This window comes from Nostoc sp. CALU 546 (assembly GCF_048836525.1).
In genome coordinates this window covers 718-55,975 of sequence record NZ_JAWJTF010000066.1, presented here as the reverse complement: position 1 = coordinate 55,975, position 55,258 = coordinate 718, and the positions used below count along the sequence as shown (strand labels likewise).

Genomic DNA, 55,258 nt, shown 5'->3' with positions numbered 1-55,258 from the left:
TGGTACGTAAGCCCCACCCGCCTTGAGAATACCAAGTAATCCCACCAGCATCTCTAAAGAACGCTCTACACATATCCCCACCAATACGTCGGCTCCCACTCCCAAAGACCGCAAGTAATGCGCCAATTGGTTAGCACGACTATTCAACTCGTGGTAAGTCAATTGTTGATTCTCAAACACCACTGCCACGGCATCGGGTGTACGCTCTACTTGCTCCTCAAATAACTGATGGATACATTTATCCTGGGGATAATCTACGCTTGTATCATTCCACTCCACTAATAACTTTTGCTGCTCAGATGCCGTGAGCATTGGCAATTGGGAAATCCGCTCGCTGGGATTTGCCACGATCGCTTCAAGTAGAGTCAGAAAATGACCAGTCATCCGTTCGATAGTGCTGCTATCAAACAAGTCTGTGTTGTACTCCCACCACCCAAACAGCCCATTGGGAGTATTTTCCATTGATAAAGTTAAATCAAACTTTGATGTGGTGATTTCTATTGGCAAGCCACTGACACTTAACTCAGTCAACTCTATTTCAGACATGGGAGCGTTCAGGAGAACGAACATCACCTGGAATAATGGTGTATGGCTCAAGTCCCGTTCTGGCTGCAATGCTTCCACCAACATTTCAAAGGGCAAATCTTGATGAGCGTAGGCTCCGAAAGCCGTTTCTCTCAGTCGCAGGAGTAATTCATTAAAACTGGGGTTCCCTACTAAATCAGTCCGCATCACTAAAGTGTTGACAAAAAAGCCAATTAACCCTTCTAGCTCGGTGCGATCGCGGTTGGCAATTGGTGTCCCCACCAAAATATCTTCTTGTCCCGTGTAACGATAAAGCAGGGTATTATATGCCGCCAACAAAGTCATGAACAGAGTACAACCTTGCTGTTGACTTAGCTCCAACAACCGTTGAGTTAACTCAACAGACAGAGTAAGCACATGATATGAGCCATTGAAAGTCTGCACAGCAGGTCTGGGTCTGTCTGTGGGTAGTGGCAAGAATGTGGGTGCATTTGCCAACTGTTTTTCCCAGTAACTCAAATGGTTTTGTAATACTTCCCCTTGTAACCATTGTCTTTGCCAAATTGCAAAATCCGCGTACTGAATTGGCAGTGGTAACAAGGGTGACGGCTGACCGATTGAATAAGCATTGTAGAGTGCTTGTAACTCCTGAACAAATACACCTATTGACCAGCCATCACTGACAACGTGGTGCATACATACTAATAACCAATGTTCTGTAGGAGACAGCACTATTAATGTCGCTCTGATTAAGGCATCATGAGCTAAGTCAAAAGGCTCAATTGCTTTTTGTTCCAGTAATTTCTGTGCAGCAGTTTGTTGTTCTGTTACTTCGGCTTCGCTCAGTACAAGTACGGGTAAATGCTGCAAGTCAACAACTGCAACTGTCCAATTTGTTTGAGTTTGAATTATTTGTGTTGGCTTTTCACCAACAGTAACAAAGTTGGTGCGTAGGACTTCATGGCGATCGATAAGTTCTTGTAAACTTTGTTCTAAGGCGGCAACATTAAGAGTTCCTACTAGACGCAAACCTATGGGTAGGCTGTATAAGACACTGTTCGACTCTAACTGGTCTAAAAACCATAAACGCTGTTGAGCATAAGACAGTGGTATTTCTGTATTCCCTACCCGCCTTAAGATGGGTGGTGCTGAGAGTTCTATAGCTTGCTGCTGTAACTGCTGAATCGATGGTGCTAACTCGGCAATTGTTGGCGTAGCAAATAACTCACGCAATGGTATTTCTACTTTCAATCTGGTACGCAGACGGGAGATGAATTGCGTTGCTAGTAGGGAGTGTCCCCCTAGTTCAAAGAAGTTGTCATGTCTGCCAACAAGCTCTACTCTCAGAACTTGTTGCCAAATTACTGCGAGGATTTCTTCAATAGGAGTGCGCGGGGCTACATATTTCTCTGATAATTCACTACTTGGCTCTGGTAGAGCGCGACGATCTATTTTGCCGTTGGGGGTTAGGGGTAAAGATTCTAAGATGGCGATCGCACTTGGTACCATGTATTCTGGTAGCTTTTCTTTGAGGAAGCTACGCAGAACGCTAATTATAGGTGTCACCTGTGGCTGCGGTACAATGTAGGCTACTAGGCGCTTGTCACCAGGAGTATCTTCACGGGCTATGACACATGATGCTTGCACATGAGGATGTTGGCTTAGTACTGCTTCGATTTCTCCCAACTCAATGCGGAATCCCCGGATTTTTACTTGGTTGTCGATACGACCCAGGTATTCTATGTTTCCATCTGGTAGATAACGAGCCAAGTCCCCAGTTTTATAAAGTCGGGGACTGGGGATTGGGGACTGGGAATTGGGAAGAACTTCTGCTCCCCTGCTCCCCTGCTCCTCTGCTCCCCTGCTCCCCTGCTCCCCTGCTCCCCTGCTTCTACAAAAGGGATTGGGGATGAATTTTTCTTGTGTTAATTCTCTTGCGTTGAGATAGCCTCGTGCTAACCCTGCACCACCAATGTGCAGTTCTCCTGCGACACCTATAGGTACTGGTTGCAAGTTTTGGTCAAGTATATATATCTGGGTATTGGCAATTGGACGACCGATGGAAATTTTTTGGTCTAGTGGAGTGCATTTGGCGATCGCAGTACAAACACTCGCTTCTGTCGGGCCGTAGGCGTTGAAGAAGTTTCTGCCTTTTGACCATTGTCGCATCAATTCCAGAGGACAGGCTTCTCCGGCGACAACGATCGCTTGCAATGTTGGCAGTTCTTCTGTTGGCAGAACTACCAAGGCTGATGGTGGTAGGGTGACATGGGTAATGCCATCATCCCTTAATCGGTCAATTAAAGGCATACCCGGCATTATCGAGTCTTTTGTTCCCAAATACAGTGTTGCACCCGATCCCAAAGCCATCAAGATTTCTGATATGCAAGCATCAAAACTGAAGGAGGCAAACTGGAGAACTCGACTATCAGAATGCACGCCGAAAGCCTGAATTTGAGCTTGAGCTAGATTGCACAATCCACTATGCTCAACCATTACCCCTTTAGGTTTGCCTGTGGAGCCGGATGTGTAAATCACATTCGCTAGATCGGTACTCGTTACTACCTGAATCGGGTTGTTCTGTTTGTTTTGCAGAATCTCTGACCAGACTTCATCTAAACAAATCAGTTTTGCCTGATACTCAGGTAGGCGATCGAGGAGTCGCTGTTGAGTTAGTAATACTGCAACTTGAGCGTCTTCAAGCATGAAGCTCAGACGGTCTTTGGGATATTCTGAGTCAAGCGGTACGTAAGCCCCACCCGCCTTGAGAATACCAAGTAATCCGACCACCATTTCTAAGGAACGCTCGACACAAATCCCCACTAGCACATCTGGTTTTACACCCAAAGATTGCAAATAATGCGCCAATTGGTTAGCACGACAATTCAATTCGTGGTAGGTCAATTGTTGATTTTCAAACACCACCGCCACTGCATTGGGTGTACGCTCTACCTGCTCCTCAAATAACTGATGGATACATTTATCGAAGGGGTAGTCTACTTGAGTATCATTCCACTCAACTAATAACTGCTGTTCCTCAAATTGTGTGAGTATTGGTAATTGGTCAATTCGTTGCTGGGGATTTGCCACAATTGCTTCGAGCAAAGTTACAAAATGCCCCATCATCCGAGCGATCGCACTATCATCAAATAAGTCAGTGTTGTAATTCCATGTACCTTTGAGTGAGCCAGGTTCCTCAAGAATAGTTAAGGTTAAATCAAAGGCGGCTCCTCTAGACTCTGGAATCATTGATTCCAAAATTAAACCATCATTAATATCTATATTCTGGTAAGAGCGATCGCAGACGAAGGCTACCTGATAGAGTGGCGAAAAACTGGGGTTCCGGACAGGTTGCAGTTGCTCCACCAGCAGGGGAAAGGGATAATCCTGATGTTTTTGGGCATTTAACACACAAGAGTGCGATCGCTCCAGCAACTCTTCAAAGGTGGGATTTCCTGAAAGGTCTCCTCGCAAGACCACAGGATTAGCAAAGTGACCGACAATATTTTCAAACTCTGAACGGCTCCGATTCTCCATTGGAGAGCCAATTAAAATATCTTCTTGATTGGTATAACGTCGTAATAGTATTTGTAATGCTGTTAATAAAACGATATAAAGAGACGCACCCTCTCTCTTCGCCAATTCTGTGAGTGATTGCCGTAGTTCTTTTTCAACAGTAAAAAAGCGGGAAGCACCATTATAGGTTTGGCTCTGAGGTCTTGGTCGATCTGTGGGCAAATCTAGCAATGGCAATTCACCTGATAGTTGTTGCTGCCAGTAAGTCCACAAACTTTCTCCCTGTGAACTAGCGAGCATTTGCTCTGACCACTTGATGTAATCTTGATATTGATAGTTTTGTGGTGATAGTTGGGCTGCTTCACCTGTGGCGTAGGCGTAGCCCGTCGTAGACATCGCTTTATATAAGGCGCAAAGTTCACCGATCATGATTTCTAAAGACCGGAAATCTCCCACTATTTGATGTAGCGTGATTAAGAGAATATGTTCTTTTGTTGCTAATGTATCAGTTTTAATATGGTTAATTAATAAATCAAAGCGCAATATTGGCCCCTGTTCTAAGTTGAAAAGGCGATCGCTTTTTTCTGAAAGCCACTTGTTTAGATCATCTTGGTCAAAATCGAAAGCTTCTTCGATGCTAAAGTCAACTTCCTGATTTTCGTGAACTGTTTGCACAGGTTCGCCGTTAATGGTTGCAAAGGTAGTCCTCAAAAGTGGATGCCTTGCAACTAGAGCTTGTGCTGCCTGCTTCAGGGCGGGAATATCTAAATTTGTGACTAATTTTCCTGCATACGTGGCGTTGTAGGCGGTACTGCTGGGTGCTAATTGATATAAGAACCAGAGTGCCTTTTGACCGTGAGATAGGGGATAATTTGCAGCCTGATTGCTACTCTGGGATAAAATTCGGATAATTTCTGGTTCATATTGCTTAATTTCCTGCAATAACTCAGGGGTTAGGGAGTTTTCAGGCGATCTATAGCGCAGGTTGTCTCCATCAACCCACAATTCAACATTCTTTGCTGAAAGATTTTCTAGAAGCCCTGTTAAATTCATAGTTTTACTCTAATCGATGCTAATTTTAATAAACTAATATTTTCCTCTCAAGCTACCTTAAATTCTTACAGTCTTAGCCAATAAAAAAATTAATATTAACTATAATTTCTGAGACTAGTTAGTATCAGAAATTTGCTTTTCTACCGATACATGTTAACTAGTTTTCAATAAAAATTTACTTTTAAATAAGCGGAGTTTGTTTAAAGCTGTACTTTTTAATTGAATTTATGAATCATCTCACCTTATTCAAAAAAATACAATACCAATTAAGACAGTTAAGCGGACAGTTAAGCGGACAGTTAAGACAGTTAAGACAGTTAAGACAGTTAAGAGATATCCACTCGGTAAATTGGGGTAAAAACAAAAAATAAAATGTAAATTGGTTTATACTGCGTTATAGAATATTAAACATGGTGCAAAAATTATTTGCTGAAAACTTATTAACTGCTGCCAACTCTTGACACCAATGAGCTTGCAGCAGATTTAATGAATGCGTCAGTTTGTAGAAATATTGGGCTAAATAATACCTTCACAAGCATATTTAGCGATTTGTGATAAAAAGCCTATAATTCTCCAAAAAGCCCAACAATTACACTAGGTCAACTTGATTTTTTATTTATGGCTATAATGCTTATTTAGTAAGGAATTGAGCCTTAACACTACTTTCATATAACTAGCTTAATTATTAGCTAAAGTCTTAGTTTAGTTTCAGAATATGCCAACCCAAGTTGTTCAAGCTCAACCTTCAACAAATGCTCTTTTCGGTTTTCTTCAATTTTGGAAAGACGTAAAAGCAGTCGCCCAACCTTACTGGTATCCAAACGAGCCAGGAGATAGAGCATTCTCAGAAGTGATTCGCTCATGGGGGATGCTTATTCTCCTAATATTATTAATAATTGTCCTTGTTGGTGCAAATGTTTTTAATAGTTTTATTAATCGCTATTTGGCGGATATCATCATTCAAGAGAAGGAAATCGCTAAATTTTATGATGCTTTACTGCTTTATGGTTCAGCCCTAGCATTGGGAACTCTCTTAGCCGGGTTCTCCAGACTAGTGAGAAAAAAAATTGCTCTAGATTGGTATCAATGGCTGAATAATCAGATTTTATCAAAATATTTAAACAGTCGAGCTTATTATAAAATTAACTTTACATCTAATATTGATAATCCAGATCAACGTTTATCTCAAGAAATCGAACCCATTGCAAGTAATGCTTTAAGTTTTTCAGCTACTTTCCTGGAAAAAATCCTGGAGATGACAGCTTTTTTATTAGTTCTTTGGTCAATCTCTCAGTCTGTTGCACTGATTTTAGTTAGTTATACGGTTATAGGCAATTTTATTGCTGTCTACTTGACCCAAGAATTAAATAAAATTAATCGACAAGAACTCGAAGCGAAAGCTGACTACACCTATTGCCTAACTCATTTTCGCACTCATGCTGAATCAGTAGCTTTCTTTCAAGGAGAGAACCAAGAATTAAATATTATTAACCGCCGATTTAGCAATTTGATAAAAAATGCTAAACGCAAAATTGATTGGGAGAAGAACAATGAGATTTTTAATAGAGGTTATCAATCTGTAATTCAAATATTTCCATATATAGTATTTGGGCCTTTACAGATTAGAGGTGAAATGGAGTTTGGAGAAATTATCCAAGCGTCTGTATGTTGCTATTTTTTCGCTAATGCTTTGGGTGAGTTAATCAATGAATTTGGGAATTCTGGAAGATTTTCTAGCTATGTTGAACGGTTATCTGAATTTTCAGATGCGTTAGAAGAAGTAATTAGAGAACCAGAGAATGTCAGTACTATTAAAACAATAGAAGAAAACCAGATCGCTTTTGAGAATGTCACTTTACAAACGCCCAACTATGAACAGGTAATTGTTGAAGATTTGTCACTGTCTGTCAAAGCAGGAGAAGGTTTATTGATTGTTGGGCCAAGTGGCCGAGGTAAAAGTTCTCTACTGAGAGCGATCGCTGGTTTGTGGAATGCGGGGACTGGTCGTTTGGTGCGACCTCCATTAGAAGAAGTTTTATTTTTACCTCAACGTCCTTACATAATTTTAGGAACCTTGCGCGAACAGTTGCTCTATCCTACTACAAATAGTCACATTACTGACGCAGAACTTAAAAAAGTTTTGCAACAAGTCAACTTACAAAACTTGCTAAGTCGAGTCGATAACTTCGATACGGAAGTTCCTTGGGAGAACATACTATCGCTAGGAGAACAACAACGTCTGGCTTTCGCACGATTATTAGTTACTCATCCAAGGTTCACGATATTAGATGAAGCAACAAGTGCCTTAGATTTAAAAAATGAAGGAGGTTTATACCAACAGTTACAATCCACGAAAACAACGTTTATTAGTGTTGGGCATCGAGAAAGTCTATTTGATTATCATCAATGGGTTCTGGAACTTGTAGAAGATTCCAGTTGGAAACTTATGAGAGTACAAGATTACCGGGAGCAGAAAGGTCAAAAAGTAAATATTACTAAACCCACCGCAAATGTCCAAATAAGAATAGATGATTCATCTCAAGATAAGTCCCTAAATGATTCAGAGAGCAGCACAACTAAAAAGCTCAGTCATAAGGAAATGAATGAATTAACCTACTATTCTGTTTCCACTATTAGAAGTAAGGCAAGCAAAGGGGAGTTTATCACTACTAGAGATGGCCTTACCTATGGATATGATAAAGACCCCAAAATATTGAAATGGGTGAGAGTTTAGCAGCTGGAGGTAATTTAGTTTTTTCCTATAAAAGGTAAAAGTAACAGTGTGATGTAGAAGATATTGTGAGATAGAAATATATCAATCAGAAAAAAATCATGTTGCTAATTACCAAAGTAGATGAATTATTCATCTGGTGGGATAAACCTAATTCCCCTGGCTGTGCTATTGCTGTTATTCAGAATGAGGAGATAATTTACCAACGGGGTTATGGGATGGCTAACTTGGAATACAACATTCCCATAACCTCTAATTCTGTCTTTGATATCGCTTCTAACTCCAAGCAATTTACAGCAATGTGTATTGTCTTACTAGCCAGACAAAAATTGCTTAACTTAGATGATGAATTACAAAAATATATTCCAGAAATTCCTCAATACAGTCACTCTATTACTATCCGCAATTTAATCGAACACACCAGTGGTTTGCGTGACTATTTACATTTAATGTTATTTGCTGGAATGAGGTTTGAAAATAAGTATTCAAACGAAGAAATTATTGCCTTAATTGCTCGACAACAAAGCTTAAATTTCGAGCCTGGAACTGAGCAATTATACTGTAATTCTAGCTATATTTTACTAGCAGAAATTGTGAGACGTGTCTCTGGCAAATCTTTACGTGTATTTGCCCAAGAACATATTTTTGCCCCGCTAGGAATGAAAAATACCCATTTTCACGATAACTTCAGAGAAATCGTGAAAAATAGAGCCGATGGATACGCTCCAAAAGATGGAGGGGGTTTCCAGATCGATATGTCTTTTCACGATTTCTGTGGAGACGGACAGCTTTATACAACTATTGAAGATTTACTACTTTGGGATCGAAATTTCTATCACAATATCTTAGGTGAATATGGACAAGATTTAATTGAAGAAGTAACTACTCCACGCAAACTCAATAATGGCGAAATCATATCAGGTGCATTTGGGTTGCGGATTGGCGATCGCGGCGGCTTAAAAACAATTAGTCATGGAGGTTCTTGGACGGGTTATCGGAGTGATTTTATTCGATTTCCCGAACGCCAGTTTTCTGTTATCTGTCTGGCTAATTTAAGTACGCTTAACCCGACTAAATTAGCTTTTCAAGTTGCTGATATATATTTAGAAAATGATTATATTGAAAATATCGCTAAACCTATTTCGCGTTCTATTAGCTCTATTAATTTACCTGTAGTGGAGCTACAGCTTAAAGCTGGATTTTATCATAACCCCACTACTGGAAGCATATTGGAGTTAGAGATAAAAAATGGAAAATTAATGGCTAAACTAACGTGGATGTATTTTCAACTTATTCCAATTGACACCAATTATTTTCAATCTGCCGATAATCAAATTGACTATGATATTGAGTTTTCTGAAGATATTATTCGCCTGATAGGAAAATTAGATATTGGTAATGTTATTAAAACCTATACCTTTGAAAAAATACTAGATTCTCCAAAAGATATATTAGCCGATTATCCTGGTACTTATTATTCTGCTGAATTAGAGTATGACTTTAAAATAAATCTAGTAGATAATAAATTATATTATAAGAGCAAAGGCTATCCACTATCTCATCTCATAGTTGCTGGACAAAATCTTTTTCTTAGATATCTTATATATGTAGATAAGTTTGAATTGGTGCGAGATCGAGAAGGTCGAGTTATCAGTTTATATCGTTGTTGTGACAGGGTACGAAGAGTGTATTTTAGTAAACAGTAAATAATCAGGAGCAGTAAGAAGCCATTCTCAAAGCCATTTATGGAGAACGTAGTAAAAATGGAAGACTTAGTTGTTTATGTAGTGATGTTAGGCTTATTCGCACCAGAACAATTTTTCAGTAGACCGAAAAGTTTTGCGATCACTAAAAAATAGTACTTTATCCCTGTTGTTGCTACTCGTAGTGGTACAGCCACTCCTTCTTTGCTTCCTGAAGCCACTACTTGTTCTGATGATTCTGACTTGTTGACTGCTGCCTAATTTTATTCCTTGATTTTGGGGTGGTTTTTCGTCTTCTTTATACCCCCTGAACGCTTACCATTTTTTAAAGATATATAGTATTGAAAATACTATATAGTTTAATCTTAATAAAGATTAACTAATTTTTGCTTAACTGTCTTAACTGTCCTTGCACATATATTTAATTGCTGATATATTTTTGATTGTCAAAATAATTTACCTCAAAAAAATACCATGTCTACAAACACAGCCAAAACAGTGGATGTTGGAGCATTACCATTCTTTGCGCGTTTTTTGGAAGAGCAAGCTACTGAAGGTGAAGGAACAGATGTTCCTTGGACTTACAAGTTTCCTTCAGACTTAGAAGATAAATAATTTAGTCCCTGCATCTGAAAGTACTTTTCTACTCAGAAAAATACCTTGTAGTTGGCTGAATCATAATTTCATAGAGTAGCAGTTATCAAATAACTGAAAGCTACTCTATAGAAACGCGATGGCGCAGAGCAACCGCCGTAGGTGATCGCTCTCATATTACCTTTTCCATAACATAGAGGTGATTGCTTTTTATAGATACCTAAGTTTTTTAAATATTTTGGCTTCTAAAAAGCAATTTGTTTGCTAATACTTAATAGCTACCTCATGAAATTATCATAAAAAATATTTATGCATCTATCTCGTGATGTTATTTTATTAATCACCCACAGTGGTGATTTCTTCACAATAGATAGAGTGGCAGAAGCCTTATCAAAAAAAGGGGTGCAACCATTTCGTCTAGATACTGATAAATTTCCTCTAGAAGTGCAATTAACAGCACATTTTGATAAGTTTAAAAGCTACCACACTATAGAATGTAACAACCACTCTATTAGCACAGAGCAGGTGCAAGCTGTATGGATGCGTCGGATTTGGGAACCACAACTAAGTCAAGAATTAGCGCCAAAGTTCAGAGAAGCTTGCTTTAGAGAATCACTTGCAACTTTAGATGGTTTTTGGGACAGCCTAAAGGAGGCTACGTGGGTAGATAATTTAGAGCGGATAGATTATGCAAGTAACAAGTTGCGCCAACTACGGATTGCGTCTGAAGTAGGTTTTGTTATTCCCCAGACTCTTGTCACCAACAAAGCCCAAGCAGCACGAGAATTTTTTGAGCAAGTCAACGGCAAAATGGTCAGTAAGCTTTTAACTGCTCTTTCTCGCAGTATGGAAGCTAACTCTTCGTTTTTTCTGTACACCAGCATCGTCAAAGAAGAAGACTTAAAAGATGCCGAGTCACTGCGCTATTGCCCAATGGTTTTTCAAGAGCAAATTCCAAAGCAACAGGAATTACGAGTGGTGTATGTGAATGGTAATGTATTTGTGGGGGCGCTAAATGCAGATGTGTATGCAGCAGACAAAGTTGATTGGCGCAAACCTGGTGTTGAGGTTGGCGCATGGCAACATCACCAGCTTCCTGATGAAGTAGTTAGTCGTCTCAAAGCCTTTATGAGGAAATTTGGGCTGTTATTTGGAGCGTTAGATTTCATTGTCACACCATCAGGCGAATACGTCTTTTTGGAAATCAACCCTGTGGGGGAGTGGGGAATGCTAGAAAAGGATTTAGAGTTGCCTATTGCGAGTGCGATCGCAGATGTTCTTGTACCAATTCGTAATTCGTAATTAAGAAAGTCAATTACTGTAGGGTATCTTAGGCGCAACTCAATTATGACTGTATTAATAGTCACGTTTAGCAAAGATAACGAAAGCATTCCTCTAGTCATCAAAGAAATTGAGGCTAGAGGAGAAAAAGCATTTCGGTTTGATACAGACAGATATCCTACCGAAGTCAAGCTAGATATTTACTGGGGCGATACTGAACGCGTACTTATTACTGATGGCGAACAGAAGCTAGATTTGAGTGAAGTCTCCTCAGTTTGGTATCGGCGGATGCGCTACGGACAAAAAATCCCCGACTCAATGGACAAGCAATACAGAGATGCATCTATTAACGAATGTCGCGCCACAGTCAGGGGTATGATCGCCAGCCTTCAGGGATTTCACTTTGATAAAATGTCCAATGTAGATCGGGCTAATAATAAGCAACTACAATTGCAAGTTGCACGCGAAGTTGGTCTTGTAACTCCACGCACTCTGACTTCAAACAATCCAGAAGCAGTCAAGCAATTTGCTCAAGAGTGTAGCCAAGGTATAGTTACCAAGATGCTTTCTTCCTTTGCTATTTACGATCAGCAGGGGCGAGAAAACGTTGTATTTACCACTCCAGTTACAAGTGATGATCTGGAGAATATGGAAGGACTGCGTTTTTGTCCGATGACCTTTCAAGAAAATGTGCCCAAGGCGCTAGAGTTGCGGACAACGATTGTCGGACACCGCGTATTTACTGCCGCAGTAGATTCCCAAAGCTTAGAAGGATCTACTTATGACTGGCGCAAAGAGGGGAGAGCCTTAGTTAAAAATTGGCAACCCTACGACTTGCCAGAAGATATTGAGAAAAAACTGCTTAAACTGATGGCTTATTTTGGCTTAAACTATGGAGCAATTGATATTATTGTCACACCCGATGGTCGCCATGTATTCCTCGAAGTTAACCCAGTCGGGGAATTTTTTTGGCTGGAGATATATTCACCACACTATCCCATTTCGCAGGCGATCGCAGAAGTATTACTGACTAATAAAGATTAAGGTATTGAGCCTTATAGATTTTTAATGGGGAAGACCACTTTTAAATATTATGTTTGACGGTAGTAGTGAAGTGGTAGCTGGAAAATTAGAACAGTTGTTTGAACCTACTGATAAAGAAGCTCAAAGTTTTTATTATCGCTTTCAAACATTGTTAGATAGTGAACTAGAAGAAATAGATAATACCAAACTCCAAAATACTCGTCAGCTACAAGCTATAGCCCATCGACTAATATCTAACAAAAGTCAACAAATCGATGAACTGTGTAGTTTTTTGTTGAGCTAAATCGGATTTCTTATATCTTGCACCAACTAACTGGTGCAAGATGTAAGATTTTTAATTTCTTCCCAAAAGAAATTAGTAATTACTCTCTTAGTCATGTTTTCACTTTATAAGGATTGTAGGTAAGTACAATGGATGAACTCGTCAAAAAAATTTCTGGTTTAGGCCTTCCTGGCATACTTTTCGTGATCGCAACGGGTGCATCAGGGGGTAATGTCGCTGCCGTTGTCGCTATGCTTTCAACGCTGGGCGGGCCTTTCGGTCTCTTAGGAGGTTTAGGCTTGCTTGGGCTGACAGCCATTCTAGGGGAATATATAGCGGGATTTGGAATTGAAAACATTCTCAAGCTCGTCTATACAGAACGTAGCAAAACTGAATCTGTCAGATTTCTTCTCAAAGAAATTCAAGAATTGCCCATTTCAGATGAGTTAAAACTCAAACTGAAACATCATATTAGCCCAGTAGTCGTTACTGAACCTGACCAAGGCCCTTTTCCGAGAACAGTTGAAATTGTTGATGAGGAACCATTGACCTAGTGCATTCGATTTGATCCCCTTGATCCCCCCTAGCTCATGTCGCTAACCTGCCTTAACGCTGACAGCGTTAAAGCAGGCTCCCCTTTAAAAAGGAGGAATTTAGGGGGATCTACAAATCTCGAATACAACACCATAAAACTTTTCAGATATTCTCTAAAAGAAAAAATGGTCTCTGAGTCTAACTTGATTTTCAAAGGCCATTTCAAAATTCCTAGTGTAATTAGTAAGGTCTACATTTTTAGAATATGCAAACTCCATCTGTGCGTGAGCAAAATACAACAAATCCTTTTTCAGCCTTAATTCAATTTTGGCAGGATGTGAAAGTAGTTGCCGGGCCTTATTGGTATCCAACAAAAGCAGAAGGAAGAGCATTTTCAGATGTGATTCGCTCATGGGTAATGCTCATTCTCTTAGTATTATTAATAGTCATAATTGTCGGTGCAAATGCTGCAAATAGTTACTGGAATCGTTATGTAATTGATATCGTTATTGAACAGAGAGACCTTGATAAATATAATAGTACTTTATGGCTGTCCAGTTTCATTATTGTTGGGATGGTTTTGTTAGTAACTCTTTTGAGGTATGTCAAAAAAAAAGTAATTCTTGATTGGTATAAATGGCTCAATCTTCATATTTTAGAAAAATATTTAAGCAATCAAGCTTATTATAAAATCAATTTTAAATCTGATATAGATAATCCAGACCAACGCTTATCCCAAGAAATAGAACCCATTACTAGTATTGGCTTGAGATTCTCTTCTTCTTTACTAGAAAAATCTTTAGAAATGGGAAGCGCTTTGATAATTATATGGATAGTTTCTTCACAAATCGCACTTTATTTAGTTATTTATACAATTGTAGGTAATTTAATAGCTGTTTACTTGAATCAAGGAATAAATAAAGTTAACCAAGAAGAACTTGTATTTAAAGCAGATTTTGCATATTGCTTAACTCATGTTCGTAATCACGCTGAATCAATCGCTTTTTTTCAGGGAGAAGATGAAGAATTCAATATAATTAAGCGCCGATTTAATAATGTTTTAATCACTGCTGAACGCAGGTTGAATTTAGAGAGGGGACAAGACGCTTTTGGTAGAGCATATCAGTCTGCCATTAGCGTATTCTCGATGTTTATTCTTACACCTTTATTTCTTCAGGATCAAATTGATTATGGACAAATAAACCAAGCTAGTTTTGCTTGCTTTATGTTTTCTAATGCTCTAGGAGAATTAATATCAGAGTTTGGGATTTCTGGACGATTTTCTAGCTATGTAAAGCGTTTAGCAGAGTTTTCAGATGCACTACAGGCTGCTAGTAAACAACCAGAGAACGTCAGTACTATTCAAATTCTAGAAGAAGAACGTTTAGCTTTTGAGAATGTCACTTTACAAACACCAAATTATGAACAGGTGATTGTTGAAAATTTGTCATTTACTGTTGGGCCAGGCGAAGGGTTATTGATTGTTGGGCCAAGTGGTAGGGGTAAAAGTTCTTTATTGAGAGCGATCGCTGGTTTGTGGAATGCGGGAACTGGTCGTCTAGTGCGTCCTCCCTTAAAAGAAGTATTATTCTTACCCCAGCGCCCTTATATCATTTTAGGGTCTTTGCGCGAACAGTTGCTCTATCCTCACACAGACAGGAAAATGAGCGATCGCGAACTTGAACACATTTTGCAACAAGTTAACCTGCAACACTTACTTACCCGCGTCGATGGCCTTGATACAGAAGTTCCTTGGGAAAATATATTGTCGTTAGGAGAACAACAACGCCTCGCTTTTGCACGGCTATTAATTACACATCCTAGTTTCACCATCTTAGATGAAGCAACGAGTGCTTTAGATTTAAATAACGAAGGTAATCTATATCAACAGTTACAATCAACGAAAACAACTTTTATCAGCGTTGGTCATAGAGAAAGCTTATTTAATTATCATCAATGGGTGTTAGAACTTTCACAAGAATCTAATTGGCAACTTGTTTCTATGCCAGATTATCAATTGCAAAAAGGAATTATTAAACCAGTTGAAAAGGAGCAAATTAAAATAAATATTTACCCGAAAAATGAACTTAAAATAAAGCTAGAATCAGCAGTAAGTTCTACAATTATAGGACTTTCTCATAAAGAGCTTCAGACATTAACAGACTATTCTGTTACTACGATCAGAAGCAAGGCTAGTCAAGAAAAGTCTGTGACTACTAAGGATGGTGTAACCTACCGCTATAACAAAAACCCAGAGGTATTAAAATGGGTAAGAGTTTATTGACACTCGCCGCTCTAAAGAGACGGGGATTCTTGAATCTAAGACATAACTTGCTCATGCAGGTTTTCACCAACATGAGTAGCGGTTTCATCTCCCCAAGCGTTGCTTGCGTCTAGCGCAAAAGTTCCCGTATGCCCTACAGTACTCAATCCTCGACTAAGGATAATTCTAGCTGCGTTTTCATCTCTATCCATTACACAGCCACATGAACATACGTGCGTTCTAGTGGATAGAGTCTTCTTGACAACTTCACCGCAGCTAGAGCATTCCTGGCTACTGTATTGCGGATTTACCGCAACTGTGACTCTTAAAAATACTTTACCAAAGTACTCAATCTATACACGAAACTGATACCAAGATGCGTCATTAATAGACTTGGCTAAACAATGATTTTTCACCATGTTTTTAATCCTCAAATCTTCATAGGCTATCAAGTCGTTTGACTGAATTACGCACCGTGCTAATTTCACAGCATGGTCTTTACGTTGCCTACTTATTTTGAGGTGGCGCTTGCCTAAAAAAGTCTTAGCCTTGCTTCTATTTTTTGAACCTTTAACTTTCCTCGAAACTCGACGACATGAAGTGCGAACTCCACCCATTAAGGCTTATCTCTCAAATGTCACTCATCCCTGAATATTTCTATTCATTTCGAGTGAACGAATCGCACTCCCCCGCATGAATGACGGGGGCTTTACGCTTCACAAGTCGTAAAGCATTCATAAGTCGGAAGTCGGAGGTGGTAATACGGTTCGGTTAACAAAGTATCTGTTGAGGCAAACAGTTCTTGTAGCAGGGGGAGAAGAGAAGCAGGGGAAGATAAATTTTAATAACTTTCCTCCCCCTGCTTATGCGAACCGTATTGGACACATAGGAACTTATCTTTAGTATAAATACGCAGCTAAAACTTTATTAAATGTGCTAATTTGAGCTTACTGTATGTAATCCACAGCATATAAACGTCAAATTTTCTATTAATGTTAAGTAAAACCTGTAACTAACAGCATTTAACTTACTGTAATACCGCAACAAAGGAGTTTCAAATCTTGAAAGACTATATCTGTGAGATTTTTGCCCAAAATGTTGGTTTATCTATTGCAGAAATTTTTGAAAATGACTTGACGCTATCGGCGATTATTGCTCGTTCCGATCGCCTACATAACAGCATCGATCTGATGGAGGTTTTCGCCAAAACTGCGAATATGCTGAAAAAGCAGTATGGAGTCCAAATACGTTTGCCAGCTTTCTCTCTTGATACACCTATTTCAGATGTATTAGAAGCATTTTTAAATGAAGCTGATACAGTTAATACTTTGAGCTAAAAATGATAAATTTTAAATCTAAAGACTTTTTGGATAATAGAGTCTAGAGAATAAAGTGTAGTGGTAAAAATTTTCATTTTTAGTTTTACAACCAGCTTTTTAACTCACGTTTGCCCTACAGCCCTTCGGGCATCCTACGGCGGGCATTACCGTACTCCTTCTTGTAACGAAGACGCTAACGCGAACGGAGAACAAGCTACGCGTCAGCGTCTCGAAGAGAAAGGTAGATAGGTTTTGTTTATGTAGCCGCGACTTCCAGTCACCAAGGCTTTTCAAACAACCTCTAAAACTTAAAAATTAAATTCAAATATCTTCACTATGGTAAATACAATTTCTCGTTCTGATCTTGTCAGTAACTTATATGCAATTGTTGCCGAGCAACGAAGCTCTTTAGTTGATTTAATATGGGAACAACACTATTTCCATGAAAAGCGCCGATGGAGTGCAGTGGAAATGATTGGTGCAATTAACCTGGAGGCTGTGAATAAATTTGACAAAGCTAATCTCTGGAATGCTGGACGTGCAGAATTGACTACCAAGCCAGGAGCCGATCGCTTGGCTAGATTGGCTGATGCTGAGTGTCGTCGTTGGCAAGATCGCAATCCAGTTTTAGCAAGCATTATGCAAGCTTGTAGTACTTGGAGTCGTTACTGGAATGAGGAAGAAAGCTTTCACGAAACCACACTTAATCGCTTATCGACTCTACTCAGTCTAGAACCTGTCAGTGACGAGACTCTCATGGAGTTTCGGAAGATTTTTCCCGACGATGACATGCTCAGAACACTAGTATTATTAGCGATTTCAGAGATTACAGCCACGGTTAACTACTCTTGGTGTGCTAATGTTGCTCAAGACCCTGGATTGAAAAAGCTATTTAAGCAAATTGCTGCTGATGAATCGCAGCATATGACATACTTCATAAGTTTTGCCAAAGCTTTAGTTGATAGTAAAGAGTACTCACCCAAAGGCGCATTTGCTGTTGCACACTTGTTTGTGCGAGAAGGGGGCGAACTTTATGGTAGTAACCGTCAACATCTTGAGCAGCGGGATTCTCACGTCAACTGGTGGGATTCCATCAAGTATGAGATGGTTCTGCCAGACAATATTGAGCGCAAACAAAGTCTGATATTTTCTGCTCTCAGACAAATTACAGGAATTCAGGTAAACTCTGCGGCTGAAGTTGAACAGAAGTGGCTGGATCTGGTGGGATGTTAATTGGACTGGGGCACGATATTCAACTGATTGCAGAACTAACAACAGTTGAAGCTTTGAAAGTTCCAGGCATTTTCTTTACAAACACTGAGTGCCTTTACTTCAGCCAAAGTAAAAACCCTCTCCAAAGTATGGCAGGTACTTTTTCAGCTAAAGAAGCCTTGTTTAAGGCTTTGGCAATGGCCCCTAATTTCTACTGGACAGATGTAGAAGTGCGACATAATTCCCGTTACGCGCCTTACTTTGAATTTTACGGCTCACTGGCAGAGCATTTTCAGCTTCAAGGTTGGACTGTTCACCTTTCCATATCTCACAGTGGGGATTATGTGTCTACTGTTGTGGCTATCTCTCCCCAGGCATGATTGCAGAGACTTGGTAGTAGAAAGGTGTAAATAAACAGCAGTGTGTAACAAAAAGTAAAGTTAACTAAAACCCTCTTCCCCCTTGCTCCCTGCCCCCTGCTCCCCTGCTCCCCTGCCTCTTTTGACCTTCTGCCACGCCACTTGCTCGGAGGAAACCTCTGCAACGTAGTGGCTCCTCTGCCTTCTACCTTGCCTTGATAATAAATATTCACGCCAACCCATTTATGAACTTTGAAGCTGTTAACCTAAAACTTCAGGTACGCCCAAATGACCTTGACAGTTTGGGTCACGTCAATAATGCCACTGTTCTCGAATACCTAGAAGCAGGGCGATGGTCATGGCTTGAGCATCACAACTTATTTCACAGACAGAGGATTATTCCTGTAGTTGCTCGTATTGAAGTCAACTATAGCCATGAAATATTACCTGGAGAGGTCAAGATTATTACGAAACTCAAAGACACGGAGGAAAATTACTATTATCAAGTAATTTTTCACCAATTTATTGAGATTTTCAAAAACGGAACTGCAAAGGTTGCTGCCGATGCTCTTGTGAAAGTAGCATTCATTGATTCAATTGAACGATCGCTTAGAACTCTCCAGGATTTTCTCGATGAAAATAAGCAACAAGATAGTTGAGGTCAAAACAATGCAAGACTTACAACCCAGAACTAAGCTGTCGATGACCGCGATCGCAATGATTCAGGCTCTCAAGAATACTGACTCACACTTGGGCTTGTTCTTAAGACAGGATCGCGCTGCTGAGTCTAAGTTTCTCGCCTATTGTGAGATGTACCAGAAGATTGCAGCCTATATGGAGTACTTTCGGGCTACGGGTGTGGCAGCTGGCTCAAGGATTCTGTTTCCTTTTGAAACAACCGAAGGTGTGATTATTGCATTCTTTGCTTTAGTTGGACTGGGAGCAATTCCACTGTCAGTCAAACCCTACAGCATGGGTGTTGTTAAAGAGAGCTACCTAGAATTTTTGACGAAGGTTACAACCCAATATCAAGCTGAATTTGTGTTGGAAGCACCTAGTATTAGAAGTTTAGAATTGAGCCTCCAGCGTCTACAGTTACCAGACACAGATATTCAGCCCCAAGAATCAGCAAATTTTGCAACAATTACAGATACTGATATTGCTTTTGTGCAGTTTTCTTCTGGCTCGACTTCTTTCCCCAAAGGAATTCCAGTCACTCATGGGAAAATTGTGACACAAATGCAGGCGATCGCTAACTATGCTCAAAATAGACCCAGTGATGCAACTGCAAGTTGGCTGCCACTTTATCACGATATGGGATTAATCGGTGGTTTGCTCACAACGCTATACGTGAGGCATAACTTGCACCTAAGTACCCCAATACATTTTTTGATGAATCCTGTGGAGTGGTTGAGCGAACTGTCAGAAAAAAAGATTGCGATCGCAGTTATTCCAGATTTTGCCATTAGCTACTGTCTCCGTCGCTTGGCAATTACCGATCCAGAAGAAATTGCCAACTTAAACTTGACCCAGCTACGAATGGTTTTCAATGGCAGTGAGCCAATTAATATAGATAAACTACATCAGTTCTTGGAAGTGCTTGCACCCTATGGATTGCAACCTACAGCAATTAAGCCTTGCTACGGCATGGCGGAGGCAGTCCTGATGATTTCTTGCTGTAAGTTAGAAGATGTTCCCCGGATTATGACTTTGGCAAATGGCTGCAAAGCTATTTCCGTAGGTCAAGCGTTGAGTACATTTGATATCCGTTTAAGAACTGAAGATGGTCTTTTATGCCATGAGGGTGAAATTGGTGAAGTTGAACTCAGAGGCGGGACTTTGGTCGATAATTATTTTGAAAGCGAACGCCCTTTTTACAATTGTGATGGTTTTTTCCCTACTGGTGATTTGGGTGTAATTAGCGAGGGTGAGTTGTTCGTCACAGGTCGGCTGAACGATCGCTTCAAAATTAATGGTCAAAGTTATTTTGCGAGTGATTTTGAACATGCCATAGAGTCGCTACCGTTTGTACAACCGAGCAAAGTTGCGACAATTCAGGCTGATGACCGCATTATCGTCTTGATAGAAACCAAACAGGCCAGTGTTCTTCAGCAATTAATTGACCATCAGCGCCAAGTCAGCGAGATTGTTCTCAACCAGCTGGGTATTAAAATCCCTGTGGACAATATACTCTTCATTCGCCCAGGACAACTAGAAAAAACTAGCAGTGGCAAGTTACGGCGAATAGCAATCACTCAAGCCTACATCACAGGGAAAATTATGCTTGCTAAAAACGCTAGAAATGGGTATTAATTTCAAACATTCTCTTAGAGAAGTCGGGAATGTAAGTCTTTCAATTTTCACCAATTAGATAGAACTACTATATGTAGGTAAATTGATTGTAAACATACTCCCTTCCCCTAACTTCGATTGCACACTTACACTACCACCCATACCTTCTACAAGTGTCTTGACAATCGATAAACCTAAACCAGAACCCCCAGTAGTCTGAGAGCGAGATTCATCTACACGGTAAAATCTCTCAAATATCCGTACTTGCTGTTGCAAGGGGATGCCATAACCTTTGTCACAAACTTGAATAATTGCTTTATCTTGAAGCTGATTTAACTTAAGAATTATAGGTGTATCAGCTTCAGAATACTTAACAGCATTATCAATTAAATTTAATAAAACTTGTTTCAGACGGCTATAGTCTGCCTTGATCTCAATTGGATAGATTTCTGACTCGATTGTAATTGTGCGATCGCTATATTTTTTTGCCATCATTACAACTTCTTCAACCAATTCATTCAGCACATAAGATTTCATTTGAAAATATAAGTAACCGCTATCTGCTCGCGCTAAATCAAGTAAATCTTGTAGTAGACGAATAGTGCGTTCAGCTTCCGATGCCGCAGTTTCTAAAGCTTCTTGTTGAGTTTGAGTTAAGTTATTTTGCCTTCGCAATACACTTTGCAAATAACCATGTACAATTGTTAAAGGTGTGCGTAATTCATGAGAAACATTACTCACAAATTCTCGCTCTTGCTCCCAAGATTGCGAAAGGCGTGATAACAGCATGGTTAAGGTTTGAGCTAATTCTTTAACTTCACTGGGTGCATTATCAAGATATAGCTGTGCTTTTCCTAAATCCTCAGCGGAAATCACAGAAGCCATTTGATTTAGCTGGCGCAGAGGTTGTAAAGAACTTTTAATATAAAATGCGATCGCAACAGTTAAAACAATAATTGCCAAACCACTAGTGATACCTAAACTCTGCACCATTACCACAAACATTTTCTGTTCGCGGGTAATATCCTTGACTACAAATAACTCACCCAATAACTTACCCTGCACTTGCACAGAACTACCACATAGAACAAAGTAGCTTTGGTTTACTTTGTAAACTTGCGGTTTAATCGGCATCTTAGTCAGAGAAATTAACTCAGCTACCGTAGTATCAGATAATAAATCCAAAGTAGCAGATTTTACTAAAATTTTATTATCAGGACTTTTTAGCCATAACAATGTGTTGGTATTTGCCAAATTATTAATAGCCTTTTGCAACCCAGTTTCAGGTTGCATCATTTCACTATAAATTTGTACATCTTGCGGCAAGCGCTTGGCGATTTGTTCTATATTGTATTTATGACCATCAACTAAAATTTGCTGCATTTTCCAACTAGTCCATGTAGCAAGACTACCTAATACCAAAGCTGAAAATGATGCAATACCAACCGTGAGGCGTGATTGTAAGGAAAATGGGTCTATATTTATCCAAACTGTTATGATTTGCTTCACTGTTTTGGTTGCGCTGAAGGTGTTTAATAAGGCTTGATCAATCAAATAATACTGCTGAATATAAAGTTACTGTTAACCGCTACATCTTTATTTATAGCTGATTTTAAATTACCTCTGTTGTAGACCTACACTTAAAACTGCAACCATTCCAAAAAGATTGCTCAATATTTTATCGCTCTTTCAACTATACTAATCTTTCTCTAGGAATCCGCTTTGATTTCTGAACTAATTTGCGTAGGCAGGCAATAGGGAATAGGCAATAGGCAATAGGCAATAGGCAATAGGCAATCTTGCTACAGTCAAGAAGGCTTCTTAGTTGTACTGAGTTTTTTCAGAAATCAAATATGAGTCCTATCTAATAATAATTTAAATGCATTTACTAGTAATTAAATTAATTTTCGCTGAGAATTAACTTAAAATTCTTAATCCTATTTATTTTATCTTTCTAGCTTGATTCAACGCAGGTACTAAAAGTTAATTGTACAAAAATGTGGGTTTTCGAGACGCGATAAATCGCCTTCAAGACAAGTGTTTTAGTCTTATCTGAACTGTATTGATACTAAAAGTAAATCTTGCTATTTAACCTTCTCTATTTCTGGTTCTTGATGCTGTGCTTCATATTCACCAAATTGCTGGATTAATTTGGCAACTAAACCTGTCCAGCCAGTTTGATGACTAGCACCAATTCCGGCTCCGTTATCACCATGAAAATATTCATAGAATAAAATCAAGTTTTGCCAGTGTGGATCGTTTTGAAACTTTTGCATTCCACCATAAACAGGACGTTTACCAGAGTCATTTTGCAAGAAAATTCTGATTAACCTTTGAGATAATTCTGATGCAACTTCCCAAAGTGTCATTATTTGACCAGAACCGGTCGGACATTCCACTTTGAAATCGTCTCCGAGATAATAATGAAACTTTTGCAAAGATTCAATTAGGATGAAATTCACCGGAAACCAAACGGGGCCGCGCCAGTTTGAATTACCACCAAATAAACCACTGCTAGATTCAGCCGGTTCATAATCCACCCGAAATTGCGAACCGTTAATATCAAAAATATAAGGATTTTCAGCATGAAATCGAGAAAGTGCCCGAATGCCGTAAGGGCCAAAAAACTCGCTTTCATCCAGCATTTTTTGCAGAATACTTCTGAGCTTATCTCTAGAAACGATCGCCAGCAACCTCCTCGCACCCAATCCTTTTGTTTCCATACAAGCCACATTTTGCCGCAAGTCAGGACGGTTTTGGATAAACCATTCTAATCGCTTTTTAAAACCAGGAAGCAGTTTTAAAGTTTCTGGTTCAATAGTTTCAATGGCAAATAGAGGAATTAATCCTACCATTGACCTGACTTTTAAGGTAATCTGCCGTTCAGGTAAATGCAGCACATCGTAGTAAAATTCATCAGAATCATGCCACAAACTGGCTTCCATTTCGCCGATTTTATTCATGGCATCGGCAATGTAAAGAAAATGCTCAAAAAACTTGGTAGCAATGTCTTCGTAAACAGGATTAGTCTTGGCTAATTCGAGAGCGATCGCTAACATATTTAAACAATACATTCCCATCCAACTCGTACCATCAGATTGGTCAATATGTCCACCTGTAGGTAAAGCTGCGCTCCGGTCAAATACACCAATGTTATCTAAACCGAGAAATCCTCCTTGAAAGACGTTGTTACCCTCGGTATCTTTACGATTTACCCACCAGGTAAAATTGAGCATCAGTTTTTGAAATACCCGTTCTAAAAACTGTCTATCTGCTCGTCCATAAATCTTTTTTTCAATCTTATAAATGCGCCAAGTTGCCCAAGCATGAACAGGTGGATTCACATCACCAAAAGCCCATTCATAAGCAGGAATTTGTCCATTAGGATGCATATACCATTCGCGTGTTAAAACATCCAACTGATACTTAGCAAAATCGGGGTCAATCATTGCCAAAGGAATAGTATGAAATGCCAAATCCCAAGCTGCAAACCAAGGATATTCCCACTTGTCTGGCATAGAAAGAATATCTTTATTATAGAGATGAAACCATTCCCGATTTCTCCCTTGTTGGCGTTCTGGTGGTGGCGCTGGTGTATTGCGATCGCCTTTTAACCAATCCTCTATGACATAGTGATAATATTGTTTACTCCACAGCATTCCAGCCAATGCTTGTCGCTGCACATTTCGCATATCTTCACTGAGTGGAAATGGCGTAACGCGCTGATAAAATTTATCTGCTTCTTGTTGTCGTCCCCAAAAGATTGTATCAAATTCTTTGCCAAATGGCTCAACTAAATTAGGTATATCACTCAATCGCAATTGAACGATTTTTGTTTCACCTACACCAACTGTTAATAAATAATCAGTAGATGCCTTCGTACCAACTTTATTTGGATTTACTGCCTCTTTTTTACCATGAACGATGTAGTCATTAATGCTATCTTTCACATAGGCAGATGAATTAGAATAGCCAAATAATCGTTGATAATTTGTTTCATTTTCTGTAAATAAAATTTCGTTTGCTTCCTGACAATACAGCCATCTTTTACCTAAAGTTGGATGAAATGCCTCAACCAAATTAAAGCCATTCCCAGATTCAACTTCTTTTAAAGTAGGTTTGTTGGTATCGTCATTCCAACACCAAGTATTACGAAACCAGAGAGTAGGTAACAGGTGTAGTGTTTTTGCTTCTGGCCCCTGGTTGATTACTTTTATTTGGATGAGAATATCTTCAGCAGAATTTTTGGCATATTCGATAAATACATCAAAGTAACGATTTTCATCAAAAATACCTGTATCTAGTAATTCAAATTCTGGCTCATGACGATTTCTGCGTTGATTTTCTGCAACTAATTGGGAGTAGGGAAAGGCTTTATGGGGATATTTGTAAAGCGCTTTCATGTAAGAATGGGTAGGAGTATTGTCTAGATAAAAGTAATATTCTTTAACATCTTCCCCATGATTTCCTTCGCTACCAGTTAGACCAAAAATTCTTTCTTTGAGAATAGCATCTTCGCCATTCCAAAGTGCGATCGCAAAACAAAGTCGTTGATGATTATCAGAAATGCCAGCAATCCCATCTTCACCCCAACGAAAGGCGCGAGAACGAGCTTGATCGTGGGTGAAATAGTCCCAAGCTGTACCATTCGGGCTATAGTCTTCGCGCACCGTTCCCCATTGGCGATCGCTTAAATATGGCCCCCATCTCCGCCAATGAGCTTTGTGACTCAAGGCTTCTGCTAATCTGATTTCTTCTTGGGTTAAATTTGTCATAATATCACCCTGCCTGCATATCTGCACTTTAGTAAATTAATCTTTAAGTCCTAATACCGTTTCTTGGTGAAGCTGCATATAATTCACCCCCTCTAACTCCCCCTTGCAAAGGTGGAGAACCGGATATTTCCCCCCTTTGCAAGGGGGGATTAAGGGGGGTAATTTGACTTGTGTGACACCGTAGCCCAATGCATCGGGGGGACTACAGAAGGGTATTATGATGTGCATCTTCATACAGAATTGGTATAATGTTATCCCCCGCATCAACTCTCTGTTGCAAACCAAGCACGTAAAACCTCTGCTACTGTCCACGCTTGGGCAATGCATCCCCGTGGAGTCATCGGCGGATCACCATCAAAAATTTCGCTGAGACTACCAACACCGTGTGCTTTGAGATGATTAGCCATTGGTTCCAAAAATTGACGAGCCTGTTCGGGATTTTTGTAGACGCGCAGGTGTGCTAAGACGAACGGCCCCAACAACCAACCCCAAACTGTCCCTTGGTGGTAGGCTCCATCACGTTGATACTGATTGCCACCGTATTTACCCTGGTATTGGGGATGATCGGGGGCTAGCGATCGCAACCCATGAGAAGTCAGCAGCGATCGCCCGCAAGCTTCCACCACGCCCCTTTGCTGGGAAGGTGTGAGCGGACTTTCTGGTAATGACACAGCAAATATTTGATTAGGACGCAGCAACCCATCATCACCATCAGGACTGTCTAGAACGTCATAGCAATAACCTGTCTCTTCATTCCAGAAGCGAGAAAATCTATACTTTGCCCGGTCTGCCATTGCCTCATACTCTTGGTGTGGTTTACCAAGCTGACGGGCAAACTTTGCCATTGTCCGTAAAGCATTATACCAGAGGGCATTAACTTCAATCGGTTTGCCAATTCGGGGCGTAACTACCCAATCGTCAACTTTGGCATCCATCCAGGTCAGTTGTACGCCTGCAACGCCTGCATAAAGTAAGCCATCGGCGGCATCGAGATGAATGTTGTAGCGTGTACCGCGACAGTGCCAATCAATGATGTCTGCAAGTATGGGAAAGAGTTCACCAAGCAAAGTATCATCGTCTGTAGCGCTGTAGTAGGCGCGGACTGCTTCAAAGTACCAGAGAGTGGCATCGACTGTATTATATTCTGGTTGCTCACCCGCATCGGGAAAGCGATTAGGTAACATTCCCTGGTCTACGTATCTGGCAAAGGTGCGAAGAATTGAGCGTGCTACCTCTGGACGACCAGTGGAAATTGTCAAACCAGGTAGACTAATCATCGTGTCGCGTCCCCAGTCGCTAAACCAGTGATAACCAGCGATGATGGTTTTGCCGTAGGGGTCTTCTGGCAATGAGCGATCGACAATAAACTGGTCAGCAGCTAGTACTAATTGGTTGATCCAGCTAGGTGATTCCTTAGTTTTTAGAGGTCGATTAGTTTTCCAAAATCCTATTAATTTCTGCTCTTGAGCGCGACGTAACTTGAGTGCAGCTTCACCATTGAGATTTGGTTCTTTTTCTGTGCTGGCTATAAAGGCGATCGCTTCTCCAGAATTCAGTGTAACTTCAAAGGTGGCGGCGTGGAGGTGGTCTTCTTTATCTCTCAATCCCCGATAGCGTTCAACTGCTAAGTCAAAGCCATGATACCAATTGTGGACAACAGATACACTAGGGCGTGAAGCGTTGCGATCTTTAGGCGAATCACTTAGTAGATATAGTGGTACAGCACCCGCATACGCAGTTACACAAATCCCCTGTTCCACCTGCTCAACAGACATCTGCCAATCATTGCTTTGAGTATCGCTGTGATAATCGCGGTAGTTGACCATTGCTTTGAGGGTTAACTTCAGCGGTTGGGTGGCACGACGGAGAGTATATTGGATATAGGTTGTGTTAGCGCCTTGTTGCATCCACACGCGTTTTTCTAACAAGGCATCGGCAACAGCAAAACGCCATACAGGAATTGTACCTTCCAGAGAAAAACGTTCAATATTTTGATAACCCTGGGGACTGACAATACCATCAGCCCAACGATTGGTGTCTAGAGAATAAGAGCGAGTATCGTACAGGACAGTTTCATCTAGTTTTGCCACCATTAAGGTACGACCCAGAGGTGGTTTCAATGCTGCTACCAGTAGTCCATGATAGCGGCGGGTCAATAAACCAGCTATAGTCCCAGAGGCGTAACCACCAATACCGTTAGTAACTAACCACTCCCGCGATTCTGCAATGTCAAGATTGCCGCAGATTTCCCGCCCAAATTCTATACACATAAGTCACGTCACTGTGCTCCGAATTCACAATTCAAAATTAACAATCTCGATTAAAAGTTGCTCCTAGAGCATCCTAACTCCTAACTTTTGTTAGAGGATGTTTGAAAAGTGGTTGGTTGTAATTTTAGGCACTTGTTGATCCCCCCAACCCCTTAAAAAGGCTACGGTGTATACACAAGTCCTAAAAACCTAGCTTGATGGGAATGCATTCATTGAGTCTCTGACTCAATGCCAGATTGGAGGCAGAGCCTCCACGAGGAGCATTCCCATGTAGAACATGGGAACGAGATAAAAACGAGGTAAACGAGATAAACGAGAGAAGAATGGAAAATCAAGCTTTTTTCGACTTGTGTGTACACCGTAGCTTACCAAGGGAGGAAAGTCTCTAAAAGTCCCCCAATTTATCGGGGGATTTAGGGGGATCTAAAACGTTTTGCTACCGACTAGAGGACTTTTCAAACCCAATCCCCAATCCCCAGTCCCCAATCCCCAGTCCCTTTTACACATCCTTTTAGATTGGAGATTGATCTTCAGTTGCTTGAGATTCATTCACTAGAGGATTGAGGATGACTTCATTCGCAAAACTATCAGGTTTACGGGCACGAATTGCTGGACGCGATCGCCTGTAACCGGCTCTTTCAGCTTTTTGGTGTTCATAATCAATCAATCTGCCATAATATTCGTGCTTGCTTAAATTCATCGACAAGAAAATATGCTGGCGGATATTACCAAAACCTTTGCGACTAAAAAACTTTAATGCTGAAGTATTGGTGGGGTCAGTATCTACCAACATAAACCGCGCCCCATCTTCAATCATCCGGGCGACGACTTTATCAACTAGCTTGTCTGCAACTCCCCGACGCTGATATTTCGGACTAACTCCTAGCCATAAAATATATCCGTAAGTCCAAGATGCTTTGGTGATGATGGTTCCTAAAATGAATCCTGCTAATTCTCCATCTGTTTCAGCCACAAGACAGTATTCGGGATCGGTGTTGTAAAGTCCAATCACCTCCCATTCGTCCCAGGTGCGGTATAAATAAGGATATAAATCGCTGGTAAATAAACCTTCTCCCAAGTGGTAAACGGGAGCAATGTCATCAATTCCTAATTCGCGTACATAAATTGCTTCAGTTTCGTCAAAGCTTGACATAAATTTATATTAATTTTTAATTTCTTTATACCTCTATTGGATTTTACAAACATCCTCTAATGTATGGGGTTGAGTGAGACTTCTGGAATGCTGTCAAAATTTGGTAATGAGTCTTTTACTGCTTCTTCAATGCCTTGTGTGCGTAGTTTACCGTCGTAGGCATCGCACCGTTTGGCAAACTGACAATAATCACAGGTTTTGCTACCCTCCACCACTTGAGGAAACTGCTGGTTATTTTGGTAATCTTCCAACAAATTAGTTAACTGGCTTAACAGTTGATTAAGTCTCTTTGCTGTTCGTGTGTGTTGAGCAGTATTGTAATTAAATTTAATATTTTGCGGCTTGCCCTCAGATTGGACAAACCAGTAAGTCATGGAAATATTTTCTGGCAAATAGTCGCTAGTTTCAGCCAATACATACAGATAAAGCCGTGTTTGCCAGTTGGATTCTAGCTGGCGTTTGTTGGGTGGTTTAGGATAAGTTTTCCAGTCAAGAATTTGTGCTTGTTGGTTATCTGCAATCAATAAATCATAGATAACCGACAGCAAATAGTCCTGAACTTGCAGAGTTCGGTAGTGTTCACTTTCACGGAAAGTTTGATTATCAGATGCAGGCGTTAAGATTTCTGGGGCTGCATCGGCAAAACCTAGCATCCAGCTTTGCAGTTGAGCATCTGCTTGCAGAAAACTATCAATTGGCAAACCCATTTCTCGCTGTTGCATTAGCAAGTGAAAGCGACTACCCAAAGTTAGCCGTTCTTCTTGTTCTGAATTTGAGGGCGAATTGAGTTTTTCTAGGTAAGTGTGTTGAAATTTACGCGGACAAGTTTCTAGTAAGTTGAGTTGTCCTTGAGACAGTCGCAGTAGTTGAGTGGGAGTTGACAGCATTCTTCTATTTTAGAGGTTAAAAGGGCGAATGACCTTCGCCCTGGCTCTAAGTTGACACCCAAAGGAGAACTGCTATAGTTCTCATGTCTGCTATTTCAACTCGTCATCATCTGCTTCATCTTGATGATTAGAATGTCTCGTCTTTCCTTGGGATTTGATGGAGCCAAAGCTGTAAGCCATAGCTATTTTAACGATGTCAAAATATGCTGGGTGATTAGCTTTGTTAACAATTGCCAAAGAGATAGATCCCGCCACTAAGATGACTAAGATTGGCGAAAGTGGTTCTCCCCCAAAGCCGTTGTTGTTATTTGGCATGATATAATCTCCTAGTGGTAAGCCTTGGGCTAAACTTGCATTTAACCCAAGAGAGTTGATTAAACTTCACTACGAACCTAAAATTGCAATCTAGCTGGTGATAAGTGGGTGAAAAATTATCCCCAGGACTCAACCACGATCGCGATCGCAAATAGACAAAACAGAGATACTGCTACCCTTGCAAACCATATCCACAAACTTGCGGATAAAAGGATTCCAACTATCGAGACCGCACCAAAAACGTGAGACACAACAAAGGCGACTGCAACGCCCAGCAGTACCAGCAGAAAAAACTTGAGTCCTTTACCAGTCCAATTGAGCAGCATATTATTGTCGTCTTTTAGAATTTTCATAGTTTTTGTCCTTGTAATTAGAGTTGAATCAAGGGCGCAAGCGCATCCTCAACTACTCCAAAGCAGAAGCAAATATTTATAGCTTTGCTCCTAGCTAGTTAAGTTATGCAGCAGTCCTATAAAATCTGAGTGAAATTGAAATGCCAACAATGGTGGTCTTAATATTTACAGATGATGAAAATTAAACTCCTCAAGAAATTTTTCAATATCTGGGAAATCGAAATTTAGATGCTCAATGCCCGTAATGACGCATAACGTCCAGTTACGTGCATCAACCCCTAAAATGAATGTAATTTTTCAAGACCAAAGACTTTCAACATTTACTGTCTCTGCATTGGCAGTTCCAGCGTTTTTACCGTTGACACACTAAGCTTCTTTGAGTTAACAATTAACTCACTAAGTTACTAAATGTATTTACTTAGACTCACTTTAAAGTAACTTAGTGAGGTTGTCAAGCTAACAACAAGAGAAATTCAGACACTGGTTAAAAATAACAGTTTCCTAACAATAGGATAGATATTATAAGTCTTTATGTTACTCTCGATAGATGATTTTCTCACCTAGTGAGCTAACATTGTGAGTGTAGTTAGTCTTAATTTGTACATGAGTGCGATTCCCCAAGAATTTCTTTTAGTTGCAGCCGAAGAACGGTGCTTGTCTGGCAGCGAGAAAGAAGTTTTTTTGTATGCTATGGAGGGAAAACCGCCAAATGCGATCGCCGAAAAATTGGGTATCAGTGCCGAAGCGGTACGCAAAAGATTAAGTGAAGTTTATAAAAAATTCAATGTGGGTGGTGGTGGCCCCGGTAAACTCACTAAGTTACAGCAAGTGATTGATTGTGAGTATCAAACATCTTCGGTGACAGAAGAACAAGAGCCAATGACTAACAAACACCTTGATTGGGGGGAAGCACCTGAAGTTTATCTTTTTTATGGGCGTGCAGACGAATTATCTCAACTAAAGCGCTGGGTAGTTAAAGAACACTGCCGACTCATAGCACTACTGGGTATGGGGGGAATCGGCAAAACAGCCTTGTCTGTGAAGCTAGCAAACGAAGTTCAGGAGAATTTTGACCACATCATTTGGCGAAGTCTTCGCAATGCTCCACCTGTGCAAGAGATGTTGAGAAATCTGATCCGATTTGTATCTGATGAGCAAGAGAAGGATTTGCCAGAAACTGTAGATGCTCTAATAACCCTGTTAATTCATTATTTACAAGAGCATCGTTGTCTTGTGGTCTTGGATAACGCAGAGACAATTTTGCAAGCAAGTGTGAGTGTGCCTCCTGCCAAAGAGGTACGGGCTGGACAATACAGAGAAGGATTTGAAGGTTATGGTCAACTACTCAGACGCATAGGAGAGGAATTTCATCGCAGTTGTTTGGTAATGACTTCACGAGAAAAACCGAAAGAATTTGCACCTTTAGAAGGAGAAGAATCACCAGTTAGAACCCTAACATTAGGAGGCTTAGGGCACATAGAAGGGCAAAAAATTCTGAAAGATAAAGGCTTGTCTGGCTCAAAACAAGATTGGAACCAACTAATTAACAAATATTCAGGTAATCCTTTGGCATTAAAACTGGTATCTGAGTCAATTCGGGAGTTATTTGGTGGTGATATTGCTGTTTTTCTTAATGAAGGAGAGATAATTTTTGGCGATACTCGTGACTTATTAGATCAGCAATTTGAGCGCACCTCCGAGTTAGAAAAAGAAATCATCTACTGGTTAGCAATCAAGCGTGAGTTAGTTTCCCTAGATGAATTGTTAAATGATATTGTGCGTCCCTTAGCAAAACGGGAATTGCTGGAAGCTTTAGAATCGCTACGCAGGCGATCGCTAATCGAGCAAAAACTAGAACATAAAACTCCTCAGTTTACTCTCCAGCCTGTAGTTATGGAGTATATTACCGAGCGACTCATTGAACAGATTACTCAAGAAATTTATACAGGCGAGATGGCGCTATTTATGAGTCATGCTCTAATCGGAGCTACTGACAAAGATTATGTCAGGAATACTCAAGTTCGCTTCATCCTCCAGCCAGTTATAGAAAATTTACTAAATATTTTTAGATTTCCTAGAATTATCACCGAAAAGCTCACTCAAATTTTAGAGAATATCCGAGCAAAATCATTTGTTCAGCCAGGATATGCAGGCGGTAACGTTCTTAATTTACTTTGCCACCTTCAAGTTGATTTAAGCGGCTCTAACTTTTCGCATCTGGCTATTTGGGAAGCTTACTTGCAGGGCGTGAATTTACATCATGTCGATTTGGCTGATTCTGATTTATCCAAATCAGTTTTTACGGAAAAGTTGGGTAGTATTTTGTCGGTGGCATTTAGTCCCAATGGAAAACTTTTGGCTACAGGCGATGCCGATGGTGATGCTCACTTGTGGCAAGTGGAAGATGGAAAGCGACTTTTTACCTGTAGCGGACATAAAAGTTGGGTACGTTCGGTAGCCTTCAGTCCCAATAGTCAAATATTGGCAAGTGGTAGCGAAGACCAAACCGTAAAGCTATGGGATGTGCAAACTGGTAAATGTCTCAATACTTTACAGGGACATACCAGTTGGATTTGGTCAGTAGCCTTCAGTCCCAACGGTCAAATATTGGCGAGTGGTAGCGAAGACCAAACCGTAAAGCTATGGGATGTGCAAACTGGTAAATGTCTCAATACTTTCCAGGGACATACCAGTTGGGTTCGCTCAGTTGTCTTCAGTCCTAATGGTCAAATATTGGCGAGTGGTAGCGAAGACCACACTGTAAAGCTATGGGATGTGCAAACTGGTAAATGTCTCAAAACTTTCCAGGGACATACCAGTTGGATCTGGTCAATAGCCTTCAGTCCCAATGGTCAAATTGTAGCTAGTGGTAGTGAAGACCAAACTGTGAAGTTATGGAATGTAGAAACTGGTAAGTGCTTTAAAAATTTACAGGAAAATAAAAGTTGGGTACGCTCAGTAGCATTTAGTCCTGATGGTCAAATATTGGCTAGTGGTAATGAAGATCAAACTGTAAAGTTATGGGATGTAGAAACTGGTAAATGTGTTAACACTTTGTCTGGACATAGCAGTCGGATTTGGTCAGTAGCCTTCCATCCTCATGGTCAAATTATAGCTAGTGGCAGTGATGACCAAACCGTAAAGTTATGGAATGTGCAAACTGGTAAATGCTGCAAAACTTTAACAGGACATAGTAGTCGGATTTGGTCAGTAGCTTTTAGTCCGATTCCCTCTTCACCCTGTTTGGAAAGTGGGGTTGGGAGGATCTTAGCCAGTGGTAGCGAAGACAAAACCGTGAAGTTATGGGATGTGCAAACTGGCAAATGCTTCAAAACTTTACAGGGACATACCAGATGGATTTGGTCAGTGGCTTTCAGTCCCGATGGTCAGACTTTGGCGAGTGGTAGTGATGACCAAACCGTGAAGTTATGGGATGTGCAAACTGGTGAATGTCTCAAAACTTTGACGGAACATAAAAGTTGGGTCAGATCAGTAGCCTTCAGTCACAATGGGCAGATTCTGGCGAGTGGCAGTGACGAGCAAATCGTGAAGTTATGGGATGTGAAAACTGGTGAATGCCTCCAAACCTTGCCAGCACACAGCAGATGGATTTGGTCATTAGCCTTCAGTCCCGACGATAAAATCTTGGCGAGTTGCAGCGACGACCAAACTGTAAAATTATGGGACGTGCAAACTGGTGAATGCTGGAAAACTTTGCAGAGAGATAGCAGTCGGATCTGGTCAGTAGCTTTCAGTCCTGATGGTCAATTTTTAGCAACTGGCAGTGACGACCAAACTGTGAAGTTATGGGATGTACGTGAAGGGAAGTGTCTCAAAATTTTCCGAGGGCATACCAAATGGATTTGGTCAGTGGTCTTCAGTCCTGATGGTCAAATTCTGGCGAGTGGTAGCGAAGACCAAACTGTGAAGCTATGGGATGTAAATGAAGGTAAGTGCCTGCAAACCTTGTCAGGACACAGTAGTCAGATCCGCTCAGTAGCCTTTAGTCCTGACGGTGAAATTCTCGCTAGTGGCAGTGAAGATGAGACGATTCAACTTTGGAATGTGACAAAAGGCGATCGCCTGAAAACTCTCAGAGCCGATAGACCCTACGAAGGAATGAATATCACTGGCGTGACAGGGTTAACATCGGCACAGATAGAGACTCTCAAAGCCTTGGGAGCCGTAGAAAAATTGAAAAAATAAAAGGTAAAAGAATGAATTTTGCCTTTTTCCTCATCCTTTTACCTTTTTTATGTACCTGATGCTTATTTCATGTTAGCCCTTGCGTCCTTCACTGCGGCAATAAAAAATAATCCTGTGAGTGGAATACTCAATACCAGGATAATTGCCGTAGCTGTGACACCAAAATCTGGTTGTCCGTAACTGAGTTCAAAAATCGAACCGACAGCTGCGATCGCACTTACACAAGAACCACCCAGAAATAAACCGCTTTTTGGAGTTAAATACACTGCTAGCCCCCCTATACTATTGGTTTCACCGCTTGATACGAGAAGCCATTCTTAGATAGCTCCTGGGCTAAAGTCAAGGAGTTTTCTACACGGTCTACAAATACCACACCGTTAAGGTGATCCATCTCGTGCTGAATGCAGCGTCCCAAAAGGTCATTCGCCTTTAATGTCCGGGGACGACCGTATTCGTCTTTATAGGCAATTTCCACGAGTTCGGGGCGCTTCACGTCTAGATATACGTTAGGGATACTCAAGCATCCTTCTTGGGCAACAGAGATGTCGCGGCTTACTTGTTTAATGGTGGGGTTAATCAACACCAAAGGCTGATTAGCTGCGTTCTCTGGTTCCAAGTCGATGACAATTAGTTGTTTGTGAATTCCTACTTGGGGCGCAGCCAAACCAATGCCATCCTTGCTGTACATAGTTTGCAGCATTTCGCGCACTATTTGGCGAAGTTCATCATCAACTTTAGAAATCCGCTTTGCAGCTTGACGCAGCACGCGATCGCCTAAATAATGAAGCTCCAAAGGTGGATTTTTTAACTTTTTTTTCTCTACAGCAATTTCAGAGGGCATGAGTCTCAGATGGCTAGATGGTGAAAATTCCTACTATTTTAATTCTACCAAGCTGGGGAGTGGGGAATTGGGAATGGGGAATTGGGAATGGGGAATTGGGAACTATGAATTACGAATTACGAATTACGAATTATTGACCGGGGTGATCTGTGCTTAAATCTCTCACGAAACTTGACTATCTACTCAAAGAAACTTTCCTCGGTTTAATGCGGGGAGGTTGGATGAATTGGGCGGCTGTAAGTACTGTGACGGTGTTACTCTTTTTATTCGGCTTGAGTTTGCAAACCTCTTGGCAAGTCGAAAAACTCCTCTATCAGTTTGGTAGCCAGCTAGAAGTATCAGTTTATCTCGAACCGGATACGCAAATGGAAAGTATTGAGCCACTGATCGCAAAAATGTCAGAGGTGGCGGCGATACAAACCATTACGAAAGAGGAAGCTTGGACTAAGTTAGTTAAGGAAATGAGAATTTCTGATATTGAGGGTGCTACCCAACAGCTAGGTGAGAATCCTCTGGTTGATGAGATGAAGGTGAAAGCGCGTAATTCTGAAGTTGTGCCAAATTTAGCAACGCAGTTGGCTAAGTTACCAGGAGTTGAGACAGTGCAGTATGTCGATGAAGCAGTCAAACGCATAGCCCAATTGCACCAAGGTCTGAACTGGATTACCTTAACAATTACAATTATTCTGACTTTAACAGCGATCGCAGTCACTACCACCACAATTAGGCTGATTGTCACAGCGCGACGCCAAGAAATTGAAATTATGCAACTAGTGGGAGCAACTTCTGCTTGGATTTACCTACCGTTTATTTTACAAGGAATTGCTTTTGGTTTAGTTGGTGGTGCGATCGCTTGGAGCTTCATTTCTATAATTCAGCAATTTCTCGGTAAGTTGCTAGTCAATCAACCTGAGTTTATCCAAGTCATCACCAACAGAGTGCAACTCACTCCAGCAGAAATTTTATTATTGCCCCTGATTCTTTTAAGTTTCGGTGCAGCTGTAGGATTAATGGGGAGCTTATTTGCTGTCCGACGTTTTGCTAAAGGATAGTCATTGGTCATTGGTCATTTGTCCTTTGTCCTTTGAACTCGCAATTTTCAAAGTTTTAAAACAATAACAAATGACAAAATCACTATGAAATCGCAATGGGAATGTTTTTTGCAGAATCTCGGTGTTTGGGAAGGTTCATTTAGCAATTTTTCTCCCCAAGGGACACTTCTGAATGATACTCCTAGCCGTCTTTCCCTAGAAGGTTTGAACAATAACCAAAGCGTGCGCTTAACTTTGTGCCGTTCAGGACGAGATGATTTAGTTAAAGAATATAGTTCTCTGGGGCGGAGTCTGCTGTTTTTTGAAAATGGTTCATTTTCTGAAGGTTTAATTCAATTAGGCCCATTTTCCGAATTTGGCGCAGAAGTTGCTTTAGTTCATGAAAATCGCCGCTTGCGTCTGGTGCAACTGTTTGATAATACTGGTCAGCTAAAGGAATTAATCTTAATTCGAGAACATCTAGCTGGAACCCCAGCAGCAGAACGCCCACCCTTACAGATAAATGACTTGTTGGGAGAATGGCAAGGTCAAGCAGTGACAATATATCCAGATTGGCGATCGCCTGATACTTACTCTACAACCTTAAAATTACAACTAGATGATACTGGGCAATTAATTCAAAGCACTTCTTTTGCAGAACGTATAATTACCTCAACTGCTACCATCAAAGGCCCCATTGTTCTCTTTGATCAAGACCCAGAAAAGCAGGTGCAAGTATTATTGTTACCAGATGGCGCTTCTGCAACTTCACCTCTCAAGGTGCAGTTACGTCAACCTTTCTTTCTGGAAGTAGGTTGGTTAATTCAGCCAAACCTACGCCAGCGGATGATTCGCAGCTACAACGAGAAAGGCGAATGGGTTAGTCTGACATTAGTTACTGAAGAAAGGGTGTAATGTTGAAGAAGAATGCAGAATTCAGAATACAGAATTCAGGAGTCAGAATTCAGAATTCAGAATTCAGAATTCTGTTCGATAAAACTTTATTTATGCGTATTCAAATAGCTGTAGTTGCGATCGCAGTAATGTTAGTGGGTGGGGAAAATTCACAGGCCCTTGCAGACTTGCAATCTGCTACTGAAGATGGCGCTGGTAGTATTCTTTTACCAGAACCTACCTTACAGATAGGGGAAGGGTATGTCAAATATGGTGATTATATAGGCTCAACTCCAGTAGATGCCCAGTCTGTCGAGTTTTCTCAGAGAATTATCAAAGACATCCAGATTCGTTTTATTAATAATAAAGATCAGTTACTCGATGACAAAGGTCAGCCGATCAAAGGACGTACCCGAAAGGATTTTATCATTAGTCTGCTGAAACTCAAACCTGGTCAAGTATTCCGTGAAGATTTACTAGCAGCAGACTTGCAACGATTGAGGAGATTAGAGTCATTTAATGAAGTCAATGTTTATCGAGAAGAAGATTCTTCCAGCGTTAATATTATTTATGAAATCAAAGAGCGTAATTTCCCTTCTCTAATTTTAGGAGGCGGTAATAACGACGATGTTGGGCTATACGGTCGGGTGGGTTATAAAGATGCAAATGTTAGCGGTATTAACGATAAATTAGATGCGACTGTGCAAATCAGCGGTAAAGATGTCCAGTTTAATGGTCAGTTCACTAGTCTTTATCGTCCTGAAGAACCAAACCGTTTAGGCTACAGCATCAGAGGTTTTCGGAATCGAAATACATCGGGAACCTTCAACGACGATATCAGATTATCTAACGGCGACAAAGTTCGCGAGGGAAGATTTGGCGGTTCCGTGGGAGTTTTACAATCTTTTGATGAGTGGGATACAGCAATAAGCTTTAATTACACCAGAATTAGCCTACGCGATCAAGAATATAACGTTGTCCAGACCGATAGATTAGGGAGTCCTTTATCTGTGAGCGGTACTGGCATTGATGACCTATTTACATTATCCTTTGCTGTATCCAGAGATCAACGCGATCGCCGAGACAATCCTACTCAAGGATCAATTCTCACCCTCAGCACAGAACAAGCGATTCCCATTGGACTGGGTAATATTTCCAGCAATCGCCTACAGGGAGATTATATTCATTATTTACCAGTCAGTTGGATCGGTAATGGTAGACAAACCGACCATCCAGAAATGTTGGCGATTAATTTACAAATTGGCACGACTATTGGAAACTTTCCACCAGCTGATGCTTTTAATATTGGTGGGCCGGATTCTGTCAGGGGTTACGGTTATGGAAAAATTGCCAGTGGTCGGAGTTATGGTTTAGTTTCAGTAGAATATCGGTTCCCAATTCTTCAGTCAATCGGCGGAGTTCTCTTTACTGACCTCGCTTCCGATTTCGGGTCTAGCGAAACCGTGCTAGGAGAACCAGGAGTGTTGCGAGATAAACCTGGAAGTGGCTTTGGTTACGGCTTAGGATTGCGTGTAAAGTCATCCTTTGGGCTGATTCGAGGCGACTTTGGAATTAGCGACCAAGGAGAATTGAGATTTGAAGTGACTACAGGTCAGCGATTTTAATCTTCTTTCTGGTTAGGTTCCTGGATGTCTAATGCGCGAAAGGGTAGGTGTAGAAATTCTACAGCCTCAAAAAAGTGTTTCTATCTCAATACCAGCAAGCATTTCACCCCACTTGTTGCCCAATTGCCATCCGCGCAATCTCTGAAATGCTTACAAAACTTGGGTTTTAGCCTTCAATCTTTCTCGATACTCTTCCCAAAGGAATTCTCTAATGCTATTATTGCTCTAGATTCGCGCAACCGCACCTTGAAAACTAAATACAGCTTGACTTTCGGGCTGCCGCTATTGCAATTCATCAAAATCCCTATTAGGGATTGAAACAATCCCAATAGCCACCCAACCACCCAATTAAAATTGCATTGCAATTCATCAAAATCCCTATTAGGGATTGAAACTTCTTCTGCCTGGGAGGATGGTAATAACTGAAGCTTCATTGCAATTCATCAAAATCCCTATTAGGGATTGAAACGTAGATGACTCAACCTTACCGTATTGCATTGCTGGGATTGCAATTCATCAAAATCCCTATTAGGGATTGAAACGTAGTTGCCACTCAACGGAGCAATATCAATAGCTAGACCAATTGCAATTCATCAAAATCCCTATTAGGGATTGAAACGTACATAACTAGCAGTAGTGAGAGTGAATGAACCTTATTGCAATTCATCAAAATCCCTATTAGGGATTGAAACAAATAAATTGTATTTCCATAAAGTAGTATCTAAATTGCAATTCATCAAAATCCCTATTAGGGATTGAAACCGAGAATTGGTAATCAGAGAGATAGAAAAACAAGCATTGCAATTCATCAAAATCCCTATTAGGGATTGAAACATTTGAATTTGCATCAGATGGAACTATGATATTGAATTGCAATTCATCAAAATCCCTATTAGGGATTGAAACTCAAGAAATTTGTAATATTCTTCAGTATCGTTGTAAATTGCAATTCATCAAAATCCCTATTAGGGATTGAAACTCGATATTAATGATGGTTCGTACCAATTACCAGAATCGAATTGCAATTCATCAAAATCCCTATTAGGGATTGAAACGGCATCCGTCCTTTAATGTAAGAAGATGCACGAGCATTGCAATTCATCAAAATCCCTATTAGGGATTGAAACTTTATTATTGTCGAGATTTACTTTGGGAGTACAATTATTGCAATTCATCAAAATCCCTATTAGGGATTGAAACTTGTGGTTGAGCTTGCAGATGTGCATCAAGTAAAGATTGCAATTCATCAAAATCCCTATTAGGGATTGAAACGCATTTGTGTCAGCGGTGCTTTTTAGTGAGGATAATTGCAATTCATCAAAATCCCTATTAGGGATTGAAACGCTGTAATCTACTTTGTCGATGTATTGGATGATTCATTGCAATTCATCAAAATCCCTATTAGGGATTGAAACTTCTTAAATTCCCAGTCCATTAATGCAATTGCAAATTGCAATTCATCAAAATCCCTATTAGGGATTGAAACAAATTGAGAACTGGTAAAGTAGGTAGAGTAGTAGGTGATTGCAATTCATCAAAATCCCTATTAGGGATTGAAACAAATCCTTCAGAAACGTTCAGAAATCAAAGCGGATTTCTATAGTTTACTGGTTTAACGGAATTACAATTAAAAATTCTGTTCCCTCACCAGGAGTAGAAATACATTGTAATTTTCCCTGATGTTTTTGAGTGATAATTTGGTAACTAATAGATAAACCTAACCCAGTACCTTTACCAACTGGTTTAGTAGTAAAAAATGGCTCAAATAAATGTTTTTGTACGTTTTCTGGAATGCCTATACCATTATCACCAATGCGGATAACTACCTGATTGTCGCTAGTGAGTTGAGTATTAATATAAATTTGGGGAGTAGAGAGTGCTGCTTTCTCTATTCTCCACTGACCATTTTCCACTGCCTCTTCTAAAGCATCGATCGCATTTGCGAGAAGATTCATAAATACTTGATTCAGTTGTCCAGCATAACATTCTACTAATGGCAGGTCACCGTACTCTTTGATCACCTCAATTGCTAGATAGTTAGATTTAGGTTTGAGGCGATGTTCCAGAATCATCAACGTATTATCTATGCCCTCATGGATATTCACAGCTTTCATTTCTGCTTCATCTAACCGCGAAAAGTTTCGCAGAGATAAGACGATTTCTGTGATTCGTTCGGCACCAACTGTCATAGAAGTGAGCAAGTTTGGTAAGTCTGCAATCAGAAAATCTAAGTCGATGGCTTCTGTTTCTTTTTTAATTTCCGTTCCGGGATTAGGATAGTTGTGCTGATATAGTTGCAGTAGTCTTAGTAAATCTTGGATATATTGATTGGCATGGGCGATATTGCCATAGATAAAGTTGACTGGGTTGTTGATTTCGTGCGCTACACCTGCTACTAACTGCCCCAAACTGGACATTTTTTCACTCTGCACCAATTGAGATGCTAGCTGCTTTGCCTCTTGGCGCAATTGTGCTTCTGAATATCGCAATATCTGCTCTGCTTGCTTACGCTGGGTAATGTCGTGAAGAATGACGACATACTCTTGAAAATCTTGATGGGGTCTATCTGAAATGGAAACTTCTAAGGTTCTGTTTTTCCCATTGCTGAGTAGGGTTTGTTCGCTACGCTTTATCCACTGGTCTGGATAGTAGACTAATGCAGGTAGCCATTTGTTGAGGTGATTTCCTTGCAACTCAGATGGGTTGACACCAAAGAAAGATTCGGTAGCTGGGTTAGCTTGCTGGATAATGCCTTGATCATCTAAGACTAAAATACCATCCTGGGCGACAGTAAACAGATGTTCGGCAGCTTCTCGGGCTTCTGCGATCGCAACCACTTGAGGTAAACTTGTCCAACAAGCGATCGCAACTCCCACAAATGCGACACTCATTAGCAGCACTACAAATATATTTTCACCCCCCGCAGTTGCGACTTGATTAAGTTTGACACCAAATAACCAGCCAATTGCTACTGCACTACACAATAAAAAAATCAGGATGCTCACCTGAAGAATTACTGAATCTTTGATAATTACCACAGGACGCGTGCGATATCGCTGCATCCACCAACTGGGATGGAACGGAGGGAAGTTCACCCGGCGAATCACTGCATCTATTGCCATGACACCAATGGGAAATAATAACCCAATGAGCAAGTTGAGCCAACCCCAAGCTAGTCCACCCACCAACAGCACTACAACTTCTATTAGCAGAATACCCAAAGATATGCGAGGGAACAAAACTTCTGAGCGATCGCGCCGGAGCCAAAGCCCTAGATGCAGTAACATAAAGGAGACAAACCAACCGACGTTACCAACAGCAACGATTCGCGCGACATCCCCCCAAATTAGATAGATTAAGCACAATACCAGCGTTAATGTCAATGCTGGGGCAAACACACCCCGACGTGATACAACGGAAAATACTGGTGAGATGTGTTTCTCTAAAGCCAATTGATACAAAATTCGCGGGCAATTAGAAACCACCGTTGCCGAACCTAAAAGACTTGCAGCTACTAGCAAAAAAGAAACACTTACACCAGCAAATCTTCCCCAAAAGGGCTGGGAAGCCGCTACAAGATTCAAGAAAGCATTGTCTTGAAGGTTGGGATTGGTTGCTAACCGCATCATCACCCAAGACCCTCCTAAAAAGATGGGTGGCATCATCCAAGCAGCAACGTCTAGAAAGCGTAGCGTCTGGGTGGGGTGGCGGCTATCGGCAACAAAAGAAGAAGCCGTTTCACAGCTGTAGGTTGCATAGGTGACGAAAAAGAACCACTTTGCCCAATCCACGAAGTTCAAAGGTGGCCAATTGCTAGGGAAAAACCCAGGACTAGCGGGAGAAAAAGCTAACCAACAAAGACCTTGGACGCAGAAAGTCATTAACAGTCCAAAGGCTGGAATTACAAAAAACAAATGTAAAATACTCAGGGCGCGAGTACCACTAAAGGCGACGATAAACGGCAACAGTGTAAAGCTAATCTCCAGAAGTATGTCTGGACAGGCAATACCTAGCGCCTCTAAATTCACCTTAATTAAGTCTTTAAGTACGATTGTATTAACTGCCAAGTAAGAAACCCAATTGAGAAGGTATCCAATTGCTGCATAGCTAGCAAGTCCTGGGTAGTGTTGCAGTAGCTTACTAGCATAGTTAGGTGTTCCTCCTGCCACATTCATAAAATGCATACCCAAGCGTTTGACTTGATAGTTGAGCAGCATTCCGAAAATCACCGCAGGTATCCAGACAAAAATAGCTTGGGAACCGAGAGCAAAATGAATTGCTGGAACCAATGCCGTCCAAGAAATATGAGCTGTCAAACCAAAGCCCCAACTTTCAATAGCACTTAGGCTTCTAGTTAAGCGAGGGTAAGAAGATTGGCCCAAAGTGGCATGAGCAGAATGGGGCATCGTTGGTAGTTTTGGGTGGGATACTGTAATTAAGCTTATTCGCTAGAGTTCCCATCTATTCAATGTTCTGAACAAAGACTTTTTGCTCGGATTTATAGTTAAGTTATACCAATTCTCCATAATCTCGCAACAGATCAATCTCCGCGTCTACGCGTAAGAGCGTCATTATCCGTAGCCATATTTTGGAGAATTGGTATTACACAAAGAATAGCCGAAAAGCATAATTTTCAGGTAGGGGCAATTCATGAATTGCCCCTACAGCGATAGTTTTGCGTAAGTCTTATAACTAACTCTCGCTTCTAAAAGTAAAACTCTGAGCTATCAATTAAAACTTCATCCAACTCGAACACAGCCTCATTAATTTTCGGGTGTGCATCTACCAATGCGGGAACTTTGACTTCTGTTTCGGCTTGTAAGTCGAAGTCATACCACTCGTTACGCCATTGCAGGCGAAACTTCAAACGCGTCCAGTTAGGTGGTAGGTTGGGACAAGCAACGGGGCCAAATTGAGTCATCCGAATACCGCCAAACCCAAAAACTACCGATTGCCATACTCCTCCAGCACTGGCGGCGTGAATTCCTTCGGCGGCGTTAAGCCTTACGTCTTCTAAGTCTACCAAGGCCGATCGCAGAAAATGTGTGTAGGCTTCGGTTGGTTTATTGAGGTCGCAAGCTAAGATGGCGTGAATCGCTGGGCCTAGTGAAGAACCATAACTGTGGTCGGTGCGTTCGGTGTAATAGTCCCAGTTGGTGACAAGGGTGTTATAGTCATAGCGATCGCGCAATAAATACAACAGCATCAATACATCTGGTTGCTTAAGAATCTGCTTTTGGCTTGTAGCTTCAATTCCCAACAAACCTTGTAGAGATTTGCTGCGCGGTTCGTAATCAGCCAGGTTAACGTCTTCTAACTGGAAAAAGCCTTCAAACTGCTCAATTAAACCTGTTTGGGCATCTTCATTGACAAATAGGCGTTCTTGAATTTCTGCCCAATTGTGCAGCCGTTCTGTAGTTAAGTTGAGTTTTTGCACCAGTTCTGCTGAGGTTTCAGGGTAGGCTTGTTTGAGCCAGTCCCACAGCGCCAAAGCTGATTGCAAATGCCACCGTACCATAAGATTGGTGAAGGCATTATTATCGACGCGATCGTGATTTTCATCAGGGCCAATCACATCTAGGATGTCATAGCTGTGGCGCTCTTGGTTCCACTGCACCCGACTTTCCCAGAACACAGCCGTATCAAGAAGAATTTCCGCGCCATAATCTCGCATCCAATCATCATCGTTGGTAGTTTGCCAGTAGTGTAAAACTGCATAAGCAACATCAGCGGTGATATGCACTTCAATGTCACCGCACCAGATGCGGATTAATTCACCGTTGGGAGCAGGTACCCAGCGCGGAGTTACCTCATCGCCAGTAGTAGCACTTTCCCAAGCAAACATTGCTCCTTGATAACCTGCTTCTTGAGCTTTGCGTCTAGCTCCTGGTAAGGTGTGGTAGCGGTAGGTGAGCAAGTTCCGCGCTAGGGCTGGTTGAGTTAAGGTGAGAAAGGGAAGGATGAATATTTCCGTATCCCAAAAGATATGTCCGCTATAGGCAAAACCGGAGAGGGTTTTGGGAGGAATGCTGACTCGGCTATCGTGACGCGGTGTTACAGCTAGTAATTGGAAGAGATTGTAACGGACGCTTAATTGAGCCAAGCGATCGCCTTCTATTATAATGTCACTGTCTTGCCACACTTGTTCCCATGCCGCAATGTGAGCTGCCAACAGGGTAGTATATCTTGGTTCATCAGCGAGTCTTTGTAAGGCTGCTGCAACAGGAATTTCTGTCTCTCGTGAAGTAAACAGGGTGACAATCTTTTCTACAATTGCCGTTTTTCCTGGGTATAACTCCAAGGTGGTTGTCAAAGTGGGAGAACTAGAGGCATTTTCGACGCTCACGGCTGTAGTCTCGTCACCATCTACCACTAACTTAGCCGCCATCCCCAGTTGAATACCTGAGTGGATGGTTTGACTGTTTAACCAGATAATCTGATCTATGCCACCTTGGTTTAAGGTTTGCCAATGTTTAACGCCTTGGTTATGTGGTTCGCTGTCAAATCCTGCTTCGATGGTGATTTCACCCTCAAAGTCTACTGATGTAACTTGAGCGCGAATCGCCAAAACATGTTGGTCTGCTAAACTCGTGAACCGCTGGAAGTGAAAATCTAAGGTATGACCACTAGGACTACGCCAGCGCACATCACGACTAACTAAACCTAAACGCAAGTCAAGGCGGCGTTCATAGTTGAGAATTTTACCACTGTCCAGGCTAAAGCGATCGCCAGCTACTGTCACCACCAATGGCAGCCAGTTGGGACAGTTTACCAGTTCGGTATTAGCAATTTTCACATCATCATAAACACCGTGAATGAGTGTAGCTGGAAAATCCTGGGAATACCCTTCCTCAAACGTACCCCGTACTCCTAACAACCCATTACCAAGAGTGAAGACGGTTTCTTTGTGATTTAACTGCGTTGGGTCAAACTCCGTTTCAATAACGTTCCAGTCAGCAGTATCAATCAGTTGTTGATTTTGTTGAGAATTGTGAGTGGATACGTTGAGCATGAGTAATAAAACCTATGTCTTGGGTCAGGATGCAGTACAATTTAAGAGCAACCTTAAGTGATTAACTCTTTCTCTCTAGCGCTAGACTTGAATATAGCCTAAACACAAAAAAAGATATTCCCATTAACAGTAACGCTTCATGTTTCATCTGTCTACAGTTAGATTTTGTGATTAACGGCAGTTAGAACTCATAAATCTCAACCAGAAACAAATTGATTAGGTTTTTCACCAATTTCTGTCATATTTATGAGCTTCACAATTTGAAGAAGAATTCAGAAGTCAGAATTCAGGAGTCAGAATAAATCAGTCGGGGATTCAGATCCGCGACTGATAGCGTAGCGTTAGCGAGTCATACAGAATTCATTCTGTTAGCGGTAGCGGGGCGTTTAGCCCATTCTGACTCCTGAATTCTGTTCGATAATTCAATACGCTTGTGTTGAGGATAATCAATGTAAATGGGTTTCACTTCAATACGGTTCGGATAAGCATTCTTTATTTTCCTTGTGGTTTGGGAAAAGGGAAAGCTTTGGATTCACCCTTTCCCCCACTTTTGCAAGAAGTCTTTTCTATAAAACTAGTATTAAATTTTTGAAGTATACGTAGGGTATGTGAGCGAAGCGTAAGAGACTACAAACACACCCTACAAGACTACTAAAAATTTTCCAAAAACAATTTACGCTTCCTATAATAGTCTTGGCATTACATTAAACATAAAGAAAATTATAATTTGTAGTGAGTGATTCATTGCTTAAAATAAGGAATTTTAGGACTAAAGTTTTTACTACAAACTTTAATTATATCCAGGGTGTGTAAATTAACTTGGTTAAATCACTCAATGATTTAATAATCTAAATTTAGTATTGTAGTCTTAAAAAGAGCTTAATCGATCGATAATCAATCAACTTTACAATTAGTATTTAGCTCAATATTTAACTTTGTTGATTATGTTGAAATTAGCATTTCCATTGAAGATAGCAGGAGGAGCAGTCTTCCTGCTTTCATTTTTTTCCCTACGAGCAATTAGCGCCACAATTTCAGAGGGCTTTGAGTCTGGTCAAAAGGGGGCTTATGCTGTGGCTGATGTCACCCTCAGTACAGGCGTTTGGAATTTAAATGATGCTTTGATTGGCAATACTTCAAGTGATGTCAAAACCGGAGCGCAATCTACTCGCATTCGCAACAGTGGCAAAGTTACGATGAAATTTGATCGCTCCACAGGTATTGGTACAGTTACAATCAAACATGCTAAGTATGGTAATGATGCCAACACAATTTGGGGTTTGTGGTGTTCGACTACAAGCGGAACCTCATGGACAGCAGTTGGTTCAACAATTACAACCAGTTCCAAATCACTTCAAACAGCAACTTTTACACCTAATATCTCTGGCATAGCTCGTTGCGAAATCCGCAAGACTGATGGAACTTCCAACAGAACTAACATTGATGATATTGTGATTACTGATTATGGATCTTCTACTTCTCCCTCTCTTCCTGCTGGTTCTGTGCCATTCTTTGACACTATCAACAATCCTGTATCTGGACTAGCATACGGCAGCCCAGGGGATGTTACTCCTGCTGCTCCAACTCTGAATACATTTGATAGAGCAGTTACTGATCTTTGTGGACAACCTGGTACAGTTGTCAGCCCTTCTAACTTCCAGTTGATGATGACAAATAATCCTACTGTTTTGGCAAATATTAAACAATATGTAGGGGGATATCTGGTTTTGGGGCGCACTTCCGATGCAGATTTTTTAGCTGACTTGACTAATGTCTGGTTTAATGCAGATGGTTTTGAGCATATTTTATGTGGAGAACCTGTTGCAGGAGGTTCTATAGGTGGATTGCATTTTGTTGGCCGTTATGTGGAACTTCAAGAAAAAGGTTTAGCTGGAAGATTAAATAACAATGCATCCAGAGAAGAAGTTGTTCCCAATGTGATTTATACTATTGGCGCTATTGTTAAAGTTGGCAATACTACTGCTCAGTCTTCTATTAAAGGTTATGCCTATACTCTCAGTGCTGAAGAAATTCTTGCCATAGCAGCTTTAGGTTATAAAAATAACCCCAATACCAGTTCAACTAACACTGTTTGTCATTTGAATGTAACTGATCAAGGTAATATGTTTAAGGCAGTGTTTGTAAGAAGAGATGGTGGAATCCGCACTTTCTATCCTGATGCTACTCCCGGTAGTAATCCTATATGTGTGCAGTAACTCTTTACGATGAATTGGTGAAGAACATCGCTATCATTGCACTTTTAATTCATCAAACACTCCTTTAATTAACTTATTTTTTGATTCAATTTAGATACTTGAGTACTGACCCAATTTCAAATTCTCATGAAACTTATTTCTGTAAATATCGGACTGCCGCGTGAAGTGGACTGGAAAGGGAAAACAGTTAGCACTGGAATTTTTAAAGAACCAGTCAGCGATCGCGTGATGGTGCGTGTACTCAATTTAGACGGTGATGGGCAAGCTGATTTAACCGTTCATGGAGGAGCAGACAAAGCAGTTTATGTCTATCCATTCGAGCATTACGATTACTGGCGAGGTGAATTGCCTGATACAGAGCTACCGCTAGGCATCTTTGGCGAAAATTTCACGATCGCTGGACTCAGAGAAGAAGACGTGAATATTGGCGATCGCTTTCAAATTGGCACTGTCAAACTGATGGTGACACAACCTCGCCTACCCTGTTACAAACTTGGGATTCGCTTTGGACGACCTGATATAGTTAAACAATTTCTTGCAAGTCGTCGAACCGGATTTTATTGTCGTGTTTTGCAAGAGGGCGAAGTCGGAGCCGGAGACACTTTAGAGTTGGTGAGCCGGGATGACAACAATATTACTGTTGCAAATATCACTCAGCTTTATACTCGTGAGCAGAACAATCCAGAGTTACTTCACCAAGCTGCTCAACTTGAAGCCTTACCCAAAAGCTGGCGCGACTACTTCCAGAAGCAAAGTCGTCGGGAATAACCCAATATTCTCTTTTCGATGCCGTTAACAGTCAACAAGTACGAGCTACACGTTAACGTTTTGTTCTTTTGCCAGAAGTGGTATATTGGCACTTGACCCGACCGAGTATAAACTATGCATCAGCCCACATAACAGCGAAGTCGAGGTTTTGTACTCAGTACTACAGGACAGGAAAGGGGAGTGGGCAAATGAACAAAAATACTGAGCAAGGTAGGGTTTTTTCGCTGTTTAAAGGTGTACCTTTAAGTCGCATCCTAGTAGCGTTGTTTCTGTTGCAAATCTTTCTAGCCGTGGGATTGACTGGATACTTATCAATCCGCAATGGGCAAAAGGCAGTCAATGAGGTGGCTAGCGAATTGCGGCGTGAAGTCGCCAATCGAGTTGAGCAGAATTTACAGACTTATCTATCAACTCCGCGTCAGGTACTACGCAGTAATCAAAATGTCATTGATATGGGGTTGCTGAATATAGAGAATCTTGCAACCTGGGAGTCTCTCTTAATAGAGCAGTTAAAGATTTTTCCAGATGTGTTGGCTTTAACGGCCAGCAATGAACAGCAGGAACACCTAACGGTGGAGAAGCTCAACGATCGCCAATTTTTACTCAAAAAAGCCGGAAAGTCAACTGGTTACGACCTCTACACTTACAGAATTGACTCTCAAGGTCAACGTACCCAGCTACCAGAAGTGATTAAAAACTATGATGCGCGATCGCGTCCTGATTATCAAGCAGCAGTTAACGCCAAAAATTTCAGCTTTAGTCAGATTTTTACATCCCTCACTGACCCCACACTCCTCATTAGTGCATCTCTACCCATTTATAACTCCCAAGGTCAGTTACTCGGAGTCAACAGCACTCTAACTCATATATCACAAATTGAAGATTTGCTGCAAAATATTAAAGTTGGCAAGTCTGGGCAGATTTTTATTATCGAGCGATCGGGGCTATTAGTTGCAACTTCCACAACCGAAGAACCGTTCCGCTTACGAAATGGTAAACCCATTCGGTTAGCAGCTTCCCAGAGCGGGAATTCTTTGACTCAAGCAACCGCTAAATATTTAACAACTAAATTTAGTAACTTTGACCAGATTCAAAGTTTACAGCAATTAGATTTCTCTGTTGACGGCAAACGACAATTTTTAGAAGTTAGACCGTTACAGGGCAAACCAGATGTCAATTGGTTAATTGTGGTAGCTGTCCCCGAAGCAGACTTTATGGGACAAATTGATCGCAACACTCAAACTACAATTTTTCTCTGTCTCGGAGCATTGATACTAGCTACTTTATTGGGGATTGTCACCGCCCGTTGGATAACTCAACCAATTCTCTACTTCAGCACGGCGACAAAAGATTTAACCGATTTTACCAATGATGAAAACTCAGTGGTGAAAGTACAAGGCATTAAAGAACTAGAGGTGCTGGGTGAATCTTTCAACGAGATGACGCAGCAGTTACGCAAAACCTTTACTGCACTGATTACTAAAAATGAAGATTTAGAACTGCAAGTTAAGCAAGAAAGTCAAAAATTACAGGAAGAGATTCAAGAACGTATTAACAGTGAGCAAAAACTGCGCCAGCATAGTCAAGTATTGGCAGAACTAGCAAATCACAAAGCAATTTTTGAAGGAAATCTAGAAGCAGCATTCAAAGTCATCACAGAAAAAGCAGCTAATGCTTTAGAAGTAGAGCAAGTGAGCGTGTGGTTATTTAATAACGATGCCCAGGGTGGGCTGCGCCAGCCCACCAAACTACAATGCATAAGTCTTTATGAACGTAGCCAGCAAAGACATTCGGCTAATCTAGAACGCTACTTGGCAGATTATCCAATCTACTTTAGAGCTTTAGCATCTGTTCGTACCATCACCGTCACCGACGCTCGCACCGATCCACGAGTACAAGAATTATGGGATGAACTACTAGAACCAAAGAATATTGTATCCCTAATTGATACCTCAATTTGGGTTGGGGGCGAAATGGTGGGAACAGTATTGTATGAGCAAGTCGGTATTCCCCGGACATGGGAACTGAGCGAGCAAAACTTTGTTAGTTCAATTGTGGAATTTGTCGCCCTGGCTTTAGAAGTGTGCAATCGCAAACGTGCAGAATCCGCATTGCGTGAGGCTAAAGAAGCTGCCGAAGTGGCAAATCGTGCCAAAACCACCTTTTTAGGAAACATCAACCATGAATTGAGAAATCCCTTAAACTCCATTCTGGTAATCACAGAGGCATTCCAAGATGAAGTGTACGGACCTGTGAGTGAAGAACAGCGCCAATCCTTAAAGATGCTCGAATCTAGCGGTAAAAACCTACTAGAATTGATTAACCAAATTCTTGACCTTACCGACACCCAATCTAGCAAGATAGAACTGCAACTAGCTGCTACTTCAATTCAGGGATTATGTGACTTCAGTCTAAGTTTTGTCAAACATCTGGCGTTTCAAAAAAATATTCGATTGAGGGCACAAATACCCGAAGAACTTGAATCCATCCAAGTTGATGAACGCCGCATCCGCCAAGTATTTATTAACTTGTTGACTAACGCAATCAAGTTTACTAAAGAAGGGGGCGAAGTCTGGATTGAAGTTCAGCCAACTTCCACAAATGAATATATCTTTTTCAGCGTGGTAGATACAGGTATTGGTATGCTTTCCGATGACCTTTTTAAATTATTTCAACCTTTTGTGCAAGTTGAAAACGCTTCTACCCAACGTTCCCCAGGCACCGGTTTAGGATTAGTGATGGTGCAAAAAATTGTCGAGTTGCACGGTGGAACTGTCCATGCTGAAAGTCAGTTAGGCAAAGGTAGTCGATTTACAGTCAAACTTCCTTGGAAAAAAGCGCGGGAATGAGGGAGTGGGGATTTCCAATTGAAGGAGGCAGGAGGCAGGAGGCAGGAGGCAGAAGGCAATAGGCAACAGGCAACAGTCAAGAAGGCTTCTTAGTTGTACTGAGTTTTTTCAGAAATCAAATATGAGTCCTATAGTAAGATCCCCTTAAATCCCCCGATAAATTGGGGTATTTAGGGGGATATAAAACTTTTGATACCGACAAGAGGACTTTTCAAACATCCTCTGAGAAAGATTATGATATAGCCGTAGCCACATAGGTTAGGACATTTTGAAAACCCCAAGGCTAGGAATAGTAATACTTTTACCTCCTGCCTCCTGCCTCCTGCCTCCTGCCTCCTGCTATACCACTGGAGTTGCCCTTAAGCGTGTTGCTGTGCTTCTGCGAATGCGATCGCTTTTGCGAACACCACCCGCCATTTCATATTCACGGCTATCTTTGCCGTACTTAAAGGCAACTCCAAGGAGCATTTTTTCAGTCAAGTCGCTCAAAGTTGTTTCCAACTCTTTCATCTCATTTGTGTAAGAGTCAATCACAGCTAGAGTAGTATTATAAGCATCTATTTTGCTACGGTACTGCTGAATTATTTGTGTAAGATTTTGCAAATTTCGAGCATCCCCAAAATCCATGCTGGGATCAATTGCTTTGAGTCCGGCGATTCTCAATTCAGCTTTCTCTAAAACGCGATATGTACGCTTTTGCCGAGGCATAATTATCTTCTTTTTATGATGTTCTAGAGCTAGCTTGCCCTACTAAAACCTAATTTTGGTTGGGTAAATTCCACAAATATTGGTATCAAGTGTAACCATAGACTCAGCAATATCAACGAAAATTATGATTTTTGTAGCGAAAATCGTAGTGCTGGTAACTAAACTCGTAATAATGTAACGAAAATAATGATGTTTGTAACAAAAATCGTAGTGATGGTAACTAAACTCGTTATTTTAGTAACAAACTCGTAATAATGTAACGAAAATAATGATGTTTGTAACAAAAATTGTAGTAATGGTAACTAAACTCATTATTTTAGTAACTTAAAGCGCAATGTTTAGTGGTGATAATCTAGGTTTTTTTAACTCAATTGCAAAATTTATAACAAAAGTGGTGTGGTAATAAGTAAATAAGATACACATAGTCAAGGCAGGATATGATACTTGAAACTGCGGCGATCGCTGTTGGCACTATAATAGCCACCAAAGCCTTAGAAAAAACAACCGAAAAGGTAACAGAAACCTTATTGGATAAGACTGACAAGTTTCTTGTCACGCTCAAAAAACAGTCTCCTCATACTGTAGCAGCGATCGAGAAAGCACCAGAACAACCACTTGATTATCAAAAGGCTGTACTAGAGGTAGAATTGGCTGCTAAAGATAATTCTGAAGTGGCAGAAGCAGCTAAAGAATTGGTAGAAGCAGCAAAAGCAGAACCAAATCCTAAACTTGCAGAAATTCTGGCTATGCCTAACCTAGAGAAATTGGCAGACAAAATTGGTCAGGTTGTTATGCCAGGTGGAACAGGAAATATTCAGAATCAGTCCTTTTAATTTAAAATTATTTCAAAATTTAGCATGATTCTCGATTAGCCCCCCAGCCCGCCCAGAAATAAATTTCCGGGCTAATAGCTCAAGTCCACTCAAGTGGACTAAAACTTTTTTCTTAGTCTTCTAAAGAAGACTTTAGCTATTAGCCTTAGAATTCATTCTGAGGCGGGTGTTGCAACTGATGCAAAATTTAACTGTAACGGCATTTAACTTTACTATCTATGCCTGAAGACTCCGGGAAGTTTGCCGAAAAAATTGGCGCTTATGCCGCCCCTGGCGCTCAAGTTAACATTGGCACTCAAATTATTGAGGGGCAAAAACAGTTAACTCCCACAAAATCTATCCCCTATCGCGGTTCCGTCCATTTCGTCGGGCGAGAAACGGAACTGACAATGGTGCATAAAGACTTGCAGCGCAAAGACTATGTAGCAATAGCGGGAATGGGAGGCGTAGGCAAAACTGAATTAGCCACCCAATACGCCAGACGATATGAACAAGATTATGGCGGCATTGCCTGGTTTAACGACAGAGAAACCAATCTCGCCGCCGAAGTTTTAGAGTTTTTTCAGTTGCAGTTTGGTTTGGAGATTCCCCAAGAATTAGGAGGAAGACTTTTAAGCCTTAAAGAACAAGTCGCCTGGTGTTGGTCTAAATATCCCGACTCTCCCTTGCCGATTTTAATCGTCTTCGATGATATAACTGATTTAGACAACCTCCGCAAAGTCGTTCCCAACAATAATCGCTTCCAAGTTTTAGTTACTACTCGACTGCGGCATTTAGACCCGAATTTTATTCAAGAGATTCCCTTAGATGTTCTCTCGCCCCAAAAAGAACCAGGGAAAGCCTTAGAACTGTTAAAAGGATTATTAGGGAAAAAAGATCGGCGAGTTGAAAACCAACCACAAGCCGCAACAGCAATATGTGAATGTCTGGAATATTTGCCCTTGGGGATAGAGTTAGTGGGAGGTTATTTAGTACGCGACCCGGACATATCTTTAGATATCATGTTTGGGCGATTGCAAGAACGTAAATTAGCAGAAGCAGCTTTACAAAACCGAGAAACTCTCAATTCAACTCAACTGGGAGTCAAAGCCGCCTTTGCTTTAACTTGGTCAGAACTCGACCCACTGGCACAGCAACTAGGAAGATTTTTGAGTTTATTTTCTCCTGTACAGATTCTTTGGGATTTGGTTATTTGGGTGGCGACAGGTGGAGAGGAAGCAGAAAATCAACAACAAAGACAGCTAACTTGGTCTGAAGATGAATTAAACGCAGCTAAAAATCAACTTTACGGGCGCAACTTATTGCAACTCTTAGAAGAAAGAGAAGGATGTTATAAAATTCATGCTTTAGTGCGGTGGTTTTTGCAAGAGCAGTTAACGACCTCTGGCGAGATGAAATCAGTTTTGGAAACGACTTTTGTCACTGCCATGAAAGCCAAAGCCAAAATACTTGCCCAGTCACCAACTTCTGAGCAGATTGAAAGCATCAAAGATGTCGTTCCCCATCTCGAAGACCTAGGAAACTGTTTAATTGCAGAGATAAAAAAAGCAAAAGAGGCACAGATAATTTCTCTAGCATCAGTCCCCAACGATGAAGTAATCTGGGTATTTGAGAGAATAGGAAAATTTTACGAAGGACAAGGATTATATAAATTAGCAGAACCTTGGTGTGAGCAATGTGTAAATGTTTGCCAAGCTCTATTTACTGGCAACCATCCCGATGTAGCTGGTAGCTTAAACAATTTAGCTTTCCTCTACTATAGCCAAGGGCGGTACAACGATGCCGAACCTCTCTACATTGAAGCCCTGGCAATGACAAAGCGCCTGTTTACTGG

At 40.9% G+C, this 55,258-nt stretch carries 35 protein-coding genes, 1 pseudogene and 1 CRISPR repeat array; of the genes and pseudogenes, 22 read left to right on the top strand and 14 right to left on the bottom strand.

The window, feature by feature from the left end; translation table 11 throughout:
• Window positions 1-5,094 (bottom strand): amino acid adenylation domain-containing protein (locus tag RRG12_RS27130; RefSeq protein WP_420761295.1); only part of this gene is annotated, 5,094 nt, incomplete at its 3' end.
• 715 nt (window positions 5,095-5,809) lie between these two features.
• On the opposite strand from RRG12_RS27130, the gene RRG12_RS27125 reads away from it, so the two are divergent.
• The 8 genes from RRG12_RS27125 to RRG12_RS27090 all read left to right on the top strand — a co-directional run bounded on the left by RRG12_RS27125 (window position 5,810) and on the right by RRG12_RS27090 (window position 15,527).
• Window positions 5,810-7,828 (top strand): ABC transporter ATP-binding protein/permease, encoded by a 2,019-nt coding sequence (locus RRG12_RS27125; RefSeq protein ID WP_420761294.1) that lies wholly within the window; start codon window positions 5,810-5,812, stop codon window positions 7,826-7,828.
• 98 nt (window positions 7,829-7,926) lie between these two features.
• On the top strand, window positions 7,927-9,531 hold the full coding sequence (locus RRG12_RS27120) for a serine hydrolase domain-containing protein (RefSeq protein ID WP_420761293.1): 1,605 nt from the start codon (window positions 7,927-7,929) through the stop codon (window positions 9,529-9,531).
• Window positions 9,532-10,002: 471 nt separating this feature from the next.
• Entirely contained in the window at window positions 10,003-10,143 is a 141-nt protein-coding gene (locus tag RRG12_RS27115; RefSeq protein ID WP_084227369.1) for a microviridin/marinostatin family tricyclic proteinase inhibitor, read from the top strand.
• Window positions 10,144-10,431: 288 nt separating this feature from the next.
• Window positions 10,432-11,424 carry an MvdC family ATP-grasp ribosomal peptide maturase gene (locus RRG12_RS27110; RefSeq protein WP_420761292.1) on the top strand — a complete coding sequence of 331 codons (993 nt, stop codon included), beginning with the start codon at window positions 10,432-10,434 and terminating at the stop codon, window positions 11,422-11,424.
• A 45-nt stretch (window positions 11,425-11,469) separates the two neighbouring features.
• On the top strand, window positions 11,470-12,447 hold the full coding sequence (locus tag RRG12_RS27105; RefSeq protein WP_420761291.1) for an MvdD family ATP-grasp ribosomal peptide maturase: 978 nt from the start codon (window positions 11,470-11,472) through the stop codon (window positions 12,445-12,447).
• A gap of 49 nt (window positions 12,448-12,496) precedes the next feature.
• Window positions 12,497-12,730 (top strand): hypothetical protein, encoded by a 234-nt coding sequence (locus RRG12_RS27100; RefSeq protein WP_069074221.1) that lies wholly within the window; start codon window positions 12,497-12,499, stop codon window positions 12,728-12,730.
• Window positions 12,731-12,858: 128 nt separating this feature from the next.
• Window positions 12,859-13,263, top strand: a complete 405-nt coding sequence (locus tag RRG12_RS27095) for a hypothetical protein (RefSeq protein WP_069074222.1) — start codon at window positions 12,859-12,861, stop codon at window positions 13,261-13,263.
• A gap of 245 nt (window positions 13,264-13,508) precedes the next feature.
• A complete protein-coding gene (locus tag RRG12_RS27090; RefSeq protein ID WP_420761290.1) occupies window positions 13,509-15,527 on the top strand; it encodes an ABC transporter ATP-binding protein/permease in 2,019 nt (672 codons plus the stop codon).
• Window positions 15,528-15,562: 35 nt separating this feature from the next.
• On the opposite strand, the pseudogene RRG12_RS27085 reads toward RRG12_RS27090, so the two are convergent.
• Window positions 15,563-16,114, bottom strand: a pseudogene (locus RRG12_RS27085) (RNA-guided endonuclease InsQ/TnpB family protein); the annotation flags it as partial.
• Between the two features lie 453 nt (window positions 16,115-16,567).
• On the opposite strand from RRG12_RS27085, the gene RRG12_RS27080 reads away from it, so the two are divergent.
• The 5 genes from RRG12_RS27080 to RRG12_RS27060 all read left to right on the top strand — a co-directional run bounded on the left by RRG12_RS27080 (window position 16,568) and on the right by RRG12_RS27060 (window position 20,709).
• Entirely contained in the window at window positions 16,568-16,843 is a 276-nt protein-coding gene (locus tag RRG12_RS27080) for a hypothetical protein (protein WP_069074099.1), read from the top strand.
• A gap of 318 nt (window positions 16,844-17,161) precedes the next feature.
• The gene (locus tag RRG12_RS27075; protein WP_420761289.1) at window positions 17,162-18,058 is read left to right on the top strand and encodes an acyl-ACP desaturase; all 897 of its coding nucleotides are present in this window, start codon (window positions 17,162-17,164) and stop codon (window positions 18,056-18,058) included.
• A complete protein-coding gene (locus RRG12_RS27070; RefSeq protein WP_141699883.1) occupies window positions 18,034-18,417 on the top strand; it encodes a holo-ACP synthase in 384 nt (127 codons plus the stop codon). The genes RRG12_RS27075 and RRG12_RS27070 overlap by 25 nt, the downstream gene beginning before the upstream one ends.
• A gap of 224 nt (window positions 18,418-18,641) precedes the next feature.
• Entirely contained in the window at window positions 18,642-19,055 is a 414-nt protein-coding gene (locus RRG12_RS27065) for an acyl-CoA thioesterase (protein WP_420761288.1), read from the top strand.
• Window positions 19,056-19,065: 10 nt separating this feature from the next.
• Window positions 19,066-20,709, top strand: a complete 1,644-nt coding sequence (locus tag RRG12_RS27060; protein WP_420761287.1) for an AMP-binding protein — start codon at window positions 19,066-19,068, stop codon at window positions 20,707-20,709.
• Between the two features lie 54 nt (window positions 20,710-20,763).
• Here the strand turns inward: RRG12_RS27060 and RRG12_RS27055 are convergent, their stop codons facing one another.
• From RRG12_RS27055 to RRG12_RS27025, 7 genes are all read right to left on the bottom strand, one after another.
• On the bottom strand, window positions 20,764-22,197 hold the full coding sequence (locus RRG12_RS27055; protein ID WP_069074113.1) for a sensor histidine kinase: 1,434 nt from the start codon (window positions 22,195-22,197) through the stop codon (window positions 20,764-20,766).
• A 575-nt stretch (window positions 22,198-22,772) separates the two neighbouring features.
• On the bottom strand, window positions 22,773-25,463 hold the full coding sequence (locus RRG12_RS27050) for an MGH1-like glycoside hydrolase domain-containing protein (protein ID WP_420761286.1): 2,691 nt from the start codon (window positions 25,461-25,463) through the stop codon (window positions 22,773-22,775).
• A 263-nt stretch (window positions 25,464-25,726) separates the two neighbouring features.
• The gene (locus RRG12_RS27045; protein WP_420761285.1) at window positions 25,727-27,733 is read right to left on the bottom strand and encodes an amylo-alpha-1,6-glucosidase; all 2,007 of its coding nucleotides are present in this window, start codon (window positions 27,731-27,733) and stop codon (window positions 25,727-25,729) included.
• 511 nt (window positions 27,734-28,244) lie between these two features.
• Window positions 28,245-28,886, bottom strand: a complete 642-nt coding sequence (locus RRG12_RS27040; RefSeq protein ID WP_420761284.1) for a GNAT family N-acetyltransferase — start codon at window positions 28,884-28,886, stop codon at window positions 28,245-28,247.
• A gap of 56 nt (window positions 28,887-28,942) precedes the next feature.
• Entirely contained in the window at window positions 28,943-29,773 is an 831-nt protein-coding gene (locus tag RRG12_RS27035) for a PD-(D/E)XK nuclease family protein (protein ID WP_420761283.1), read from the bottom strand.
• Window positions 29,774-29,863: 90 nt separating this feature from the next.
• Window positions 29,864-30,088 (bottom strand): hypothetical protein, encoded by a 225-nt coding sequence (locus RRG12_RS27030; protein WP_420761282.1) that lies wholly within the window; start codon window positions 30,086-30,088, stop codon window positions 29,864-29,866.
• Window positions 30,089-30,204: 116 nt separating this feature from the next.
• Window positions 30,205-30,441, bottom strand: a complete 237-nt coding sequence (locus tag RRG12_RS27025; RefSeq protein WP_420761281.1) for a hypothetical protein — start codon at window positions 30,439-30,441, stop codon at window positions 30,205-30,207.
• A 603-nt stretch (window positions 30,442-31,044) separates the two neighbouring features.
• On the opposite strand from RRG12_RS27025, the gene RRG12_RS27020 reads away from it, so the two are divergent.
• A complete protein-coding gene (locus tag RRG12_RS27020) occupies window positions 31,045-34,647 on the top strand; it encodes an NB-ARC domain-containing protein (protein WP_420761296.1) in 3,603 nt (1,200 codons plus the stop codon).
• 62 nt (window positions 34,648-34,709) lie between these two features.
• On the opposite strand, the gene RRG12_RS27015 is transcribed toward RRG12_RS27020, so the two are convergent.
• Complete coding sequence (locus RRG12_RS27015) at window positions 34,710-34,913, bottom strand: hypothetical protein (protein ID WP_069074107.1); 204 nt, start codon at window positions 34,911-34,913, stop codon at window positions 34,710-34,712.
• An 11-nt stretch (window positions 34,914-34,924) separates the two neighbouring features.
• Window positions 34,925-35,488 carry a peptide deformylase gene (gene def, locus RRG12_RS27010; RefSeq protein WP_069074108.1) on the bottom strand — a complete coding sequence of 188 codons (564 nt, stop codon included), beginning with the start codon at window positions 35,486-35,488 and terminating at the stop codon, window positions 34,925-34,927.
• Between the two features lie 149 nt (window positions 35,489-35,637).
• Here def and RRG12_RS27005 point away from each other — a divergent pair, with 149 nt between their 5' ends.
• The 3 genes from RRG12_RS27005 (at window position 35,638) to RRG12_RS26995 (ending at window position 39,038) form a co-directional block, all read left to right on the top strand.
• Entirely contained in the window at window positions 35,638-36,540 is a 903-nt protein-coding gene (locus tag RRG12_RS27005) for a cell division protein FtsX (protein WP_069074109.1), read from the top strand.
• Between the two features lie 84 nt (window positions 36,541-36,624).
• Window positions 36,625-37,434: a DUF3598 family protein gene (locus RRG12_RS27000; protein ID WP_420761280.1), complete on the top strand. Its 810-nt coding sequence runs from the start codon at window positions 36,625-36,627 to the stop codon at window positions 37,432-37,434.
• Between the two features lie 92 nt (window positions 37,435-37,526).
• The gene (locus tag RRG12_RS26995) at window positions 37,527-39,038 is read left to right on the top strand and encodes a BamA/TamA family outer membrane protein (RefSeq protein ID WP_420761279.1); all 1,512 of its coding nucleotides are present in this window, start codon (window positions 37,527-37,529) and stop codon (window positions 39,036-39,038) included.
• 284 nt (window positions 39,039-39,322) lie between these two features.
• Window positions 39,323-40,598: direct repeats of the CRISPR family, unit length 37 nt; unit sequence ATTGCAATTCATCAAAATCCCTATTAGGGATTGAAAC.
• A gap of 44 nt (window positions 40,599-40,642) precedes the next feature.
• Here the strand turns inward: RRG12_RS26995 and RRG12_RS26990 are convergent.
• Window positions 40,643-43,444, bottom strand: coding sequence for an ATP-binding protein (locus tag RRG12_RS26990; protein ID WP_420761278.1), 2,802 nt, complete (start codon window positions 43,442-43,444; stop codon window positions 40,643-40,645).
• 299 nt (window positions 43,445-43,743) lie between these two features.
• A complete protein-coding gene (locus RRG12_RS26985) occupies window positions 43,744-46,050 on the bottom strand; it encodes a glycoside hydrolase family 65 protein (RefSeq protein WP_420761277.1) in 2,307 nt (768 codons plus the stop codon).
• 944 nt (window positions 46,051-46,994) lie between these two features.
• On the opposite strand from RRG12_RS26985, the gene RRG12_RS26980 reads away from it, so the two are divergent.
• The 3 genes from RRG12_RS26980 to RRG12_RS26970 all read left to right on the top strand — a co-directional run bounded on the left by RRG12_RS26980 (window position 46,995) and on the right by RRG12_RS26970 (window position 51,883).
• The gene (locus tag RRG12_RS26980; protein ID WP_420761276.1) at window positions 46,995-48,266 is read left to right on the top strand and encodes an EndoU domain-containing protein; all 1,272 of its coding nucleotides are present in this window, start codon (window positions 46,995-46,997) and stop codon (window positions 48,264-48,266) included.
• A gap of 126 nt (window positions 48,267-48,392) precedes the next feature.
• On the top strand, window positions 48,393-49,034 hold the full coding sequence (locus RRG12_RS26975) for an MOSC domain-containing protein (RefSeq protein ID WP_420761275.1): 642 nt from the start codon (window positions 48,393-48,395) through the stop codon (window positions 49,032-49,034).
• 188 nt (window positions 49,035-49,222) lie between these two features.
• Window positions 49,223-51,883, top strand: a complete 2,661-nt coding sequence (locus RRG12_RS26970) for an ATP-binding protein (RefSeq protein WP_420761274.1) — start codon at window positions 49,223-49,225, stop codon at window positions 51,881-51,883.
• 339 nt (window positions 51,884-52,222) lie between these two features.
• Here the strand turns inward: RRG12_RS26970 and RRG12_RS26965 are convergent, their stop codons facing one another.
• Entirely contained in the window at window positions 52,223-52,591 is a 369-nt protein-coding gene (locus RRG12_RS26965; RefSeq protein ID WP_420761273.1) for a hypothetical protein, read from the bottom strand.
• Between the two features lie 437 nt (window positions 52,592-53,028).
• Here RRG12_RS26965 and RRG12_RS26960 point away from each other — a divergent pair, with 437 nt between their 5' ends.
• Complete coding sequence (locus tag RRG12_RS26960) at window positions 53,029-53,424, top strand: hypothetical protein (protein WP_420761272.1); 396 nt, start codon at window positions 53,029-53,031, stop codon at window positions 53,422-53,424.
• A gap of 218 nt (window positions 53,425-53,642) precedes the next feature.
• The coding region (locus RRG12_RS26955) for a tetratricopeptide repeat protein (RefSeq protein ID WP_420761271.1) at window positions 53,643-55,258 on the top strand (1,616 nt) is incomplete at its 3' end.

Coding starts and splice junctions, on each gene's coding strand:
- RRG12_RS27020 (WP_420761296.1), top strand. CDS start 31,045: ATGAGTGCGATTCCCCAAGAATTTCTTTTAGTTGCAGCCGAAGAACGG.
- RRG12_RS27110 (WP_420761292.1), top strand. CDS start 10,432: ATGCATCTATCTCGTGATGTTATTTTATTAATCACCCACAGTGGTGAT.
- RRG12_RS27120 (WP_420761293.1), top strand. CDS start 7,927: ATGTTGCTAATTACCAAAGTAGATGAATTATTCATCTGGTGGGATAAA.
- def (WP_069074108.1), bottom strand. CDS start 35,488: ATGCCCTCTGAAATTGCTGTAGAGAAAAAAAAGTTAAAAAATCCACCT.
- RRG12_RS27025 (WP_420761281.1), bottom strand. CDS start 30,441: ATGAAAATTCTAAAAGACGACAATAATATGCTGCTCAATTGGACTGGT.
- RRG12_RS27090 (WP_420761290.1), top strand. CDS start 13,509: ATGCAAACTCCATCTGTGCGTGAGCAAAATACAACAAATCCTTTTTCA.
- RRG12_RS26995 (WP_420761279.1), top strand. CDS start 37,527: ATGCGTATTCAAATAGCTGTAGTTGCGATCGCAGTAATGTTAGTGGGT.
- RRG12_RS27040 (WP_420761284.1), bottom strand. CDS start 28,886: ATGTCAAGCTTTGACGAAACTGAAGCAATTTATGTACGCGAATTAGGA.
- RRG12_RS26985 (WP_420761277.1), bottom strand. CDS start 46,050: ATGCTCAACGTATCCACTCACAATTCTCAACAAAATCAACAACTGATT.
- RRG12_RS26980 (WP_420761276.1), top strand. CDS start 46,995: ATGTTGAAATTAGCATTTCCATTGAAGATAGCAGGAGGAGCAGTCTTC.
- RRG12_RS27035 (WP_420761283.1), bottom strand. CDS start 29,773: ATGCTGTCAACTCCCACTCAACTACTGCGACTGTCTCAAGGACAACTC.
- RRG12_RS27115 (WP_084227369.1), top strand. CDS start 10,003: ATGTCTACAAACACAGCCAAAACAGTGGATGTTGGAGCATTACCATTC.
- RRG12_RS27105 (WP_420761291.1), top strand. CDS start 11,470: ATGACTGTATTAATAGTCACGTTTAGCAAAGATAACGAAAGCATTCCT.
- RRG12_RS27060 (WP_420761287.1), top strand. CDS start 19,066: ATGCAAGACTTACAACCCAGAACTAAGCTGTCGATGACCGCGATCGCA.
- RRG12_RS26970 (WP_420761274.1), top strand. CDS start 49,223: ATGAACAAAAATACTGAGCAAGGTAGGGTTTTTTCGCTGTTTAAAGGT.
- RRG12_RS27050 (WP_420761286.1), bottom strand. CDS start 25,463: ATGACAAATTTAACCCAAGAAGAAATCAGATTAGCAGAAGCCTTGAGT.
- RRG12_RS27065 (WP_420761288.1), top strand. CDS start 18,642: ATGAACTTTGAAGCTGTTAACCTAAAACTTCAGGTACGCCCAAATGAC.
- RRG12_RS26975 (WP_420761275.1), top strand. CDS start 48,393: ATGAAACTTATTTCTGTAAATATCGGACTGCCGCGTGAAGTGGACTGG.
- RRG12_RS27030 (WP_420761282.1), bottom strand. CDS start 30,088: ATGCCAAATAACAACAACGGCTTTGGGGGAGAACCACTTTCGCCAATC.
- RRG12_RS27000 (WP_420761280.1), top strand. CDS start 36,625: ATGAAATCGCAATGGGAATGTTTTTTGCAGAATCTCGGTGTTTGGGAA.
- RRG12_RS26990 (WP_420761278.1), bottom strand. CDS start 43,444: ATGCCCCATTCTGCTCATGCCACTTTGGGCCAATCTTCTTACCCTCGC.
- RRG12_RS26960 (WP_420761272.1), top strand. CDS start 53,029: ATGATACTTGAAACTGCGGCGATCGCTGTTGGCACTATAATAGCCACC.
- RRG12_RS26965 (WP_420761273.1), bottom strand. CDS start 52,591: ATGCCTCGGCAAAAGCGTACATATCGCGTTTTAGAGAAAGCTGAATTG.
- RRG12_RS27125 (WP_420761294.1), top strand. CDS start 5,810: ATGCCAACCCAAGTTGTTCAAGCTCAACCTTCAACAAATGCTCTTTTC.
- RRG12_RS27045 (WP_420761285.1), bottom strand. CDS start 27,733: ATGTGTATAGAATTTGGGCGGGAAATCTGCGGCAATCTTGACATTGCA.
- RRG12_RS27095 (WP_069074222.1), top strand. CDS start 12,859: ATGGATGAACTCGTCAAAAAAATTTCTGGTTTAGGCCTTCCTGGCATA.
- RRG12_RS27075 (WP_420761289.1), top strand. CDS start 17,162: ATGGTAAATACAATTTCTCGTTCTGATCTTGTCAGTAACTTATATGCA.
- RRG12_RS27100 (WP_069074221.1), top strand. CDS start 12,497: ATGTTTGACGGTAGTAGTGAAGTGGTAGCTGGAAAATTAGAACAGTTG.